50 protein-coding genes and 1 tRNA gene (2 of these 51 cut by a window edge) are annotated in these 57,671 nt (G+C 60.4%); 38 read left to right on the plus strand and 13 right to left on the minus strand.

Translation table 11 applies throughout. The features are described 5' to 3' along the window. A protein-coding gene (locus tag CSQ93_RS09100; RefSeq protein WP_158301181.1) for a hypothetical protein crosses the window boundary here: on the plus strand, nt 1-562 show its final stretch. The gene continues 875 nt to the left of window position 1, outside the view; the window shows 562 of its 1,437 coding nt (coding positions 876-1,437); the start codon falls outside the window, past its left edge; its stop codon occupies nt 560-562. Here the strand turns inward: CSQ93_RS09100 and CSQ93_RS09105 are convergent. Next, nucleotides 499-1,119, minus strand: coding sequence for a LysE family translocator (locus CSQ93_RS09105; protein WP_233516115.1), 621 nt, complete (start codon nt 1,117-1,119; stop codon nt 499-501). The two genes, CSQ93_RS09100 and CSQ93_RS09105, sit on opposite strands and share 64 nt — an antisense overlap. A 153-nt stretch (nt 1,120-1,272) precedes the next feature. On the opposite strand from CSQ93_RS09105, the gene CSQ93_RS09110 reads away from it, so the two are divergent. The 4 genes from CSQ93_RS09110 to CSQ93_RS09125 all read left to right on the plus strand — a co-directional run bounded on the left by CSQ93_RS09110 (nt 1,273) and on the right by CSQ93_RS09125 (nt 3,841). Further along, nucleotides 1,273-1,755 (plus strand): Lrp/AsnC family transcriptional regulator, encoded by a 483-nt coding sequence (locus CSQ93_RS09110; RefSeq protein WP_034752896.1) that lies wholly within the window; start codon nt 1,273-1,275, stop codon nt 1,753-1,755. Nucleotides 1,756-1,833: 78 nt separating this feature from the next. Next, complete coding sequence (gene pip / locus CSQ93_RS09115) at nt 1,834-2,790, plus strand: prolyl aminopeptidase (RefSeq protein WP_099377774.1); 957 nt, start codon at nt 1,834-1,836, stop codon at nt 2,788-2,790. A gap of 112 nt (nt 2,791-2,902) precedes the next feature. Next, nucleotides 2,903-3,343, plus strand: coding sequence for a DUF2721 domain-containing protein (locus tag CSQ93_RS09120; RefSeq protein WP_035823621.1), 441 nt, complete (start codon nt 2,903-2,905; stop codon nt 3,341-3,343). A 42-nt stretch (nt 3,344-3,385) separates the two neighbouring features. Then, entirely contained in the window at nt 3,386-3,841 is a 456-nt protein-coding gene (locus tag CSQ93_RS09125; RefSeq protein ID WP_099377775.1) for a hypothetical protein, read from the plus strand. 2 nt (nt 3,842-3,843) lie between these two features. Here CSQ93_RS09125 and CSQ93_RS09130 read toward each other — a convergent pair whose 3' ends face one another. Then, nucleotides 3,844-4,425, minus strand: coding sequence for an SRPBCC family protein (locus CSQ93_RS09130; protein ID WP_233516116.1), 582 nt, complete (start codon nt 4,423-4,425; stop codon nt 3,844-3,846). Nucleotides 4,426-4,585: 160 nt separating this feature from the next. On the opposite strand from CSQ93_RS09130, the gene CSQ93_RS09135 reads away from it, so the two are divergent. Beyond that, entirely contained in the window at nt 4,586-6,631 is a 2,046-nt protein-coding gene (locus tag CSQ93_RS09135; RefSeq protein WP_099377777.1) for an NADPH-dependent 2,4-dienoyl-CoA reductase, read from the plus strand. 57 nt (nt 6,632-6,688) lie between these two features. Here the strand turns inward: CSQ93_RS09135 and ybaL are convergent, their stop codons facing one another. The 3 genes from ybaL to CSQ93_RS09150 all read right to left on the minus strand — a co-directional run bounded on the left by ybaL (nt 6,689) and on the right by CSQ93_RS09150 (nt 11,350). Then, the gene (ybaL, locus tag CSQ93_RS09140; protein ID WP_099377778.1) at nt 6,689-8,401 is read right to left on the minus strand and encodes a YbaL family putative K(+) efflux transporter; all 1,713 of its coding nucleotides are present in this window, start codon (nt 8,399-8,401) and stop codon (nt 6,689-6,691) included. A gap of 209 nt (nt 8,402-8,610) precedes the next feature. Continuing rightward, nucleotides 8,611-9,732 (minus strand): beta-ketoacyl-ACP synthase III, encoded by a 1,122-nt coding sequence (locus tag CSQ93_RS09145; protein ID WP_099377779.1) that lies wholly within the window; start codon nt 9,730-9,732, stop codon nt 8,611-8,613. A gap of 175 nt (nt 9,733-9,907) precedes the next feature. Continuing rightward, nucleotides 9,908-11,350 carry a S41 family peptidase gene (locus CSQ93_RS09150; protein ID WP_099377780.1) on the minus strand — a complete coding sequence of 481 codons (1,443 nt, stop codon included), beginning with the start codon at nt 11,348-11,350 and terminating at the stop codon, nt 9,908-9,910. A gap of 324 nt (nt 11,351-11,674) precedes the next feature. Here CSQ93_RS09150 and CSQ93_RS09155 point away from each other — a divergent pair, with 324 nt between their 5' ends. The 3 genes from CSQ93_RS09155 (at nt 11,675) to CSQ93_RS09165 (ending at nt 16,736) form a co-directional block, all read left to right on the plus strand. After that, complete coding sequence (locus tag CSQ93_RS09155; protein WP_233516117.1) at nt 11,675-12,268, plus strand: hypothetical protein; 594 nt, start codon at nt 11,675-11,677, stop codon at nt 12,266-12,268. Between the two features lie 131 nt (nt 12,269-12,399). Next, nucleotides 12,400-14,475: a M13 family metallopeptidase gene (locus CSQ93_RS09160; RefSeq protein ID WP_099377782.1), complete on the plus strand. Its 2,076-nt coding sequence runs from the start codon at nt 12,400-12,402 to the stop codon at nt 14,473-14,475. Between the two features lie 185 nt (nt 14,476-14,660). Continuing rightward, a complete protein-coding gene (locus tag CSQ93_RS09165; protein WP_099377783.1) occupies nt 14,661-16,736 on the plus strand; it encodes a M13 family metallopeptidase in 2,076 nt (691 codons plus the stop codon). A gap of 133 nt (nt 16,737-16,869) precedes the next feature. On the opposite strand, the gene CSQ93_RS09170 is transcribed toward CSQ93_RS09165, so the two are convergent. Next, nucleotides 16,870-17,430, minus strand: a complete 561-nt coding sequence (locus CSQ93_RS09170; protein WP_046681924.1) for a c-type cytochrome — start codon at nt 17,428-17,430, stop codon at nt 16,870-16,872. A 199-nt stretch (nt 17,431-17,629) separates the two neighbouring features. Here CSQ93_RS09170 and CSQ93_RS09175 point away from each other — a divergent pair. Next, a tRNA-Arg gene (locus CSQ93_RS09175) sits at nt 17,630-17,705 on the plus strand. Between the two features lie 105 nt (nt 17,706-17,810). Here the strand turns inward: CSQ93_RS09175 and CSQ93_RS09180 are convergent. Further along, nucleotides 17,811-18,449, minus strand: coding sequence for a hypothetical protein (locus tag CSQ93_RS09180; RefSeq protein ID WP_199534318.1), 639 nt, complete (start codon nt 18,447-18,449; stop codon nt 17,811-17,813). A gap of 569 nt (nt 18,450-19,018) precedes the next feature. Between CSQ93_RS09180 and CSQ93_RS09190 the strand changes: the two genes are divergently transcribed. Both CSQ93_RS09190 and CSQ93_RS29790 read left to right on the plus strand, forming a co-directional pair. Continuing rightward, nucleotides 19,019-19,573, plus strand: a complete 555-nt coding sequence (locus tag CSQ93_RS09190; protein WP_099377784.1) for a hypothetical protein — start codon at nt 19,019-19,021, stop codon at nt 19,571-19,573. After that, nucleotides 19,545-19,784, plus strand: coding sequence for a type II toxin-antitoxin system MqsA family antitoxin (locus CSQ93_RS29790; RefSeq protein ID WP_099377785.1), 240 nt, complete (start codon nt 19,545-19,547; stop codon nt 19,782-19,784). The genes CSQ93_RS09190 and CSQ93_RS29790 overlap by 29 nt, the downstream gene beginning before the upstream one ends. Nucleotides 19,785-20,566: 782 nt before the next feature. Here CSQ93_RS29790 and CSQ93_RS28795 read toward each other — a convergent pair. Beyond that, nucleotides 20,567-21,034: a hypothetical protein gene (locus CSQ93_RS28795; RefSeq protein ID WP_158301182.1), complete on the minus strand. Its 468-nt coding sequence runs from the start codon at nt 21,032-21,034 to the stop codon at nt 20,567-20,569. A 130-nt stretch (nt 21,035-21,164) separates the two neighbouring features. Here CSQ93_RS28795 and CSQ93_RS28800 point away from each other — a divergent pair, with 130 nt between their 5' ends. Further along, on the plus strand, nt 21,165-21,665 hold the full coding sequence (locus CSQ93_RS28800; RefSeq protein ID WP_233516118.1) for a hypothetical protein: 501 nt from the start codon (nt 21,165-21,167) through the stop codon (nt 21,663-21,665). A gap of 80 nt (nt 21,666-21,745) precedes the next feature. Then, on the plus strand, nt 21,746-22,504 hold the full coding sequence (locus tag CSQ93_RS09200) for a DUF4145 domain-containing protein (protein ID WP_099377786.1): 759 nt from the start codon (nt 21,746-21,748) through the stop codon (nt 22,502-22,504). Nucleotides 22,505-22,531: 27 nt separating this feature from the next. On the opposite strand, the gene CSQ93_RS09205 is transcribed toward CSQ93_RS09200, so the two are convergent. Beyond that, nucleotides 22,532-23,512 (minus strand): site-specific integrase, encoded by a 981-nt coding sequence (locus CSQ93_RS09205; protein WP_099377787.1) that lies wholly within the window; start codon nt 23,510-23,512, stop codon nt 22,532-22,534. 334 nt (nt 23,513-23,846) lie between these two features. Here CSQ93_RS09205 and CSQ93_RS09210 point away from each other — a divergent pair, with 334 nt between their 5' ends. The 19 genes from CSQ93_RS09210 to CSQ93_RS09300 all read left to right on the plus strand — a co-directional run bounded on the left by CSQ93_RS09210 (nt 23,847) and on the right by CSQ93_RS09300 (nt 48,663). Beyond that, nucleotides 23,847-24,311 (plus strand): helix-turn-helix domain-containing protein, encoded by a 465-nt coding sequence (locus CSQ93_RS09210; RefSeq protein ID WP_035823639.1) that lies wholly within the window; start codon nt 23,847-23,849, stop codon nt 24,309-24,311. Next, on the plus strand, nt 24,311-24,889 hold the full coding sequence (locus tag CSQ93_RS09215) for a PIN domain-containing protein (protein ID WP_099377788.1): 579 nt from the start codon (nt 24,311-24,313) through the stop codon (nt 24,887-24,889). The genes CSQ93_RS09210 and CSQ93_RS09215 overlap by 1 nt, the downstream gene beginning before the upstream one ends. Before the next feature lie 285 nt (nt 24,890-25,174). Then, on the plus strand, nt 25,175-27,826 hold the full coding sequence (locus CSQ93_RS09220; RefSeq protein WP_099377789.1) for a TonB-dependent receptor: 2,652 nt from the start codon (nt 25,175-25,177) through the stop codon (nt 27,824-27,826). A 189-nt stretch (nt 27,827-28,015) separates the two neighbouring features. Continuing rightward, nucleotides 28,016-29,368, plus strand: coding sequence for an MFS transporter (locus CSQ93_RS09225; protein WP_099377790.1), 1,353 nt, complete (start codon nt 28,016-28,018; stop codon nt 29,366-29,368). 24 nt (nt 29,369-29,392) lie between these two features. Then, a complete protein-coding gene (locus CSQ93_RS09230; protein ID WP_099377791.1) occupies nt 29,393-30,340 on the plus strand; it encodes a glycoside hydrolase family 43 protein in 948 nt (315 codons plus the stop codon). Nucleotides 30,341-30,357: 17 nt separating this feature from the next. Further along, nucleotides 30,358-31,428: an aldose epimerase family protein gene (locus CSQ93_RS09235; RefSeq protein ID WP_099377792.1), complete on the plus strand. Its 1,071-nt coding sequence runs from the start codon at nt 30,358-30,360 to the stop codon at nt 31,426-31,428. Between the two features lie 195 nt (nt 31,429-31,623). Continuing rightward, nucleotides 31,624-33,366, plus strand: a complete 1,743-nt coding sequence (locus CSQ93_RS09240; protein ID WP_035823649.1) for an IlvD/Edd family dehydratase — start codon at nt 31,624-31,626, stop codon at nt 33,364-33,366. Between the two features lie 12 nt (nt 33,367-33,378). Then, nucleotides 33,379-34,371, plus strand: a complete 993-nt coding sequence (gene araD1 / locus CSQ93_RS09245) for an AraD1 family protein (RefSeq protein ID WP_099377793.1) — start codon at nt 33,379-33,381, stop codon at nt 34,369-34,371. Then, the gene (locus tag CSQ93_RS09250; RefSeq protein ID WP_099377794.1) at nt 34,368-35,945 is read left to right on the plus strand and encodes an aldehyde dehydrogenase (NADP(+)); all 1,578 of its coding nucleotides are present in this window, start codon (nt 34,368-34,370) and stop codon (nt 35,943-35,945) included. The genes araD1 and CSQ93_RS09250 overlap by 4 nt, the downstream gene beginning before the upstream one ends. Nucleotides 35,946-35,979: 34 nt before the next feature. Continuing rightward, entirely contained in the window at nt 35,980-36,747 is a 768-nt protein-coding gene (locus tag CSQ93_RS09255) for an SDR family NAD(P)-dependent oxidoreductase (protein WP_099377795.1), read from the plus strand. A 155-nt stretch (nt 36,748-36,902) separates the two neighbouring features. Further along, the gene (locus CSQ93_RS09260) at nt 36,903-38,450 is read left to right on the plus strand and encodes an alpha-N-arabinofuranosidase (protein ID WP_099377796.1); all 1,548 of its coding nucleotides are present in this window, start codon (nt 36,903-36,905) and stop codon (nt 38,448-38,450) included. Between the two features lie 65 nt (nt 38,451-38,515). Next, nucleotides 38,516-39,541, plus strand: a complete 1,026-nt coding sequence (locus CSQ93_RS09265) for an arabinan endo-1,5-alpha-L-arabinosidase (protein WP_099377797.1) — start codon at nt 38,516-38,518, stop codon at nt 39,539-39,541. Nucleotides 39,542-39,550: 9 nt separating this feature from the next. Then, a complete protein-coding gene (locus CSQ93_RS09270; protein WP_099377798.1) occupies nt 39,551-41,908 on the plus strand; it encodes a glycoside hydrolase family 127 protein in 2,358 nt (785 codons plus the stop codon). A gap of 166 nt (nt 41,909-42,074) precedes the next feature. Further along, the gene (locus tag CSQ93_RS09275; protein ID WP_099377799.1) at nt 42,075-43,037 is read left to right on the plus strand and encodes an ABC transporter substrate-binding protein; all 963 of its coding nucleotides are present in this window, start codon (nt 42,075-42,077) and stop codon (nt 43,035-43,037) included. Between the two features lie 9 nt (nt 43,038-43,046). Further along, nucleotides 43,047-44,600: a sugar ABC transporter ATP-binding protein gene (locus CSQ93_RS09280; RefSeq protein ID WP_099377800.1), complete on the plus strand. Its 1,554-nt coding sequence runs from the start codon at nt 43,047-43,049 to the stop codon at nt 44,598-44,600. Continuing rightward, complete coding sequence (locus CSQ93_RS09285) at nt 44,597-45,679, plus strand: ABC transporter permease (protein WP_099377801.1); 1,083 nt, start codon at nt 44,597-44,599, stop codon at nt 45,677-45,679. The genes CSQ93_RS09280 and CSQ93_RS09285 overlap by 4 nt, the downstream gene beginning before the upstream one ends. Beyond that, nucleotides 45,676-46,650, plus strand: a complete 975-nt coding sequence (gene yjfF, locus CSQ93_RS09290) for a galactofuranose ABC transporter, permease protein YjfF (RefSeq protein ID WP_099377802.1) — start codon at nt 45,676-45,678, stop codon at nt 46,648-46,650. Before CSQ93_RS09285 ends, yjfF begins: the two co-directional genes overlap by 4 nt. 5 nt (nt 46,651-46,655) lie before the next feature. Then, the gene (locus tag CSQ93_RS09295) at nt 46,656-47,630 is read left to right on the plus strand and encodes a glycoside hydrolase family 43 protein (protein ID WP_099377803.1); all 975 of its coding nucleotides are present in this window, start codon (nt 46,656-46,658) and stop codon (nt 47,628-47,630) included. Nucleotides 47,631-47,721: 91 nt separating this feature from the next. Continuing rightward, nucleotides 47,722-48,663, plus strand: a complete 942-nt coding sequence (locus tag CSQ93_RS09300; protein WP_099377804.1) for a LysR family transcriptional regulator — start codon at nt 47,722-47,724, stop codon at nt 48,661-48,663. A gap of 62 nt (nt 48,664-48,725) precedes the next feature. Here CSQ93_RS09300 and CSQ93_RS09305 read toward each other — a convergent pair whose 3' ends face one another. The 4 genes from CSQ93_RS09305 to CSQ93_RS09320 form a co-directional block, all read right to left on the minus strand. Continuing rightward, nucleotides 48,726-49,991 (minus strand): DUF6445 family protein, encoded by a 1,266-nt coding sequence (locus CSQ93_RS09305; RefSeq protein ID WP_099377805.1) that lies wholly within the window; start codon nt 49,989-49,991, stop codon nt 48,726-48,728. A 52-nt stretch (nt 49,992-50,043) separates the two neighbouring features. Then, on the minus strand, nt 50,044-50,775 hold the full coding sequence (locus CSQ93_RS09310; protein ID WP_099377806.1) for a hypothetical protein: 732 nt from the start codon (nt 50,773-50,775) through the stop codon (nt 50,044-50,046). A 31-nt stretch (nt 50,776-50,806) separates the two neighbouring features. Next, the gene (locus CSQ93_RS09315) at nt 50,807-51,628 is read right to left on the minus strand and encodes a hypothetical protein (RefSeq protein WP_099377807.1); all 822 of its coding nucleotides are present in this window, start codon (nt 51,626-51,628) and stop codon (nt 50,807-50,809) included. Between the two features lie 85 nt (nt 51,629-51,713). Beyond that, a complete protein-coding gene (locus CSQ93_RS09320; RefSeq protein WP_099377808.1) occupies nt 51,714-53,081 on the minus strand; it encodes a caspase family protein in 1,368 nt (455 codons plus the stop codon). A 176-nt stretch (nt 53,082-53,257) separates the two neighbouring features. Here CSQ93_RS09320 and CSQ93_RS09325 point away from each other — a divergent pair, with 176 nt between their 5' ends. The 5 genes in view from CSQ93_RS09325 to CSQ93_RS09345 are tightly spaced (at most 27 nt apart) and all read left to right on the plus strand, a layout consistent with a single transcriptional unit that may run on beyond the window. Next, a complete protein-coding gene (locus tag CSQ93_RS09325) occupies nt 53,258-54,022 on the plus strand; it encodes a hypothetical protein (protein WP_158301184.1) in 765 nt (254 codons plus the stop codon). Beyond that, on the plus strand, nt 54,019-55,047 hold the full coding sequence (locus CSQ93_RS09330) for a hypothetical protein (RefSeq protein WP_099377810.1): 1,029 nt from the start codon (nt 54,019-54,021) through the stop codon (nt 55,045-55,047). Before CSQ93_RS09325 ends, CSQ93_RS09330 begins: the two co-directional genes overlap by 4 nt. A gap of 27 nt (nt 55,048-55,074) precedes the next feature. Further along, nucleotides 55,075-55,950 (plus strand): hypothetical protein, encoded by an 876-nt coding sequence (locus tag CSQ93_RS09335; RefSeq protein WP_099377811.1) that lies wholly within the window; start codon nt 55,075-55,077, stop codon nt 55,948-55,950. Nucleotide 55,951: 1 nt separating this feature from the next. Further along, nucleotides 55,952-57,556 carry a hypothetical protein gene (locus CSQ93_RS09340; protein ID WP_233516120.1) on the plus strand — a complete coding sequence of 535 codons (1,605 nt, stop codon included), beginning with the start codon at nt 55,952-55,954 and terminating at the stop codon, nt 57,554-57,556. Then, nucleotides 57,531-57,671: the start of a glycerophosphodiester phosphodiesterase gene (locus tag CSQ93_RS09345; RefSeq protein ID WP_099377812.1), read on the plus strand. It continues 771 nt past the right edge of the window; 141 of the gene's 912 nt are visible here — the first part of the coding sequence; the start codon lies at nt 57,531-57,533; the stop codon falls past the right edge of the window. Before CSQ93_RS09340 ends, CSQ93_RS09345 begins: the two co-directional genes overlap by 26 nt.

Here is a 57,671-nt window from a genome sequence, read left to right on the forward strand (position 1 = left end):
CGAGGCTTTCTTGACCATGCTGGAAGACCATTTTTCCACGGGCGAACTGGTCGACAAGCTGTCGCCCCAGCAGATACGGGCCATGCAGGAGTGCGAGCCCATCCACGATCTGACGCGGGGGCTGCTGGCCAAGGACCAGGAGGGCATCGCGGCCGCGCTGGCTACCGTGCAGGAATTGAGGAAGCAAACGGGGTTGGAGCAGCCCGTCTTGGCCTTGTTCGAGGGAAATTTGCGTGCCAAGCTGGGGCAGTGGCCGGCAGCGACCGCGCTGTATTTGCAAGTGCTGCAGGCAAAACCGCACATGGCCGCCGTGTACCAGGACCTGGGCGACGCCTTGCTGGCGCAATTCGATGCGCCGAACGCCTGGCGCAGCTGGGATGCGGGGCGTGCCATGGCACCGTCGCTGCGGCAATTTCGCAAGGTCGACGATTTGGAGCGCAGCCTGCTGCACGATTACCCCGCCTTCTTTGCCGAAGGCACGACGCTTCCGCCTGAAGGTCAGCCCAGCACCAGCCGTCCGGCCAGCAAGACGAAGACGGTGGGCAGCACGAACTTGCCGTAAGGCGAGGGTTTACCACGCAGGCGGCGCGCCAGGCGCGCGGCCAGCACGGCGTACAGGGCATCGAACAGCAGGCCCACCAGCACCAGCACGGCACCCAGGCGCAGGTATTGCATGCCGACCTGCTCGCTGCCGACGACGAATTGCGGCAGGAACATGCTGCAAAACAACAGTGCCTTCGGATTGAGCAGATTCGTCAGGAAGCCGCGCACCAGGCTGGCGCGGGCGCCATGCGCCGTGGCGGGGGCAGCTGCTTCCTGTGCCGTTTTGCTCGACAGGGCCGACTGCAGCAGGCGCAGCGCCAGGTACAGCAGGTAGGCGGCGCCCGCCCATTTGACCCACTGCAAGGCTTGCGGATGCGTCACCATCAATGCCGCCAGGCCCGCGCCCGACAGCGCCACGTGGACGGCGCGCGCGCCGGCAATGCCCACGGCCGTCACCAGCGCCGTGGCCACGCCGCGCGCGGCGCCAGTCGCCAGCACCAGCGCCATGTCGGGGCCCGGTAATAAAAAGGCGCCAGCCAGTGCCAGCAGGTACATCAGGAAGGTAGAATCGGACATGGCTCGGTCGAAAAGAAAGCGGGAGCATGCGCACGGTGCGGCCTGCTCGCCGGGATCCCATTATGTTCTTGCTGTGATGAAATGTGCTTGCTTTTCCTGCCTCGCATGCCCTAGTATTAGGGTAGATTCCACTCTTATAAAAATAAAAATTAGATGAAAATTTCAGAAGTTAGCCTCGACGCCACCGATTTACAGATACTCAGGCTGTTGCAGGATGAAGGACGGCTGTCGAATGCGCGCCTGGCCGAGCGCTTGAAACTGAGCGAAACCCCCGTCTGGCGCCGTTTGCGCCGCCTGGAAGAGGAAGGTTTTATTACCGGCTACCAGGCTTTGCTCAACCGCAAGAAGCTGGGCATCGGCCTGGTGGCGTTTGTGCGCGTCGTGTTTGCCAACCATGGCGGCGAACAGCCGTCGCAGTTCGAGCAAGCCATCGCGACGATTCCCGAGATCTTGTCGTGCCACAATGTGGCGGGCGAAGCCGATTATTTCCTGCAAGTGGTGGCGCGCGACTTGGAAGCGTATGGCGAATTCGTCTCGACCGTGCTGCGCCGCCTGCCTGGCGTGGCGGAAATCCAGTCCAGCCTGTCGATGCGCGAAATCAAGTCGTCGAACCGCCTGCCCTTGCTGCTGGCCTGAGGCGCTGGCGGCGCACTATAATTGGAACAGTTGCCAGGACGCGTGCCTGGCGCCCTGACTGCCATTCTAAGGACCGCCATGCCCGATTCTTTGTCCCCCCTGTTTCCCGTCCTGTCGCCGAACCGGCACGGCATGCTGGCGGTCGATGACATCCACACCATTTACTGGGAAGAGTGCGGCAATCCCGACGGCATTCCCGTGCTGTTCCTGCATGGCGGCCCGGGCGCGGGCCTGTCGCCGCAGCATCGCCGCTTTTTTGACCCGCAGCGCTACCGCGTGATCCTGTTCGACCAGCGCGGCGCCGGCAAGTCCACGCCGCTGGGCGAATGGCGCAACAACACGACGCAGTTGCTGATCGCCGATATCGAACGCTTGCGCGCCCAGTTCGGCATCGCCCAATGGCTGGTGTTTGGCGGCTCGTGGGGCTCGACCCTGGCCCTGGCGTATGGCCAGGCGCATCCGGAAGCGTGCCTCGGTTTCGTGCTGCGCGGCATTTTTCTGTGCACACAAGCGGAAATCGACTGGTTCATCGAGGGTGTGCGCTGGTTTTATCCGGAACTGTATGAAGAATTCGCCGCGCCTATTCCAGCCGAGGAACGGGGCGACTTGCTGGCGGCTTACGTGAAACGCATCCTCAGCAGTGATCCCGCCGTGTACTGGCCGGCCGCGCGCGCCTGGAGCCGCTTCGAAGGGCGCCGCGTGTACCTGATGCCGCAGCCGGAAGATGCGCCGAACGATGCGCTGGACCTGGGCGTGGGCCGGCTCGAATCGCACTACATGGCCAATCTCGGCTTCTTCGAGGAAGACCAGCTGATCCGCAACATGGGGCGTATCGTGCATTTGCCGGCCGTCATCGTGCAGGGACGCTATGACGCCATCTGCCCGCCGCTGTCGGCCTACCGCCTGAAGCAAGCCTGGCCCGGCGCGCAGCTGGAAATGATCCCCGACGCGGGCCATGGCGCGCTCGAGCACGGCATCGCTTCGGCGCTGGTGCGCGCCACCGAGCGCTTCGTGCCGGAGCGCGGCTTCGCATGACGCCAGATCACGCCGGTTGGCAAAGCGGCCAGCCGGCGTGCGCCACCTGCTACACTATGGCCTGTGCTGGCGCCAAGGTCGGGCGCCGGTGTGAACCCACGACTTTTTATCCATGAACATACAGATCGGCGACATCGGCCATATCATCCAGCTGGCGATTGCGCCGGTTTTCCTGTTGACCGGTATCGGCACCATGCTGGTGGTGCTGACCAACCGCCTGGGTCGTATCATCGACCGTACGCGCGTGCTGGAAGACCGGCTCGACATCGGCTACAACGATTTCTATATGGATGAGCTCGATACCTTGTATCAGCGTACCCATCTGATCAATTATTCGATTTCGCTGAGCACGGCGTGCGGTTTCTTCGTCTGCGTCATCATCGCCATGCTGTTTTTGGGCGATATTCTGAACCTGACCCTGGACAAATACATCGCGGCCTTCTTTGTGCTGGCCGTGATTTGCCTGATCGGCTGTTTTATTTATTTACTGCGCGAAATTTATCTGGCCGCGACGGCCCAGCGCATCCGGCGCCATATCCGCCCGCCACGGTAAGCGGCGCGCCGGTTTACCCTACTATTGAAGAACGAGTCCAGCATGCACGATTACAAACGTCCCCCCACCCTGCACCGCTACGGCCAGCGCAGCGAACTCGAGCTGGCGCTGAGCCTGGGCCAGTTCCGCCTGATGCCTGCGGGAAATTGTTTGACCCTGAGTTTTTCGCAAGTGTGGGACAAGCAACTGTTCGACCTGTTCGCCCCGGCCGACGCCTGTCTGATCATCCACAATACGGAAGAATTCGGCGAACGCCTGCACCGCGCCGTGCAGCGCACCTTGCCCAGCTGGGCAGGCATCGATGGCGTCGTTGAGTATGGCCAGCGCGCCGCCCTGGGCGCCGCTTTCACCAAGACGCGCGCCGAAGCAGCCGAGCAGGAATGGCTGTTCGCCTGGCGCTCGATGCAGCCGCAGGCCAGCCTGAATCCCGTCACGGTCAAGCTGGGCAGCCTGGAAAACTTCGCGGAAATCCGCGACCGCGACACGTATCTGGCGTAATTTTAGCCCGATTTATCCGCGTACTGGCTGTCGATGCGAGCCAATACTGCCGCCATCATGCGTTCGATATCACCGCGTATCATGGTCGTGCCCAGCATGCCGGGCACATAGAAGCCTGGCATCAGCCGGCTGGAAAAGACGATGCGCGTGCCACCCGTCTCGGGGATGGGATACAAATTCCAGCGCGATTCGTAGTGCCGCATGTCGCCGGAGATCAGGGCGATGTCGATGGCCGTGAACGGCGTTTCCGTGGCCCGCACCACCAGGTGGATGGGGTGGTTCATGAACAGGAAGCGCGCCATGCCCTGCTGCTCGATGATGACTTCATTGCCGTTGCGCGACAGCACGCGGCAGGAACTGAGGTCGGGCACGAATTCGCTCATGCGCTCGTAGGTGGTCAGGGTCTTCCACACGGACGCCGGCGGCGCCTGCACGCTGCCGCTGGCATCGACTTCATACATGCGCTGCCCGTCGACCTCGATGCGCTTGACGTCGACCTTCAGCTTGTCCAGGCGTATCGCCTGTGCCAGCGCGGTCGCGGGGACGGCGCACAGCATCAGCAGGCAAAGGAAGAGTCGCGTCATGCACCTAGCCTACGGGAAACTTGCGCCCGGCACAAGCTGTACGCATCGCCGGCCCGTGCGTCGGGCGATTTAGAACTCCCGGTCTAGAGAAATACACTGCGGCGATCGGCAATGCTTGCTACCGTACGGCCTGCATACCACCTCTACCGGACCGATCACCATGACTGCCTATCCCCACCTGCTGGCCCCGCTTGACCTGGGCTTTACCTCTTTGCGCAACCGCGTCATCATGGGGTCCATGCATACGGGCCTGGAAGACCGTTTTTATCATTATGGCAAGCTGGCCGCCTTTTACCGCGAACGGGCGCGCGGCGGCGTGGGGCTGATCGTCACGGGAGGCATCTCGCCGAACCGCCAGGGCTGGCTGCTGCCGTTCGGCGGCACGCTCAATTTCCTCGGCGACGTGCCGAACCACCGCAAGGTGACGCGCGCCGTGCACGAAGAGGGCGGCAAGATCGTCATGCAGATTCTGCATGCGGGCCGCTATGGCTATCAGCCATTCGTCGTTTCGGCGTCGGCCAAGAAATCGCCGATTTCGCCGTTCCGTCCCCGTCCCCTGAGCGAGCGGGGCATCGAGCGCACCATCTGCGACTACGTGCGCTGCGCGCGCCTGGCGCAAAAGGCGGGCTATGACGGCATCGAAGTGATGGGCAGCGAAGGATATTTGCTGAACCAGTTCCTGTGCGCGCGCACGAATCTGCGCCAGGACCGCTGGGGCGGCACGATCGAGAACCGCATGCGCCTGCCCGTGGACATCGTGCGCCGCATCCGCGCCGCCGTCGGCCCCAACTTCATCATCATGTACCGTCATTCCCTGCTCGACCTGGTCGAGGGCGGCAATACCTGGGAGGACGTGGTAACGGTGGCCAAGGCCCTGGAGCAGGCCGGCGTGACGATTTTGAATACGGGCTTTGGCTGGCATGAAGCAAGGGTGCCCACCATCGTCACCTCGGTGCCGCGCGCCGCCTTCGCTTCCGTGGCAGGCCGATTGCGCCGCGAAGTGACGATTCCCGTGGTGGCGTCGAACCGCATCAACATGCCGCACGAAGCCAATGCCATCCTGGAGCGGGGCGACTGCGACCTGGTGTCGATGGCGCGCCCGTTCCTGGCCGACCCCGACTTTGTCGCCAAGGCCGCTTCCGGCCGCGCCGACGAGATCAACACCTGCATCGGCTGCAATCAGGCGTGCCTGGACCATACCTTTGCCAACAAGCGTGCCAGCTGCCTCGTCAACCCGCGCGCCTGCCATGAAACGGAACTCGTGTACGCGAAAAAGGCCGTGCCGCGCCGGGTGGCCGTCGTCGGCGCTGGCCCGGCCGGCTTGTCCGCCGCCTGCGTGGCCGCCGAATGCGGGCACGCGGTGACCCTGTTCGACAGCAGCGACAGCGTGGGCGGCCAGTTCAAGGTGGCCATGCAAATTCCCGGCAAGGAAGAATTCACGGAAACCATCCGCTATTTTGCGCGCCGGCTGGCACTGCTGGACGTCAAGCTGCGCCTGGGCCAGCGCGTCACGCGCGAACAGTTGCTGGCCGGCGGCTATGACGACGTCATCGTCGCCACCGGCATCAAGGTGCGCCTGCCGGCCATTCCCGGCATCGACCACCCGAAGGTGCTGTCGTACCTGGATGTGCTGCAAGCCAAGAAACCCGTGGGCGCGCGCGTGGCCATCATCGGCGCGGGCGGCATCGGCTTCGACGTGGGAGAGTATTTATTGCACGACCCGGCGCATCCGCTGCCGCAGCCCGTGGCGACGTGGGCGGGCGAGTGGGGCGTGGACTTGAACGCGGCCACCGGTGGCGGCCTGGTGCCGCCCGTCGCGCCCGATCCCGTGCGGCAAATCTTCCTGTTGCAGCGCAAGACGTCGAAAGTGGGCGCGGGGCTGGGCAAGACGTCGGGCTGGGTGCACCGCGCGGCGCTGGCGAGAAATGGCGTGGCCATGCTGGCCGGCGTGAGCTACGACAAGATCGACGAGCAGGGCTTGCACATCACCGTGGGCGGCGAGCAGCGCCTGCTGGCAGTGGACAACGTGGTCATCTGCGCCGGCCAGGACAGCCTGACGGAACTCATGCCGCCCGCCGACAAGGATGGCAAGCCCTTGGCCACTGGCGGTCCGCGCTTCCACAAGATTGGCGGCGCCGCGCTGGCGGCGGAACTCGACGCCAAGCGGGCGATACGGGAAGGGGCGGAGCTGGCCGCCAGCCTGTAAAAAGAAAGCCTGCCGGCTGGGTAGCGGGCAGGCTTGCTGGATGGAAAGGGTGCCGGCTTAATGCCCACCATGTCCTTTCTTCGCCGCATCAAAACTCTGCAGCACGTGTTCGGCCATGCCATTGGCCAGCTCGTGCTCGCCAATAAATACCTTGCCCGCGTTTTCCGCGCGCAGCAATTCCGCCTCTTCCTCGCTATGCGTGCGCACCACCGTCATGATGCTCGGATTCAGCGCGCGCGCCGTCTCGATCATGGCGCGCACGTGGAAGGTGTCCGGCGTGGCGATGACGAGCATGGTGGCGTGCGTGATGTGCGCCTGGATCAGCACGGCCGGTTCGCCCGCATTGCCGGCCACGGCCGGGATGCCCTGCTTGCGCAGCTGGTCGACGATTTCGCGGTTTTCCTCGGCCACGACGAAGTGGATGCCCCGTTCCATCAGGGCGGCGGCGATGCGCCGGCCCACGCGGCCATAGCCGACCAGAACGATCTGGCCCGACAGTTTTTCCTGCGGCACCGTCATCGGCAGCTCGGCCAGCGGGTCCGTGGTGCGTTCGAACTTGCGCGCGAAATCGCTGTTGCTCATCACGCGCAGCAGCGGCTTGGCCATGCTGAAGACGAGCGGGTTGAGGGCGATCGACAGGATGGCGCCTGCCAGGATCAGGCTTTGGCCTTCCTGCGGCATCAGGCCCAGGGAGAGGCCCAGCGCGGCCAGGATGAACGAGAATTCACCGATCTGCGCCAGGCTGGCCGAGACGATGATGGCCGTTTTCGGCGGATAGCGCAGCGCCATCACGAGCAAAAAGGCGGCAATCGACTTGCCGAAGATAATGATGGCGCACACGGCCAGCACTTGCAGGGGCTTGTCGATGAGGATATTCGGCTCGAACAGCATGCCGACGGAAACGAAGAACAGCACGGCAAACGCGTCGCGCAGCGGCAGCGACTCTTCCGCGGCGCGGTGGCTCAGTTCGGATTCGCGCAGCACCATGCCGGCGAAGAAGGCGCCCAGCGCGAACGACACGCCGAACAGCTTGGTCGAAGCGTAGGCGATGCCGACGGCGGCGGCGATCACGCACAGGGTGAACAGCTCGCGCGAGCCGGTGCGCGCCACTTGCCACAGGATCCATGGGAACAGCTTGCGGCCGACCACCAGCATGAAGACGATGAAACCGGCTACTTGCCCCAGCGTAATGGCCAGGGTTTGCCACAGGCTGACGGCCTCGGCATCCGGCGCGACCTTGCCGCCCAGCACGCCGGCAAACGCCGGCAGCAGCACGAGGACCAGCACGGTGACGAGGTCTTCCACCACCAGCCAGCCGACGGCGATGCGCCCATTCAGGGAGTCGAGGATGCCCCGTTCTTCCAGCGCGCGCAGCAGCACCACGGTACTGGCCACGGACAGGGCCAGGCCGAAGATCAGTCCGCCACCGAGGGTCCAGCCCCACCAGTGGGCCAGGCCCATGCCCATCGCCGTGGCGACACCGATCTGCAGGATGGCGCCGGGCAGCGCGATCTTGCGCACGTCCCACAAGTCTTCGATGGAAAAGTGCAGGCCGACACCGAACATCATCAGCATCACCCCGATTTCCGCCAATTGTCCCGCTATTTCCGCATCCGCCACAAAACCGGGCGTGGCCGGTCCGATGATGATGCCGGCGGCCAGATAGCCGACCAGGGCCGGCAGTTTCAGGCGCGCGGCGATGAAGCCGAAGATGAGGCCGAACCCGAGGGCGGCGGCGATGGTGGTGATCAGGCTGATGTCATGGGGCATGCGTGTGGGGTTCCTTATGGGGACGTGCGGGTAGAAAAAGATGTTGCTCAGCGACCAAGTATAAACGCATCAAAGCCCCTGCCGGAAAATTTCCTGCGGCTTTAATGCAAAAAACCTGTGCTATATCTTCGTCCAGGTGGCCACGAACGCATGTCATCCACCTCGAACATCGCCTAATTCAGGAGTCAGGCGATGTTACACCCATGCGCTCAGAGCTTGCGCACGACCACGCAGCCGATGGAATAGCCGGCGCCGAACGAGCAGATGACGCCCGTGGCGCCCGCCGCCATGTCATCCTGATATTTATGGAAGGCGATGATGGAACCGGCCGACGAGGTATTGGCGTAGGTGTCGAGGATTACGGGCGCTTCGTTGGCTTCCGCGTCGCGGCCCAGGATCAGGCGCGCGATCAGCAAATTCATGTTCAGGTTAGCCTGGTGCAGCCAGTAGCGGGAGACTTGCGCCACTTCCACGCCGGCCTTGGCCAGGGTGGCCTTGATCATCTCGGCGGCCATCGGGCACACTTCTTTGAAGACCTTGCGGCCTTGCTGGCGGAATAATTTATCGGCCTTGCCCATGCCGGATTCGTCAAAACGGTTGAGGAAGCCGAAATTGTTGCGGATGGCATTCGAGAAGCGCGTTTTCAGTTCCGTGCCGATGATTTCGAACTGGTGCTGGGAAACGGCCGTGTCTTTCGCTTCGACGATGATGGCCGTGCAGGCGTCGCCGAAAATGAAATGGCTGTCGCGGTCGCGCCAGTTCAGGTGGCCGCTGGTGATTTCGGGATTCAGCACCAGCACGGCGCGCGCCTGGCCGCTTTGCACGGCGGCCACGGCTTGCTGGATGCCGAAGGTGGCGGACGAGCACGCCACGTTCATGTCAAAACCATAACCATCGATGCCCAGCGCATCCTGCACTTCCACGGCCATGGCCGGGTAGGCGCGCTGCATGTTGCTGCAAGCGACCAGTACCATGTCGATATCGGCCGGCGTGCGACCGGCGCGGGCCAGCGCATCGCGCGCGGCGGCGACGGCCATTTCCGCCTGCAGGGACAGCTCGTCATCGCCCCGCTCCGCAATGCGCGAGACCATGCGCGCCGGATCGAGGATGCCTTCCTTTTCCATCACGAAGCGCGACTTGATGCCGGACGCCTTTTCGATGAAGGCCACGCTCGACAGGTCCAGCGCCGTCACTGTGCCCGCGGCGATCGCGTCGGCGTTGTCGGCATTGAATTTTTCCGCGTAGGCATTGAAGCAGGTGACCAGCTCTTCGTTGGAGATCGAAAATGGCGGCGTGTACAGTCCGGTACCGCTGACGACGACTTGTTTCATGGTTAAACTTTCAAATTTGGCAATCGACGTGGCGCCGATAAGTGAAGCAAATTTTACACAAACAGGCTCGACTGTAGAGAGTTTCGTGTTGCGGGGCAGGGGAAGTGTGGCGGAAGATTGATTTTTGTCGCGTGGACGGCTGACCGGAGGGCATGGCGTCCCCCGTCAGTACTGCTTACTTTTTCTGTTCTTTCTTGACGTCGGCTTGCACCACCACCGGTTCGGCCTTGGCCAGTTGCACCGGCAAACCCTTCAGGTGGTTCAGCGCCTGGTGCAATTGGAAATCGTCCTTGCTGCCAAATTCCAGCGGCTTGCGGGTCTTTTCCAGGGCGATGATGCGCAATTGCTCTTCCATCTCGTCGTTGACGGGGGCCGCCTTGGTGCTTTCCTTGTCGCGGTCGTTGCTCAGGTGCTTGGTCAGGTCCGCTTCGCGGATGCGCAAGCCGTTGAGGCCGTCGCCGTCCGCATTTTCATCGACCAGCAAATCGGGCACGATGCCCTTGGCCTGGATCGAGCGGCCGTTCGGCGTGTAGTAGCGTGCCGTCGTCAGCTTGACGGCCGTGTCGGCGGTCAACTGGCGGATGGTTTGCACGGAACCCTTGCCGAAGGTTTGCGTGCCGATGATGGTGGCGCGCTTGTAATCCTGCAGGGCGCCGGCGACGATTTCCGAGGCCGAGGCCGAGCCCGTGTTGACGAGCACCACCAGCGGCACTTTCTTGATGGCGGCCGGCAATTTCGCCAGGGCATCGCCTTCCGAGCGGAAAGTATAGTATTCGGCGCGGCCGTAGAACACCTGTTTCGAATCGGGCAACTGGCCATTCGTCGAGACGATGGCCGCGTCCTTCGGCAGGAAGGCGGCCGACACGCCGATGGCGCCCTGCAGCACGCCGCCCGGATCGTTGCGCAGGTCCAGCACCATGCCTTTGAGGTTCGGGTCTTGCTGGTAGAGCGCCGTGATCTGCGCGGCCATGTCGTCGACGGTGGGTTCCTGGAATTGCGACACGCGCAGCCAGGCGTAGCCCGGCTCGACGATCTTCGCTTTCACGCTCTTTTGATGGATTTCCTCGCGCGTGATGGTGAAGGCCAGCGGCTGCGGTTCATCCTTGCGGGCAATCGTCAGCGATACCTTGGTGCCCGGCTCGCCGCGCATGCGCTTGACGTTGTCGTCCAGGCTCACGCCTTTCACGGGCTGGCCGTCGAGGCGGGTGATCAGATCGCCGGCCTTGATGCCGGCGCGGTAGGCGGGCGAATCCTCGATGGGCGAGACGATCTTGATGTAGCCGTCTTCGCTGAGGCCAATTTCAATGCCCAGGCCGACGAACTTGCCTTCGGAACCTTCGCGCAGCTCGGCGTAGGCTTTCTTGTCGAGGTAGGCGGAATGGGGGTCGAGCGAGGCGACCATGCCGGAAATGGCGTCTTCCAGCAGTTTCTTGTCTTCGACGGGTTCCACGTAATCGGACTTGATCAGGCCAAACACGTCGGCCAGCTGGCGCAGCTCTTCCAGCGGCAGGGGCGGCTCGACGGTTTTTTGCGCCATCGCGGAAAATTGCAGCGACACGGCGACGCCGGCCACCACGCCCAGGCCAATCAAGCCGGTATTTTTGAGTTTGCCCATCATTGCACCTTTGCAGCTAGCGTGTCTTGCACAAGCGCCAGTCCCCGTGGAGCGGCGCTTTGTTGAAAGTATAGACCTGAATCTCTGCCGGCGTGGGCCGGCCATGGAAAAAGCGTGCCTGGGCCCAGTCTACGCGCGAAAACGGGGCGGCCAGCTTGCCATATGTTGCGGTTTTGTATGCGATGTATAGTTAGTCTTGAGGGGAGTAAGCATTTGTAAGAGTCGAAAAAAAGCGTGTGCGGCGGCCCTATAGTGGACTCGCATTCTCGACCCGAAGTGGTTTTGCCTGCGTCCACGGACGCAGGCTTTTTTTTATCCGGAGCCTCCATGACCTCGTTGACCTTTCTCCCCGCCATGCGCCGTCTCGGCTTGGCCTTGCTGCTGGGCACCACCGCCTTGACCGCCTCGGCCGTGCCGATTGCCGAGATGCGCCTGGAAGACTTGCTGCCGATGGCGCCCGACTTCAAGACGGAATTGAAGCTCAATGCGAATCAAAGCACCTTGTGGCAGCAGGTGGAAGGGAAATCCCGCCAACTGTTGCGCGAACGCAAGGCGCGCCGCGAACGCCTGCAAGTGGGCGTGACGCAGGGCTTGCAGGCGCCCCGGCTGGAGCTGCGCGACTTGCTCGCCGGTCTGGATACGGAAAGCACGCAGAGCCTGGCTGAAGAAAAGCAGCTGCGCGAGTGGTGGCTGAGCATCAACGATGCCCTGGACGAAACCCAGCGCCAGATGGTGGCCCAGTTCATCGCCGGCCAGATGGCGCGCGTGATGGACGCCGCCGTGCCCCGCAGTGAATCGCGCGGCGCGCCCGGTGGCGAGCACGGCGGGCGCAAGGGCGGCAAGGGGGGAATGGGCGGCATGGGCGGTGCGGGCGTGAGCATGGGCAGCGGCGGCGCCGGCATGACGTTGCCCGGCAACTGAGGAGCAGTCCGGGGGGCAAGGATGGTCAAAGGGCATGGTCGCGTGCTACATTCCTGCAGCGCCTGGCGCGGCAGGCTATCCGCCCGCAGCTATCCGCCCGGTCTCTTTGACATGCCCCATAAGGACAATCCGTGAATCGCTATCTCTTAAGCAGTCTGACCCTGACCCTGTTGGCTGCGTTTGCCCATGCCGCCGAACCCGCATCCGCCGTGGCCGCCCCGACCGTGGCGCCCAGCGTCGCGCCTGCCGCCGCTGGCGTCGTTTCCGGCATCGATGTGCAGTACATCGACCCTGCCGTGCGCGTGCAAGACGACTTCTTCACCCATTTGAATGGCAAGTGGCTGGCCACGGCCGAGATTCCTGCCGACAAGTCGAGCTGGGGTTCGTTCGCCAAGCTGCGCGATGACACCACGCCGCAATTGCGCGGCATCATCGTCGCCACGCAACAGGACAAAAACAAGAAGGCGGGTTCCGAAGCGCAGAAAATCAGCGACCTGTACGCCAGCTACATGGATGAAGCCAAGCTCGAAGCGCTGGGCACGAAGCCGCTGGCCGGCGAACTGAACCGCATCCGCTCGTTGCGCGACAAGAAGGGCGTACCGGCCCTGATCGCCCACCTGAGCCAGACGGGCGTGTCGACCCCCTACGCCGTCTATGTGGGCCAGGATGCCCGCGCCTCGACGAAATATGCGGCGTACGTGAGCCAGAGCGGCCTGGGCATGCCAGACCGCGATTACTACCTGGAAGCCAAGCAGGCTGGCGTCAAGGAGAAATACCAGGCGCACGTGGAAAAGATGCTGGCCATGGCCGGCGACAAGAACGCCGCTGCCCGCGCCAAGGCTGTTGTTGCACTGGAGACGGCCCTGGCCGAAGTGCAATGGACCAAGGTCGAGAACCGCGACCCCGTGAAACGCTACAACAAGACCGACATCAACAAGCTGAACGACCTCACTCCCGGCTACGACCTGAAGTCCGGCCTGGCCGCCCTGGGCATCGCCAACAAGGTTGATTACGTCATCGTCAACCAGCCGAGCTACCTGAGCGGCTACAACAAGGTACTCGCATCCGCCGACCTGGACACCCTGAAAGCGTATTTCGAATGGCAGTTGCTGCGCAGCTATGCCAGCTACCTGTCGAAAAACTTCGTCGACGAAAGCTTTGCCTTCTACGGCACGGTGCTCAGCGGCGTGACGGAAAACCAGCCGCGCTGGAAGCGTGGCGTGGGCGCCGTCGAAGGCGTGCTGGGCGAAGCCGTCGGCAAACTGTATGTCGCGCAATATTTCCCTGCGGAGCGCAAGGCGCACATGCAGGAATTGGTGAAAAACGTGCTGGCCGCCTACAAGGACAGCATCGACACCCTGGACTGGATGAGCCCGGAAACCAAGAAGGAAGCGCAAGCCAAGCTGGCCAAGTTCACGCCGAAGATCGCGTATCCGAACAAATGGCGCGATTACACGAAGCTGCAAATCGTCCAGGGCGACCTGGTAGGTAACATGATGCGCGCCGCCAACTTCGGTTCCGCCCGCCAGGTGGCCAAGCTGGGCAAACCGATCGACCGCGAAGAGTGGGGCATGACGCCGCAAACGGTGAACGCCTATTACAGCTCGACGATGAATGAAATCGTCTTCCCGGCCTCCATCCTGCAACCGCCATTCTTTGACGCCAACGCGGACGACGCCGTCAATTATGGCGCCATCGGCGCCGTCATCGGCCATGAAATCAGCCACGGTTTCGATGACAAGGGCAGCCAGTCCGATGGCGACGGCAACTTGCGCGACTGGTGGACCCCGGCCGACCGCAAGAATTTCGCCGCCAAGGCCGACGCGTTGACTAAGCAATACGATGGCTACAGCCCATTGCCTGGCTACCACGTCAACGGCGCCCTGACCCTGGGCGAAAACATCGCCGACAACTCGGGCGTGGCGATCGCCTATAAAGCCTATAAAATCTCGCTGGGCGGCAAGCCGGCGCCCGTGCTCGATGGCTTGACGGGCGACCAGCGCTTCTACATGGGCTTTGGCCAGGTGTGGCGCAGCAAGATGCGCGAAGCGCAGCAAATCGTGCAGATCAAGACCGATCCGCATTCGCCGGGGCAGTACCGCGCCAACGGCACCATGGTTAACCAGCCTGGTTTTTATGAAGCGTTTGGCGTGAAACCGGGCGACAAGATGTATGTCGCTCCGGAAAACCGCGTCATCATCTGGTAATCACGTGCACGTCGTAGAAAACGTACTACTGTAACAACAGAAAAGACCACCTCGCGTGGTCTTTTTTGCATTCTGGCCAAAGTTTTTTCTGTCGTTTCGGCCGGTATGCTACAGTCAAAAACCGGGCCAGAAGCCTTGGGCCTTCTGACCCTTATATTCCACACAATACAATATAGAGGACAACCGTGAATCGTTATTTGTTAAGTGCATTGACCCTGAGTTTGCTGGCCGGCGTGTCCGGCATGGCTGGCGCCGCTGATTCTGCGAAGAAAGCTGCTGCCGCTCCCGCCACGGCCGTCGCCGCCGCGGCGCTGACGTCCGGCATCGCCGTCGAATACGTCGACCCTGCCGTGCGCGCGCAGGACGATTTGTTCCAGCACCTGAATGGCAAATGGCTGGCGGAAACCGTCATTCCAGCCGACAAGTCGAGCTGGGGCAGCTTTGCCAAGCTGGCCGACGATACGCAAACGCAGCTGCGCGGCATCGTTGAAGGCGCTGCCGCTGACAAAGCCCGCGCGGCCGGTTCGAATGCGCAGAAAATCGGTGATTTTTATAACAGCTTCATGGACGAAGCCAAGCTGGAAAGCCTGGGCCTGACCCCTTTGAACGCGGAGCTGGCGAAGATCGCCGCGCTGCAGGACAAGGCGGAATTGCCGGCCGTCATCGCGCACTTCAGCAAGCTGGGCGTGACCTCGCCTTACGACTTCGCCATCCACCAGGACGCCAAGGATTCCACCAAATACGTGGCCGACATCGTGCAAAGCGGCCTGGGCTTGCCTGACCGCGATTACTACCTGGAAGCAGGCAAGGCCGACACGCGCGCCAAGTACCTGGCCCACGTGGAAAAAATGCTCAGTTTGGCAGGTGATGCGAACGCGGCCGCCAATGCCAAGGCCATCCTGGCGCTGGAAACGGAACTGGCCAAGGCGCAATGGAGCAATGTGCAGAATCGTGATCCCGTCAAGACCTACAATAAGGTGGAACTGGCGAAACTGGCCGCCGTGGCGCCAGGCTACGACTGGGCCCGCTACCTGAAGGATACGGGCATTGCAGGCAAGGTCAATTACGTGATCGTCAGCCAGCCCAGCTACCTGAAAGGCTTTGCCGAGATCGCCAACAAGACGCCGCTGGAAACGTGGAAAGCATACTTCCAATGGCACTTGCTGCACGCTAACGCAGGCTACCTGCCAAAAGCGTATGTCGATGAAAACTTCGCCTTCTATGGCACCACCCTGACGGGCGTGACGGAAATGCGTCCGCGCTGGAAACGCGGTGTGGGCGCCGTCGAAGGCGCGCTGGGCGAAGCCGTGGGCCAGCTGTACGTGGAACAATATTTCCCGGCCGAGCGCAAGGTGCGCATGGAAGCGCTGGTGAAAAACCTGATGACGGCGTACAAGCAAAGCATCGACAAGCTCGACTGGATGAGCCCTGTCACCAAGAAACAGGCGCAAATCAAGCTGGCCAAGTTCACCACCAAGATCGGCTATCCGAACAAATGGCGTGATTACTCGGGCCTGACGGTGGCGTCGGACGATTTGATCGGCAACATCCAGCGTTCACACCTGCTCAACTACAACCGCGAATTGAACAAGCTGGGCCAGCCCATCGACCGCGACGAGTGGGGCATGACGCCGCAGACCGTGAACGCCTATTACAACCCGGAAATGAACGAAATCGTCTTCCCGGCCGCCATCCTGCAAGCGCCGTTCTTTGACGCCAACGCGGACGACGCCGTCAACTACGGCGCCATCGGCGGCGTGATCGGCCATGAAATCAGCCATGGCTTCGACGACCAGGGCGCCCAGTACGACGGCGACGGCAACCTGCGCGACTGGTGGACCAAGGCAGACCATAAAAACTTCGCCAAGAAAACCAAGCAGCTGGTGGCGCAGTACAACAGCTTCAGCCCCGTCAAGGACCACTTCGTCAACGGCGAGCTGACCCTGGGCGAAAACATCGCCGACAATTCCGGCGTGGCGATCGCGTACAAAGCGTATAAATTGTCGCTGAACGGCAAGAAAGCCCCCGTCATTGACGGTTTCACGGGCGAGCAGCGTTTTTATGCTGGCTTTGCCCAGGTATGGCGCATGAAGATGCGCGAAGCGCAGCAACTGGTCTTGCTGAAAACAGATCCGCACTCGCCAGGCCAGTTCCGCGCCAACGGCACCATGCGCAACCAGCCCGGCTTCTATCAAGCCTTTGACGTGAAACCGGGCGACAAGATGTATCTGCCACCAAAAGACCGCGTCATCATGTGGTAAGACGCTTGTCCCAGGTATAAGTTGCCAGCCGCCCCGCGCAAGCCGGGCGGCTTTTTTACGTCGTTTGATCTGGCGCAAATTGCGGGTAAAAAAAAACCGCCCATCCGGGCGGTTCCTTGATACTGCACGTTGCTTACTTGGCAGGTTCTGCGGCAGGAGCAGCGCCATCCGCGGCAGCGGCCGGTGCCGGCACTTCCGGTTCCTTGAATTTGCCGCCCGACGCGTTGGCGATGTAGACGACGGCGCGCGCTACTTCCACATCGTCGAGGTCGGGATTGCCGCCCTTGGCAGGCATCGCGCGCAAGCCTTCGATGGCGTGTTTCAGGACCGTATCGTAGCCCTGGGCCAGACGGGCCGACCAGCTGCCCGCGTCGCCAAATTTCGGTGCACCGGCCACGCCGGCGCCATGGCACGCCACGCAGGTCGCCGTGTACACGGCTTCGCCGCTTTGCAGCACTTTCGGACCGCTGGCATCCTTGAAGGTAAAGCCGGCATTGGCCACCGGGCTCAAGCGCTCGGCAATGGCTTCCGGCGACTGGCTGTCCGTACCGGCGCCCGTCAGTTTTTGCGCCGTGACGAACTGCACCAGCAGGATGATGCCGATGACGGTGATGAGGAAGAAGCCAGCTACGGCGGCAAGCAATTGTTTAGGCGTTTTGATCGCTGATTGTTGTTCGTTATGTGCGTCGCTCATGATGTCCTTAGTCCAGATTTGAAACTGATGGCCGTGTAAGGTAGCATTTTTACATGCTTGTATGTAAACCTTTATGAAACCCACAATTATAGGCACAAAAATTGAGCAGCGACATGCAATTGCCAGCGATACGACAGTTTCCGTAGACGTAGGTAAAGAAAAACGGTATCCTTCGCATCACTTCAGAAATTCCCCCTACGCGGCTGTAGCTCAGTGGATAGAGTATTGGCCTCCGAAGCCAAGGGTCGTGGGTTCGATCCCCGCCAGCCGCACCAGTTTTTCTCCAAAAAATCAACTACTTAGTTGCTGCATTGCTTTGCGATGTAAGGCGTTATTTCGCATATTTTGGCACACTCCTTGTGCCAAAATTGTGCCAACGTTTACGGCCCCTGTTGTTGCTCTTTCTCTCGGCTCTTCAATATCATTTTTTGTAACGTATTCCACTCTTGACTCTGAAATTCCTTCCAGCGTTCTATTGAAGCTTTGTCTGTTGGATTTACTTCTATTTTCGACATCACTGAGCCCAACAGCACCCACTGCGTGAAGTGTGGACGTGATGAGCATACCAACGCGATCATTTCCGCTGTTGGTTGTGCTTTTCCTAAAAAAACCGCCTTCCACTCCTCAGCTGCAATCTCATCTTTCGACCGCTCCTGGAGATAGGCAAAAAGTGAATCTCCTTTAGGGGATGCCCATTCGGCTATTACCCAGTTTAGTCGGTCGCCCATTGTCTCTCCTTGCCGGCGTGTCGGAGGACTAGTCAAGAAGGGGAAGTCCTCCTTGCTTGGTCTTTTCACGCCTTCCAGGATCCAACTTTCATCTTCCGGAAATTTTGTTGTCCAAAATTCAATCAGTGGTGAGGTTGCCTCTTGCTTTTTGTAGAAGAAATTCTTCCATCTTGATGCGGGAATCCCGCTTGCCTCTTCCAGCAACCTAAATTTTCCTCGATCACCAAATCGATGTTCGATCTGCTGGCGAAGACGTTCGCTCAACTCAACATCTTTATTCGTTCTGGTCATTCGTCTTGTCCTTTGTATGTACGAATTGTGACGAGTTTGAGGTTATGTTGCAACGAAATGCAATACAGTGTATATTTCATACACCATGTAGAAAATATACACCATTCAGAAGACTATTCACTTTCACATGAAATTAACCTTGTTGAGCGTAGATCAGTTGGCGGAGCTGATTCACAAGTCGCCTTCTAGCGTCCGTAGTGATGCTTCGCGTAATCCAACGACATTGCCTCCAATTTGCCGACTGCCGGGCAATAAGCGTCTGCTCTGGCGTATAGAGGACGTGTCAACTTGGCTCGAAAAATTTGTCGTTAAGCCAGTCAGTGCCACACCTGGGATGGTTGTGCACGTACGCGTTGCCGGTGAGGTCTATGTGGGGTGGCGGCGTTACATCGTGATAGCGGATGCAACCGGACGAATGCACTACGAGTCACCAGAGCTATTCGTGGGTAGCGGTTTGATGCTTCAAGGTGATGTGAATGGACAACGCATCACGACATTTTCAGGGCAACCTCTAGTGCAGTCGACAGGTGTAGGAGCAAGCAGATGATGCGCGGATTCTCGATTCTGTCATGCTCGGTATGCTCCTAGATGTTTACGGCTATTCAGCTACGATGGAGAGCGGTGTAACTGTAGTCTGTAAGAAGGCAGAGAAAAAAGCCGAAGCTGAGGAATTTACAGCGACGGTGATCTTCCGTCCCGAGTATCGTGAGGTAGGTTATCTGGTCGAGTTGACCTCGACTCTCGTTCGAGGTGTGTTCGCAAATAAGCGAACTTCTGCACCGGCGCTGGCTGTTGGCGGTGAGGATAGATCAAATCAATCTGGTCAATCAAATCAAGCGCCCATGGTGCAATCTTCCGCCTCCTCTGGCACTACGTTCCGTGCCAGCACTGGTGATGATTTTTTAATTTTCTCTGGTACAGACAAGGAAGCTGACAAGCTACGCAAGTTGCTGACGCAACTGGACACTCCAGCTGGAGAGGTTCTTATCAAGGGGTACGTGTATGAGGTAGGAAAGTCTGACAATGAACAGGCTGCGCTCGACCTTTTCGTATCTGCATTGAAGGACAAAGTTTCAGTGTCGATAGCCGGGGCTAGTGCCAGGCACAAGAGACTGGCGATATGAGTGGGATGGATATGAGACCTTGATTCCTACCGTAAAGGGGTTGTTTTGCCCAGAATGTGATGATGTTGTGACGTGTGATGAGCATACTGTGCGTCTTGAGGACCTTATGCTTGTTTTTCGGAAGAGGGTCGTTGAAGGGCGGCGCAAGTCGACGTGTGACCTTTCAAAGGTCTCCTGTGACCTGTATGCGGGTCGCGACTGCACCTTGTAGCGCTTGGTTGGCTGGACATGACGTTGATAGGTAAAGAGGAGTCACTACCCTACGCGGATCGTATATTGCTTGCCAGCTTTGGTCCTTGCGTACCGAAAAAAGGGCGATTTGAGGCCCGCGAGGGCTGGAGCGAAGCGGAACCCTTTTTGCCTCACGGTGGCATGTAGGAGCGTTTTGGCCGGTCGTCCCGGCCAGCGACGATGCCGGCCGGTGGTTGTCGCAGGCTTTGGGTTCAGTACTGCGAAGATTCAAGGAGCAAAAGTAGGAGCACATCACAACTTGTCCTTGTGATGGAACTGACGCGCCTTTAGCCAATAGGAAAATTTTAGCCGCTAAAATTTCTGTACAGCGCGGTAGTCGCATTTTTCAATCGTCAGGTCGCAGCAGTGAAACGAGCTACCTCACTACAGGAACTACATTGCATGCATAGTGCATTTTGATGCCCGTATCCGTGCAAAATTTTGCTGTATCGAAGGTAGTTGTATGGCGTAGTTTGTATAAAAGCCTACCTTGACGCCACAGTTGTTACGTCACCATTACCAGTGTGCGCGGTCAGGCAAGACTGCGCGTTTCGTATCAGGCTCGTGACTCACCATTTTGGGAGCTATCATGACGAACCAGAATGGTTCCACTCAACAGTCATACGACCGCGTCGAGTCGGGTACGGTACTTGAGTCGAACAAGCGGGAGCTACGTACACCGTTGACTGTGCGGGACGGTTGAGAAAGGTGTGATGGAGGTGGTCTACTGGATCAGGCTCAGAGAGGCAAGTTTTACATGTTTCACGGTATGTCTGTCTGAAGTATTTGACCGTTACCAATGGCAATGCAAGTAAGAAATTCTAGCCGGGGATCATGGCTTAGCTGACCTTCAAGCAAGTTGATGGAAAGGGATTGGCTTCTACGATGCCTTACCGTTATTCTCTCCAAGCATTCAGACATGTACTCGCGAAATTCTTCGCTGAGCGTTGTACTATCAATCATCGCTTGATGATAGGCAACAAGAGCCAGGTATGCCGGCTCACCATCGAGCACAAAATAGTTGCCAACTGGTATCGCGTTGGTTGGGTACTCTCGCCGTAGCTGCTTACGAAGATCATTGATCTCTGCTGGCTCATCGGGCGAACAGTGATAAATAGCGAAGTAGTACTCAGCAAATCTCTCGTCCGTTCCATCTAGACTGCGCTCTAATGTTGTTATGGAGGAAAATCGCAGATTTCCATTTGATGTTGAGTTTGCTCTTTTAATCATGTGTATGTTCCTCTCGGCTATCGGCGTGCATGCCTAATGATAGCGTCTCTTAAGAAAAATATAAAAAAATCTAGATGTTGAGGTTTTTTCTGAGTATTTGGCAAAGTAGCTCACTTGACAATGACCAGTCGTGAAGATACCCTATTTATTTCCTTGGAGAAATTTTTTGAAAAAATTTATTGTTGCTTTATCTGTATTAATATTTTCCATTTCGACACATGCACAAATAATTGAACATAATGGCATGTATATATCGCCATACTGCGCAGTTAATGATCATGAGTTTAGTTCGATGCCAGGAATCACCTCTTATCGAAACTACATTGATGGGGCTGCATTTCGTAAACCTGACGGTGGGCTTTTAGCCGTACCTTTAGAGCATGGGATTGGCTGTAAGGTCACAATTCGTGAAGAGGAGAAAAAGCTAATCGCTCATATTATTGTTCGGCGAGTTTCATTTGAACCTCTTGTCAGGGATAAAGAAGAAATATTGTTAGTGATGCCTAAATCTCGTACTGATTTATGGGAACACGATGTAGATTTAAGTACTGTAGATAAAGTCGAATTTATTCGGGGTGAGGTTCCGTTAGATATGAATGTAATTGTAGGGGTTGTGCGTACTAAACCTTAGAATAGAATCATTCCCGCGTAATAATTTTTATATAGATTTTTTGTCTACTTTAATTTTTGCTGTGATAATTAGGGTGTGAAATGGAAAGATATATCTGGAAATCTGGTGTTTCAAGAAATCATTGTCCTCAATGGATTTGTCCTGAATGTGAGGTTGGGCGAGCTAAATTAATTAAAGATTTATTTACTTCGCATGAAACACAGAGATCAAAAAATGAAGTGAACGATGATTATTTTCATCCTGAAAATCGTGTGTATGGTTTCTCTACATGGGCAGTGTGCGACAATGAAAAATGCCAGCAGAAATTTTGTATTTCTGGAATAGGTGGAAATGAGCCAGATGTAGATGCAGATGGTGAGCAGTGCTGGACAGAGTATTTTTTGCCGAAGTACTGTTTTCCAATGCCAAAAATAATAAAAATTCCCAAGGCGACTCCATGGGCTATTACTGCTGAGCTTACTGCCACCTTTCCACTTTTCTGGTTGAACAGAGAGGCCTGCGCTGGTCGAATTCGTGTTTCAATTGAAAGGTTACTTGATGATCTTGGTGTGGATAAAGAAGGAACAGCAAAAAATGGTAATCGGTTTGATATAAAATTGCATGACCGTATAAAATTATTTGAAGAGACAAATAAAAATGTCGGTCAAATATTGATGGCTTTGAAATCCCTTGGGAACTCAGGCAGTCATTCTGGCTCGCTCTGGGGGAGTGGAGTTACTCAGGATGACTTATTGGATGCTTTTGATATTATCGAGCATGCTCTGATGGAGTTATTCGAAAATCGCTCTGCAGAGGTGGCAGCTATTTCTGCAAAAATGCAAGCAAAACATAAAAAATGAAATCTAAAATCTACTTGAAAATATCTTTTAATTTAATTTCTGTGCTATATCTTCTGCGCGTAAATTCGTATAGCGCTTCAACATGTCCAAAGTTTTATGACCGGTTATAGTCGCTACCTCCATTACGTTCAACCCTTTTTCAAAAAATCTACTTGTTGCTTCGTGGCGTAAGTCATGAAATCTTAGTCCGATTATGTTGCCTCGATGAGGTTCGCAAGCTCTTTCAAATGCTTGACTCATAGACTCAGCTCGTAGTGTGAATATCTTTCCTTCATTCTTTGAACCAAAGTCTTTTAACGCCTTGATTGCAGCTTTCGACAGTGGAACCGTGCGAGGTACATCTGTCTTTGTCTTTGGTAGATGTACCGTTTGTTTTTTTAAGTCAACTTCGTTCCAGGACAACGAGGCCAGCTCGCTTCGGCGCATACCTGTTTCGACCGCCAAGATAACAATTGTTTGCAATTCTGCGGAGCCAGTGATTTCTAAAATCTTGCTAATTTCCTCTTCCGTTACCCTACGATCACGACCGCGAGGCTTGGCTGGCTTACGTACTTGAGCAGTTGGTAAGCCTCCAGGAAGGGAGATGCCCCAGTCCATAGTTGCCGTTTTAAGTACTCGGTTCAACAGGTTGATTTCGTGAATCACGGACTGGGGTCCGACGACCTTCAAGCGTTGGTCACGAAACCTTGCAACTTGAGTTGAATTCAGACTGGCCAGGCGGTAATCTCCAAATGCTTCCACCAATGTTTTGATGCGAGATTTGTCGGACTGTTCGCTGCGCTTGGTCGGGAGTACTTCAGTGGCGAATCGTTGAAGCACGTCTTTGACCAGCGTCGCTTCAGCTTCAGTGCGAGAAACGAACACGCCGCGCTCCATTTCGGACTCAATGATGGTTGCCCAGCGTTTGGCATCGGCTTCCTTGGTGAAGGTCTTAGTTTGAGTAGGGTAGCCGCGCTTACGAATTTGTACGTGGTACTGGCCTTCGCCTTTTTTGCGGATGGTTGGCATGGGATCTGTTGGCAACGTTAGAATAAGGCAACAGTGTGCCAAAATTGTGCCAAGAAAGGTAAAATATATCGCTAATGCCCATGGATGCTAGTGCTAATTTGGGCCTCCGAAGCCAAGGGTCGTGGGTTCGATCCCCGCCAGCCGCACCAAGATGTCCCCCGTCGTTTCCCTCAATTATTCCCCCTCTGTTCGCAGTTGATGGCTGGCCCTGTGTCTGTTCGACTTGCCGTCAAGGCGCCGTGTCGTGCTTGTTCCTGCACACATTGTTATACTATTTTGGTTGCGTTTATTGCGTTTGACTCGTAAGCTTGAATGAAAAGCAGGGAGGAATGCCATGTCGAATGTAATCGATCGTCTGGAAAATAAAGAAGACCTGGAACTGGCGAAAGCGGCGCAGCGCTGCCTGGTCAGTGCGCTGGATCATTCGCGTGCCGTGCAGATTGCCGTTCTGGAAGAGGGAGCGCAAGACTTGGGCGATGCCCCCTTGCTGCGCTTGCCGCCGAATGTGTTGCGCCTGTTTGCCGATGTCTTGGGTACCCTGGCGCAAGGTAAGGCCGTGACGGTCATGCCGAAGGAACATGATGTGACGACGCAGGAAGCGGCGATGTATTTGAATATGTCGCGGCCTTATCTGGTGCGTCTGCTCGAGGCTGGGAAGATTCCCCATCATAAGGTGGGTACGCACCGCCGGTTGCGCTTTGAGGATGTGGTGCAATACAAGGATGAGCGCAAACGGCGTTCGCAACAGGCCTTGCAGGCCTTGGCAGATCAGGCGCAGGAGCTTGAACTGGGGTACTGATGGCCGGATACTACCGTTACACTGCCGTCCTCGATGCCTGTGTGTTGTACCCGGCACCCTTGCGCGATTTATTGCTGAGTTTGGCGGCGGACGGTATCTTCAGCGCACGCTGGACTGCGCAGATACAGGAGGAGTGGCAGCGCAACTTGCTGCTCAAGCGGCCTGATCTGGACCCTTCGGCCTTGGCGCGCACCAGCGCGCTGATGGCCGAGGCAGTGGGGGACGGCGTAATCGAGTCATACGAATATCTGATTGATGCCTTGGTCTTGCCCGATGCCGACGACCGGCACGTGTTGGCGGCAGCCATCGTGGGGCATGCAGACGCTATCGTCACATTCAATCTCAAAGACTTCCCGGACGCGATCATGCGAGGGCACAACATTGAAGTCTTGCACCCCGATGATTTTCTGGTGGCGCAGTATGAACTCGCGCCGATACGCATGCTCAGTGTCGTCAAGGAAAACCGGGCGCGATTGCGAAAACCAACCAGATCCGCCGCCGAACTGATTGCCACTTACGAAGCGCAAGGCTTGCCGCAACTGGGCAAGTTGCTGCGTTCCGCGATTGCCTTGCTCTAGCGCCCGCTCCCATCGCTCCGCTGCTACCCTTGAAATACATGCCTGCGTTTTTCTGAGGCTTGAACTGCCGTTTTTTCAGGCATGATCCTGCCTGAAACATCCCTGACGCCCCTGCCGTTGTCGCTTTGCAACCTCCAAAGTCCTTCCAGCGCCGATATCAATATTGATATCGAAACAGTGGAAAAATTGATTGGAGAGATTATCGCCCAGCCCCTAAGATAAACGCCGAGCATGCGAACGACATGCAAGCGACATAAAAAATATCAATACAATATCTGGAGATTCATGATGCGCAACGCCACCGGCCCGCTCGCGGCCACTTCCCCTCGTCCATTCACCTTGAAGGCAGCCGTTGCGGCACTGGCCGGTATTGGCTTGCTGAGCACGGCATCGGTCTGGGCGCAGGAGGCGGCGGACGCCAGTGCCGAGCCGGCTGCGGAAGTGTCGGTCGTGACCGTCAGCGGCGTGCGCCGCTCGGCGCAAAATTCGCAGCAGATCAAGATGCGTTCGGACCAGGTCATCGATTCCATCGTGGCCGACGATATCGGCAAATTCCCCGATAACAACGTGGCCGAAACCCTGGCGCGCATTTCCGGCATCCAGATCCGCCGCGATTCGGGCGAGGCCAGCGCCGTCATGATCCGCGGCTTGCGCGATGTCACGACCCTGCTCAATGGCCGCGAACTGTTCACCACCACGGGCCGCTACGTCAACCTGGCCGACATTCCCGCCACCATGCTGCAGCGCGTGGACGTGTACAAGTCGCAGGGCGCGGACCAGGTCGAAGGCGGCGTGGCCGGCATCATCGACGTGCGCACCAACCGTCCGTTCGACTTCAAGGATTTCACGGCCAGCGTGAATACGCGCGCCGTCTACAGCGACAAATCGAAAGCCACGGACCCGAACATCAGCGGCATGGTGGCTAACCGCTGGAAGACGGGCATCGGCGAAGTGGGTGCGCTGTTGGGCTTGTCGCAGCAGCAGCACCGTTACCACGAAGAGCGCGCATTCAATACGGCGCCTGTGGATAAAAGTTTCCTGTTGCCCGGTTTGACGGGGCCGGATCAGGTGGGCTTGTTGCCGATCAAGGGCGACCGCCGCCGCACGACCGCCAATGCCGTGCTGCAATGGCGCCCGAACGCCGACGTCGAACTGTACGCGGAAGGCATGGCCACGCGCTTCCTGCTCGATGCCGAGTCCGATTACTTTGTCGGCTTGCCATGGTGGGGCACGCCCGTGTCGGCCACAAAGATTCCCGGCACCGACCAGTTGCAAACGCTCACTTCCACCAACGTCAACACCATCATGTCAACGCAGGCGAACAAGAACCAGACGAAGACGCATCAATTTGCCGTGGGTGGCTTGTGGGATATCAACCCGGAATGGCGTTTCACGTCGGAAGTGGCCAGCACCAAAAGCACCTATGCCTGGCGCAACCCGATTCTCGATGCCATCACCGTCGTGCCGAATGCCCGCATCAATACCAACCAGAACGGCACCTTGCACGTCGACTACACGGGCATCGATTTGCAAGACCCGTCGAATTACTATCTGAAGGGCTTTTTCGACCGTTACGGCCGGGATCAGGGCAGCTCGAACGACGTGCGCGCCGATCTGGCGTACACGCCGAGTGCCGGCGGTATCTTCAAGGAAATCAGCGTCGGCCTGCGCGGCGTGAAGCGCGAGGCCGAATCGATCAAGAGTTTCGAGGGCAATGCGGAAGCACCGGACGTGTCCGGTGCCGCGTTTCCGTTCAGCCGCCAGAGCGTGACGTCGATTCCCGGCCTCAATTGCCTGTCGGAACCGATGTCCAGTGGCGGCTCCGACTATGGCTTGAAGCAATGGTACACGCCGTGCGCCAGCTTCCTGCTCAATAACACGGGCACCATCCGCGAAGCCGTCACGGGCAGCAGCGCGGCGCGCGCCATGGACCCAGGCTCATTCTTCAAGGATACGGAAAAGACGTATTCCATCTATACCAAGGCGAAAATCGCCTTCAAGCTGGCCGAATATCCCGTCGACGGCACCCTGGGCGTGCGCGTCGTGCGCACCGAGCAAAGTCTGCAAGGCAACAGTTCGCAAGATGGCGTCTACACGCCTGTCATCAGCGACACGGCCAGCACCGATGTGCTGCCGAGCGTGGCCCTGAAAATCAAGCTGCGCGGCGACCTGGTCGGCCGCTTCGCTGCGGGCCGCACCATCAGCCGCCCCGGCTTTTCCCAGCTGAACCCGGGTGTGGCCCTCGTCAACTCGACGGAAACGGTGAAAGCGACAGGCGCGGGCGGCAATCCAAACTTGAAACCGGTCACGGGCGACAATGTCGATGCCGCGCTGGAATGGTATTTCGCGCCAGCCGGTTCCGTCACGGCCACCGTCTTCCACCACAAGTTCGACGGCTATATCCAGCAACGCATTTCCAGCGAAACCATCGCCGGCAAGACCTACGACGTGGACCGCCCGTACAACACGGCGGCCGGCAAGCTGCAGGGCCTGGAAATTGGCTACCAGCAGTTTTATGACGGCTTGCCGGGCTTGTTGAGCGGCCTGGGCTTGCAAGCGAACGGCACCTACATGAGCGGTACCACGGACGACGAGACGGGCAGCCATGCCATCACGGGCGTATCGCGCTATGCCTACAACCTGGTGCTGCTGTACGAAAAAGATGCGTGGTCGGGTCGCCTGGCCTACAACTGGCGCTCGAAATTCATCGACAGCTACAACCAGGGCGGCCCCGGCCTGGACCTGAAAGTGGCGGCCACAGCCCAGCTCGACGGTTCGTTGTCGTACAAGATCAACGACCAGTTCACCGTGACCCTCGATGGTAATAACTTGCTCGACACCAAGTTCAAGGATTACTGGAACGAGCCGGGCGTGTATGCGCGCGATACGCGACGCTATGACCGGACAGTCGGGTTATCCCTGCGCTGGAAAATGTAAAACGTCCATGGCTGCGTTGCATTGCCTTGCCGTACTCCTCGTACTGTCTTCGGCAACGCGCCTTGCCCTGAACGTTTTACATGAGTGAAAAAAGCAGTATCCAAGGGCGTTGCCATGGTTTCGGCCGGCAACGCCCCTGTCAGTTGGGCAGTCACGCACGATTCATCATAAAAAGAATGGACGGAAAGCATGGAGACGCAAAAATTATCTACCGTTGAAAAGGTCGGCTTCGGCGCCGGCGACATGGCGCTCAATGTCGTCATTTCGTCGATGATGCTGATCATCACCTTTTTCTATACCGATATCTATGGCTTGAAAACCACCGACCTGGCCCTGCTGTTTGTGGCCGTGAAAGTCATCGGCGCCATCGCCGATCTGGTCATGGGCCAGATCACCGACCGCTACAGCTTTGCCTCGGGCCGCTACCGGCCGTATCTGCTGTGGCTGGCCGTGCCGTATGGCGTCAGCGTCTTCTTTGTCTTCAGCACGCCCGAGTGGCAGTATGACGCCAAGCTGATCTGGGCATATTCGACGTATATTTTGATGACCATCATGACGGCCGGCGTGGGCATCCCCTACATTTCCCTGATCAGCGGCCTGACCAGCGACCCGCAGGACCGCCTGTCGGCCAACGGCTACCGCTTGTTCTTCGCCAAGATCGGCGCCTTCATGGTGACCATCGTCGTACCCATCCTGTCGCAGCGCTGGGGCGGCGGCAATCCGGCCGTCGGCTACCAGGCAGCCATGGCCGTAATGGCCGTCATGGGCGTTGCCCTGTTCCTGTTCTGCTATTTCTCCACCACCGAGAGGGTCGTGCACGTGGTGGAAAAGCAATCGCTGCTCGATCAATTGAAAGTGCTGCTGCAAAACGACCAATGGTTGGTGCTGTGCGGCGTGTGCGTCACGGGCACCATCGGCTATGTCGTACGCGGCTCCGTCGCCATTTATTACGCGAAATACTATCTGGGCGGCAGCACGGAAACTGTCGCCGCCTTTTTGACCACGGGCGTGGTGGCCGCCATCCTGGCCATGATCGCCTCGACCTGGATCACCAAGTTTTATTGCAAGGTAAAACTGTTCCGCTACACGCAGATCGGCGTCGCGCTGATCAGCCTGGCGATCTATTTCCTGGTAAAACCGAGCGATACCGTGCTGGCCTTCGCCCTGTATTTCCTGCTCTCCTTCGTGGTGGACTTGCATGCGCCCGTATTCTGGTCGGCCATCGCGGAAACCATTGATTATGGTCAAGTGAAAACGGGCAAGCGCGTCTCCGGCTTCGCCTTTGGCGGCATTTCCGTGTGCCAGAAGGCGGGCATGGCGGTGGCGGGCGGCCTGGTGGGCGTGCTGCTCGCGTATTTCGACTACCAGCCCAACCATGAGCAAACGCAATTCGCCCTGAACGGCATCGCCCTGATGCTGTCGATCATCCCCGGCTTCTTTCACTTGCTGATGGGCTTGTTGATGTTCAAATACCGCATCAGCGATACGTACTACAGCGGCGTCAAGTCGGAAATGCACAAGCGCGGCTACGTGGCCGCGTAAGAATAATTGAATGGAGTAAACAACATGGCAGACGTCTTGAAACCGCTGATCGAACAGCGCGCCGACCCGCATATCTACCGCCACAGCGACGGCTACTATTACTTTACGGCGTCCGTGCCCCAGTACGACCGTATCGAACTGCGCCGCGCCGACAGTATCGCCGGCCTGGCCGACGCGCAAACGGTCGACGTGTGGCACAAGCCGGAAACGGGGCCGTACAGCGAGCTGGTGTGGGCGCCCGAGCTGCACTTCAACCAGGGCGCCTGGTATGTGTATTTCGCCGCCGCGCCGAGCCGCGAGATCAAACATAAACTGTTCCAGCACCGCATGTATGCGATCCGCAATACGCATGCGAATCCGCTCGAAGGCGCGTGGGAATTCATGGGCCAGATCGACACGGGCATCGACACCTTCTGCCTGGACGCCACCACGTTCGAGCACGACGGCGTGCTGTACTACCTGTGGGCGCAGAAAGACGTGGCCATCGAGGGCAATTCGAACCTGTACATCGCGCCGATGGCCACGCCGTGGCAGCTGGCTGGCCCGCCCGTGATGCTGAGCAAGCCGGAGTTTGACTGGGAAATCCGCGGCTTCTGGGTCAACGAGGGGCCGTCCGTGCTGAAGCGCAACGGCAAGATCTTCATCAGCTACTCGGCCAGCGCCACCGATGAAAACTACGCGATGGGTCTGCTGTGGGCCGACGAGTCCGCCGACTTGCTCGACCCGTTTTCGTGGAGCAAGTCGCCCGAGCCCGTGTTTGCCACCTGCTATGAGCACGGCATCTACGGCCCCGGCCACAACAGCTTTACGACGGCCGACGACGGCGACAGCGTTTTGCTGGTGTACCATGCCCGCACCTACACGGAAATCGTCGGCGACCCGCTGTGGAACCCGGACCGCCACACGTTTGTCAAACCGCTGCGCTGGGATGCGCAAGGCATGCCCGTGTTTGGCCGCTCATCGACCCTGTAAAACCTGGACCCGACGCCATGACCCCAGTTGATTCTGTTTCAGTGACGCAAGCGCCGTTCGGCACCCTGCCTGATGGCCAGCCCGTCAGCGTATTTACCCTGACGAACCGCCAGGGCATGCAAGTCAGGGTGCTCGACTTTGGCGCCATCATCAGCGAAATCCACGTGCCGGACCGCGACGGCACTTTTGCCGACGTAGTGCTCGGTTTCGAGCGCATCGAACCGTATCTGGCCAACGGCGCTTTTCTCGGCGCCGTCATCGGCCGCTACGGCAACCGCATCGCCGAGGGACGTTTCAGCCTCGATGGCAAGGATTACCAGCTGGCCGTCAATAACGCGCCGAATCACTTGCATGGTGGCAACCAGGGCTTTCACCAGGTCATGTGGCATACCGAGCCGTTCACCCGGGGTGATGTCGTTGGCGTCACGTTCACGCGCAGCAGCCCGCACGGCGAAGACGGCTACCCTGGCAAGCTGGACGTTACCGTCGTGTACGAACTGGACAACGACAACGCGCTGAGCCTGCGCTACCACGCCGTCACGGACCAGGCCACCCCGATCAACCTGACCAACCACAGCTATTTCAATCTGGCGGGGCAGGGCGATATCCTCGGCCATGAGCTGTCCATCAACGCGGACCGCTACCTGCCCGTGGACGCGGGGTCGATACCCACGGGCGAACTGGCGGACGTGTCCGGCACACCGTTCGACTTGCGCCAGAGCACCATTATCGGCGACAGCATAGCCCTGCCGCATGAGCAGCTGCGCATCGGCCGCGGCTACGACCATAACTTTGTGCTCAATAAACAGGCAGATCACGGGCTGAACCTGGCCGCCACCGTGCGCGATCCGCAATCGGGCAGGGTGATGCAGGTGTACACACAGGAGCCCGGTGTCCAGTTTTATTCGGGCAATTTCCTCGACGGCAGGCAGCCCGGCAAGCTGCGCGCCAACAGCTACCGCAGCGCGCTATGCCTGGAGACCCAGCATTTCCCGGATGCGCCGAACCAGTCCCACTTTCCGAACACCATCTTGCGTCCGGGTAAGGAATATCGGACGCAAACCGTGTACCGCTTTTCCGCCGAGTAAGCTCTCTGCCAAAACAGCCCACGCCCTGCCGCCACGCGCCCGCAGGGCGTTTTCATTGGGACCTTCTGATACCGTTTTCGATATCGGAACGCATTAAAAATTGATTGGAAAGGCATGGCAGGATTCTTTAGTATTCCAACATCGCTGCCCGGGCCGACGACCTTAGATCCGGCATGGCACAACCAGGAGAATGGCATGTCTGAGACAAAAAAGAAGGTAGCCCTGCGCTCGGCCGAGTGGTTCGGCTCGCAGGACAAGAATGGCTTCATGTACCGCAGCTGGATGAAAAACCAGGGCATACCTGACCACGAATTTCATGGCAAGCCCATCATCGGCATCTGCAATACCTGGTCCGAACTGACCCCCTGCAACGCGCATTTCCGCCAACTGGCCGAGCACGTCAAGCGCGGCATCCTGGAAGCGGGCGGTTTCCCCGTGGAATTCCCCGTCTTCTCGAATGGCGAATCGAATTTGCGCCCGACGGCCATGCTGACGCGCAACCTGGCGTCGATGGATGTGGAAGAATCGATCCGCGGCAATCCGATGGACGCCGTCGTGCTTCTGGTCGGCTGCGACAAGACCACGCCAGCGCTGCTGATGGGCGCTGCCAGCGTCGATATCCCGACCATCGTCGTCAGCGGCGGTCCCATGCTGAACGGCAAGCTGAACGGCAAGGACATCGGTTCCGGCACGGCCGTGTGGCAGTTGCACGAGCAGATGAAGGCCGGTTCCATCACCTTGCACCAGTTCATGTCGGCCGAATCGGGCATGTCGCGCTCGGCCGGTACCTGCAACACCATGGGCACGGCCTCGACCATGGCCAGCATGGCGGAAGCGCTGGGCACCTCGCTGCCGCACAACGCGGCTATTCCCGCCGTCGATTCGCGCCGCTACGTGCTGGCGCACATGTCGGGCATCCGCATCGTCGAAATGGTGCATGAAGACCTGCGCCTGTCGAAAGTGCTGACGCGCGAAGCATTTGAAAACGCCATCAAGGTCAACGCCGCCATCGGTGGCTCGACCAACGCCGTGATCCACCTGAAAGCGATTGCCGGGCGCATCGGCGTGCCTTTGGAGCTGGAAGACTGGACCAAGGTAGGCCGCGGCACGCCGACCATCGTCGACTTGCTGCCGTCGGGTCGTTTCCTGATGGAAGAGTTTTACTACGCGGGCGGCTTGCCGGCCGTGATACGCCGCCTGGGCGAGGGCGACTTGCTGCCGCACAAGAATGCGCTGACCGTCAACGGCAAGTCGCTGTGGGACAACTGCGTCGAGGCGCCGATCTACAACGACGAGGTGGTACGTACGCTGGACAACCCGCTGCTGGCCGATGGCGGCATTTGCGTGCTGCGCGGCAACCTGGCGCCACGCGGCGCCGTGCTGAAACCGTCGGCCGCCTCGCCGCATCTGATGCAGCACCGCGGCAAGGCTGTCGTGTTCGAGGATTTCGAACATTACAAGGCCCGCATCGTTGATCCGGATCTCGATGTCGATGCGAACTCCGTGCTGGTCATGAAAAATTGCGGCCCGAAAGGCTATCCCGGCATGGCCGAAGTGGGCAACATGGGCTTGCCGCCGAAACTGCTGGCGCAAGGCATTACCGACATGGTGCGCATCTCGGATGCGCGCATGAGCGGCACGGCCTACGGCACCGTCGTCCTGCACGTGGCGCCGGAAGCGATGGCCGGCGGCCCGCTGGGCATCGTCCGGGATGGCGACATGATCGCCCTCGATTGCCACAACGGCAGCCTGAACATCGACATCAGCGATGCGGAAATCGCCGAGCGTCTGGCGAAGCGCGAACTGGGCAGCGCGCCCGGACCGAAGAGCGGCTACCAGCAGCTGTACATCGAACACGTGTTGCAGGCCGACGAAGGCTGCGATTTCGACTTCCTGGTCGGCAATCGCGGTTCCGCCGTGCCGCGCCACTCACATTAAGCGGAGAGAATCATGCTGTTGCTGCAATTTACGAATGAACACGGCGGGCGCCTGGTCGGCCTGCTGCAAGACGACCAGATCCGCGTCATCGAAGGCTACAACACGACCTATGCGCTGGCGCAAGACGCCATCCGCAAGAAGGTCAACCTGGCGGAGCTGGTCAATGCCACTGTTGGCAACGCCACGCACTTGTATGCGGACGTGGCCGGCAGCGGCCGCCTGCTGGCGCCGCTCGACCACGCCGATGAAGCGCACTGTTACGTGACGGGCACGGGCCTGACCCACCTGGGCAGCGCCGGCGCGCGCGACGCCATGCACAAGAAGATCGGCGGCGACGCGGAATCCTTGAGCGACTCCATGAAAATGTTCCGCCTGGGCGTGGAAGGCGGCAAGCCGGCTGACGGCACGGCTGGTGCCCAGCCAGAATGGTTCTATAAAGGCGACGGCTCCATCGTGCGCGCTGGCGGCCAGCCGCTGCGCATGCCGGACTTTGCCCTCGATGGCGGCGAAGAGCCGGAAATCGCCGGCCTGTACGTGATCGGCGACGACGGCCAGCCATATCGCGTCGGCTACGCCATCGGCAATGAATTCTCGGACCACATCACGGAACGCCAGAACTATCTGTACCTGGCCCACTCGAAGCTGCGCGCCTGCAGCGTGGGCCCGGCCATGCTGGTGGGCGAATTGCCCGCGCATATCGCCGGTACTTCGCGCGTGCTCGATGCGGCAGGCAATGTGCGCTGGGAAAAGGCATTTGTCAGCGGCGAAGAGAATATGTCGCACACGATTGCCAACCTGGAACACCATCACTTCAAGTATCCGCTGTTCAAGCGCCCTGGCGACGTGCACGTGCACTTCTTCGGCACGGCAACGTTAAGCTTTGCCGATGGCGTGAGCGTGGCGCCGGGCGAAACCTTTGAAATCGAAGCGCCGGCCTTTGGCCCTGCCTTGCGCAACCGCCTCGACGTCTTCCCAACCGAATTTGCGAAAGTGAGCACATTATGAGTTTCAATATCACCGGTGATGCATTGATCGGCGGCGTCGCCGTCCAGGGCAATGGCGGCTCCTTCGAAGCGTGGGACCCGGCCGCGCGCGGCCACATCGCGCCCGCCTTCCACATGGTTGACGTAGCGCAAATCGACGAGGCATGCCGTCTGGCGCAAGCCGCGTTCGACCCTTTCCGCGCCACCACGGATGCGCAGCGCGCCGATTTTCTCGACACCATCGCCGCGCAAATCGGCGAACTGGGCGACGAATTGATCGTGCGCGCCATGACGGAAAGCGGTTTGCCGCGCGCGCGCCTGGAAGGCGAACGTGGCCGCACGGTGGGGCAATTGAAATTGTTCGCCGGCTTGCTGCGCGAAGGATCGTGGACGGATGCGCGCATCGACAGCCCGCTGCCGGAACGTACGCCGCCGCGTCCTGACTTGCGCTTGCGCATGATCGGCCTGGGCCCCGTCGCCGTGTTTGCAGCCAGTAACTTCCCGCTGGCCTTCTCGGTGGCGGGCGGCGATACGGCCTCGGCCCTGGCTGCCGGTTGCCCTGTCGTGCTGAAAGCCCACTCGGCCCACCCTGGCACGTCGGAACTGGTGGCGCGCGCCATCGTCAAAGCGATTGCCATCTGCAAGCTGCCGGCCGGCGTGTTCGCCTTGCTGACGGGCACGGGCAATGGCATCGGCCAGGCGTTGGTGGCCCATCCAGCCATCCAGGCTGTCGGCTTTACGGGGTCGCGTTCGGGCGGCATCGCCCTGATGAAGGTGGCGGCGGAACGTGCGCAACCGATACCCGTGTATGCGGAAATGAGCAGTATCAACCCCGTGTTTGTGCTGCCGCAAGCCCTGGCCGCCCGTGGCGCGGCGATTGCCAGCGGCTTTGCCGCTTCGCTGACGATGGGCGTGGGCCAGTTCTGCACCAATCCCGGCCTCGTGCTGGGCTTGGCCGGCGCCGACTTCACGGCCTTTGCCGCCGCTGCCGCCGACGCGCTGGTACCTGCGCCGGCCGCCACCATGTTGACGGCCGGCATAGCCAGCAGCTATGCCAAGGGCGTTGCCGCCCTGGCGCAGCACGCCGACGTGACGCCGCTGGTGCAAAACACGGGCGACGAAGGCAAGGGCGCCGCGGCCCTGTTCGTCACTTCGGGCGAAGCGTTTTTGGCCAAGCACGACTTGCGCGACGAAGTCTTCGGCCCTGCCTCCTTGCTGGTGGCTTGCCGCGACATGCAACAGTTGCTGGAGATTACGGAAAGCCTGGAAGGCCAGCTGACGGCCACCCTGCAGATGGATGCCGGCGACCTGGAAGACGCGCGCCGCCTGCTGCCCGTGCTGGAACGCCGCGTGGGCCGCATCCTGGCCAACGGTTTCCCGACGGGCGTGGAAGTATCGACGGCCATGGTGCACGGCGGCCCGTTCCCGGCCACGTCGGACGGCCGCAGCACGTCGGTGGGCACGGCGGCCATCAACCGCTTCCTGCGCCCCGTGTCGTACCAGAACCTGCTGCAGGACTTGCTGCCGGAGTCGCTGCGCGACGATAATCCGCTGGGGATCTGGCGCCGTCACGATGGCGTATTAGGCAAACTTTAATCATCAAAAATAAAAATACACAGGCGGAGACAAGATGAAGCAATTGGCGAAATATGGCAGCTTGCAGGGCAAGCGCGTGTTCATCACGGGTGGCGGCAGCGGCATCGGCGAATCCCTGGTGGCGGAGTTTGCCGCCCAGGGCGCGCTGGTGGCGTTTGTCGATATTGCCGTGGAAGCGAGCGAGGCCCTGTGCCGCCGCCTGGCCGAAGCGGGTCTGGCGGCGCCATTGTTCCGCCCTTGCGACATCACGGATATTCCCTCCTTGCAAGCCGTCATGGCCGAACTGGCGGAGACGCTGGGCGACTTCGATATCCTCGTCAACAATGCCGCCAACGACCAGCGCCACCAGGCGCAGGACGTCACGCTGGAATACTGGAACGAGCGCATTGCGATCAATCAACGTCCCATGTTCTTCACCTGCCAGGCCGTCTTCGAGGGCATGAAGCGCCAGGGCGGCGGTTCCATTATCAATGTCAGCTCGATATCCTGGCACATGAAGTCGGGCGGCTATCCCGTGTATGCCACCACCAAGGCCGCCGTCGTGGGCCTCACGCGGGGCCTGGCGCGCGATTATGGCGCGCACAATATCCGCGTCAACACCGTCACGCCGGGCTGGGTCATGACGCAGCGCCAGATCGACCTGTGGGTCGACGACGCGGCGGAAGTGGAAATCAAGAAAAGCCAGTGCTTGCCAAGCAAGCTGATGCCACAGGACATCGCCGCCATGGTGCTGTTCCTCGCCTCGGACGATGGTGCTATGTGTTCCTCCCAGGAATTCATTGTGGACGCTGGCTGGATCTAAGCCTTAGCGCATCGTTCAATCCGCGCCGGGACTGACCGGCACCTCCGATCTAGAAATACCCTCTTGCCGCCCCAACCCCGCGGCAGGAGAGGCATCGCCATTCCATCGCCGGGTTGATCCCGGCCCTTGCTTTTCACTCAAAAACAGGAGACAGCATGAAACTCATCCATACCAGCATCGTGGCCCTCAGCCTTGCCATGGCCGGCAGCGCCTTTGCCGCGCCCGTCAGTGTCACCATCGACGTGGCCAAGCCCGGTTCCGTGATCAACAAGAACGTGTACGGCCAGTTCGCCGAACACCTGGGGACCGGTATCTATGAAGGCATGTGGGTGGGGCCGGAGTCCAGCATTTCGAATACCAAGGGCTGGCGCAACGATGTGCTGGGCGCGCTGAAACAGTTGCACGTGCCCTTGGTCCGCTGGCCGGGCGGCTGCTTTGCCGATGAATACCACTGGAAGGATGGCATCGGCGCGCGCGAGAAGCGTCCGACCAAGGTCAACACCAACTGGGGCGGCGTGGAAGAATCGAACGCCGTTGGCACGCACGAATTCTTCGACCTGGCCGAGCTGCTGGGCGCGCAAACCTATATCAACGGCAACCTCGGGTCCGGTACGCCGCAGGAAATGTCCGAATGGCTCGAATACATGACCTCGGACAGCAAATCGACCCTGGCCGAACTGCGCCGCAAGAATGGCCGCGCCCAGCCGTATAAAGTCGATTACTTTGGCATCGGCAATGAAGCCTGGGGTTGCGGCGGCAATATGCGCCCGCAGTATTACGCCGACCTGTACAAGCACTATCACACCTTCATGAAGACGCCGGAAAGCGCGCGCCCGAAATTCATCGCCAGCGGCGGCAATGACGACGACATCAGCTGGTCCAGCACCCTGAGCCGCGAAATCAAGCCGAACATGATGGACGCCATCAGTTTCCACTACTACACGGTACCGACCGGCGTATGGGAAAAGAAGGGCGCCGCCACAGGCTTTGGCGAAAATGAGTGGATTTCCACCCTGAGCCGCACCCTGCGCATCGATAGTTTGATCAAGAACAATATCGCCGCCATCGACAAGAACGATCCCTCGAAAAAGACGGGCTTGTACGTCGATGAATGGGGCACCTGGTACGACGTCGAGCCGGGCACCAACACGGGCTTTTTGTTCCAGCAAAACAGTTTGCGCGATGCGCTGGTCGCCGCCTTGAACTTCAATATTTTCCACGCCCACGCGGACCGGGTGCGCATGACGAATATCGCGCAAATGGTCAACGTGCTGCAGGCGATGATCATCACGGACAAGGACAAATATTTCCTCACGCCCACGTATCACGCGTTTGAAATGTACGTGCCGTTCCAGGATGCCACCTCGCTGCCGGTCGCCATCAGTGGCAATGGCAAATACAGCCTGGGCAAGGTCAGCATTCCTGAAGTGAGCGCCTCGGCCGCGCGCGGCAAGGATGGCAAGGTGTACTTGTCGCTGGTCAATACGAACCCGCACAAGGCCGTCGATGTGAGCGTGGCGCTGGCGGGCAAGCAAGTGGCCAGCGTGACAGGTCGCGTGCTGACCGCAGGCAAGATGGATGCCGTCAACAGCTTTGCGCAACCGCAAGCCGTGCAACCGGTGGCGTTTAATGCCAAGGCGCAAGGCGGCAAGCTGACCGTGTCGGTGCCCGCCAAGGCCGTGGTGGTGGTGGCGGTCGAATAAACCTGCCGATTTTGATATATCCAGCCGGCCCGCATGACGGGCCGGCTGGTCATGTGGAGAACACGATGCGATTTTCGATAACGATGGCCTTGGCGGCCATGCTTGCCCTCAGTCCCGTCCAGGCGAGCCAGGTCAGCGTGCACGACCCCGTGATGGCCAAGGAAGGCGACACGTATTATTTGTACAGCACGGGTCCCGGCATCACCTTTTACAGTTCGAAAAACATGGTCGACTGGCAGCCGGAAGGGCGCATCTTCGCGGGCCAACCGACCTGGGCAAAAACAGCTGCTCCCAGCTTTGACGACCATATCTGGGCGCCCGACGTGCAATTTCACGACGGTAAATATTATCTGTACTACTCGGTATCCGGCTTCGGCAAGAACACGTCCGGCATCGGCGTGACCGTCAACACGACCTTGAACCCCCGCTCGCCCGACTACCGCTGGGTGGACCAGGGCATGCTGCTGCAGTCCGTGCCCGAGCGCGACGAGTGGAATGCCATCGATTCGAACATCATCACCGACGCGAAGGGCACGCCGTGGATGTCGTTCGGCTCGTTCTGGAATGGCATCAAGCTGGTGAAACTCAACAAAGACTGGACTCGTATTGCGGAACCGCAAGAGTGGCACTCGCTGGCCCGCCGCGTGCCCCTGCCGCCAAGGGCAGGCGAATTCAAGCCAGCGCCCGAGGAAATTGAGGCGCCGTTCATCTTCCAGCACGGCAACGATTACTTCCTCTTTGTGTCCTGGGGCTTGTGCTGCCAGAAGGAAAAAAGCACCTATCACCTGGCCGTGGGTCGCTCCAGGAGCGTGACGGGACCGTACCTGGACAAGGATGGCCGCGACATGGCGCAGGGCGGCGGCACGGTGCTGCTGCAGGGCGACAAGGATTGGAAGGGCCTGGGCCACAACAGCGCCTACACGTTTGACGGCAAGGATTACCTGGTGCTGCACGCGTATGAGACGGCGGACAATTATTTGCAGAAGCTCAAGATCCTGCCCATGACGTGGGACAAGGATGGCTGGCCGCGGGTCGATGCGCGCGACTTGAACCGCTACCAGAGCCGCCAATTGCCGGCTGCCCAACCCTAAGGGCGCACCATGTACAAGACCGTGTTGATGCTGGCGCTGGCCGCCAGCGGCCTTGCCACGCCTGTCCTGCAGGCAGCCGAACTGTTTCCTCTCGCATCCGTGCGCTTGAACGCGGGGCCGTTTCTCGACGCACAGACGACGGATTTGCACTATTTGCTGGCTTTCGAGCCGGACAAATTGCTGGCGCCGTTTCGCCGCGAGGCGGGCTTGCCGCCAATCCAGCCCAGCTATGGCAACTGGGAGTCGACGGGTCTCGATGGGCATTTGGGCGGGCATTACCTGTCCGCGCTGGCGCTGATGGTGGCGTCCACGGGCGATGCGCAGGCGCGCGAACGCCTGAACTATGTGGTGGCGGAACTGAAGAAATGCCAGGACGCCAATGGCAATGGTTATCTGGGCGGCATTCCCGATGGCAATGCCGCCTGGCAAGCCATCGCCAAGGGAGAGTTGCAGGCGGATACCTTCTCCGTCAATGGTAAATGGGTGCCGTGGTACAACCTGCACAAGGTATTTGCGGGCTTGCGCGACGCGTACCAGTACGCCGGCAATCTTGAAGCGAAGGCCATGCTGATCGCCTTGTCGGACTGGGCCGTGAAACTGTCGGGGTCCTTGAGCGATGAGCAGATGCAAGCCATGCTGCGCGCCGAGCACGGCGGCATGAACGAAGTGCTGGCCGACGTCTACACGATGACGGGCGACCAGCGCTACCTGGACCTGGCCGTGCGTTTTTCGCACCAGGAGGTCTTGCAACCTTTGGTGGCGGGGCAAGACAAGCTGACGGGCTTGCATGCGAATACGCAAATCCCAAAGGTGATCGGTTTCGAGCGCATCGGCGCGCTGACGGGCCGGCGCGACTGGCAGCAGGCGGCGCAATTCTTTTGGCAAACTGTGCACGACAAGCGCACGGTGGCCATCGGCGGCAATAGCGTCAAGGAACATTTTCATGACGAGCACGATTTTTCTTCGATGGTGGAAGAGGTCGAAGGGCCGGAGACGTGCAACACCTACAATATGCTCAAGCTCACGCAGCAGCTGTTTCGCCGCGATGAGCAGGTCAAATACACGGATTACTACGAGCGCGCCCTGTACAACCATATCCTGTCGTCGCAGCGCCCGGGCACGGGTGGCTTCGTGTATTTCACGCCCATGCGCCCGAACCACTACCGCGTGTATTCGCAAGTGGACAAGGGCATGTGGTGCTGCGTGGGTTCCGGCATCGAAAGCCAGGCCAAATATGGCGAGTTCATCTACGCGCATGACGGCGACGCCCTGTACGTGAACCTGTTCATGGCGTCCACCCTGGACTGGGCACAGCAGGGCGTCAAGATCGTGCAATCGACCCAGTTTCCCGACCAGGACACGACGCGCATCAAGGTGCTGGGAAATAAAACCTTCAGCATGAAGATACGCTACCCGCAGTGGGTAGCCAAGGGCAAGTTGCGCGTCAAACTCAATGGCAAGTCCCTGCGGGTGAACGGCGCGCCGGGCGAGTATGTGACGATCACGCGCGCCTGGAAAGCGGGCGACACGGTCGACGTGGTGCTGCCGATGACGACGCGCCTGGAACAGATGCCGGACCAGTCGAATTACTACGCCGTGCTGCACGGCCCCATCGTGCTGGCCGCCAGGACGCAGCCGTTTGCGAATGAACAACTGAACTATTTTGCGGACGACTCGCGCATGGGCCATATCGCCCAGGGGCAAGTGTGTCCGCTGGAATCGTCGCCGCTGTTCGTCAGCGACACAAAAGAGTTCATGCACAAGATCAAACCCGTGAAGGGCCAGCCGCTGACATTCACGGCGCCCGGCTTGATCCAGGGCAAGGATGCGGCGACGATCAAACTGATCCCGTTCTTCCGCCTGCATGACTCGCGCTACATGCTGTACTGGCCCGTGTCCACGTCCGCCAGGCTGGCGCAGCTGCAGGAATCCACGCGCCAGGCGGAATCCGAGCGCCTGGCGCTCGACGCGCAAACCATCGACCAGGTGGCACCGGGACAACAGCAGCCCGAGTCCGACCATTTCTTCCAGGCCGAAGGCGGAGAAAACGGCGTCAACAAGGGCCGGCACTGGCGCCATGCGACGGGCTGGTTCAGCTATGAATTGAGCGACCCGCAAGCCGAGGCGAGGATATTGCGCCTGACCCTCTCTACCCTCGATGCGGGCAGGACCTTCGACGTGCTGGTGAACGGCACGAAGCTGCAGACGGTTGCCGTGACGGCCGATGCGCCGCAGGAATTGCATACGCTCGATATCGCCATTCCCAAGGCGCTGGTGGCGGCGGAGAACGGCAAGCTGGTCGTGAAATTTGTCGCCGGCAAGGATTCCGTGGCGGGCGGCCTGTACGGGCTGCGCTTGCTGCGCTGAGTCGCAGGAACGGGCAAGGACGCCATCCAGTGATACGCAAATCGGTATCGCAAGCGAAAAAGAATTGATTGGATGGCTATGTTGCTTTCTCCTACCATGGGTTCATAAAAAACCGCCCATCCGGCATCCGGCTGTGATGGTATTCCAAAAAAAACTGGAGACAAGAATGAAATTGACACGCCGCACACTCCTCGCCAGCGCCATGCTGCTCGCACTGTCCGCTACTTCTTCCGCTTTCGCCGCCAAGCCCCTCGTCATGGGCTTTTCGCAGGTAGGCGCCGAGAGCGAATGGCGCACCGCCAATACCGTCTCCATCAAGGATGCTGCCAAGAAAGACGGCGTCACCCTGAAATTTGCTGATGCGCAGCAAAAGCAGGAAAACCAGGTCAAGGCGCTGCGTTCGTTCATCGCGCAAAAAGTCGACGTGATCGCCTTCTCGCCCGTCGTTGAATCGGGCTGGGATACCGTCTTGCGTGAAGCCAAGGCTGCCAAGATTCCCGTCATCCTGACGGACCGCGCCGTCAACGTGGCCGACAAATCGCTGTACGTGACCTTCATCGGTTCCGACTTCGTGGAAGAGGGCCGCCGCGCCGGCCAATGGCTGCTCGAGCACGCCAAGAAAACCCCCGATGCCACCCTGAACATCGTCGAGCTGCAAGGCACGGTCGGCTCTGCACCTGCCATCGACCGCAAGGCCGGTTTCCTGGAAGTCATCGGCAAGAATCCGAAGATGAAGATCATCCGTTCGCAAACGGGCGACTTTACGCGCGCCAAGGGCAAGGAAGTGATGGAAGCGTTCCTGAAGGCGGAAGGCAAGAAGATCAACGTGCTGTACGCGCACAATGACGACATGGCCATCGGCGCCATCCAGGCCATCGAAGAAGCGGGCATGAAACCGGGCAAGGACATCATCATCATTTCGATCGATGGCGTCAAAGGCGCGTTCGAGGCCATGATCGCCGGCAAGCTGAATGTCACCGTGGAATGCAGCCCGCTACTGGGCCCGCAACTGATGTCGATTGCCCGCGATGTGGTGGCCGGCAAACCCGTGCCGGCGCGCATCACGACGGTGGAAGGCGTGTTCCCTGCCGAGGTGGCAGCCAAGGAATTCCCGAACCGTAAGTACTAAGCTTGCCGCATGATGAACACGCAAGCGCAACACAATGCCGCGCCAGCTCCCTTGCTGGAGTTGCGCGGCATCAGCAAGTCTTTTCCCGGCGTCAAAGCCCTCAGCGACGTAGCCCTGCGCCTGTATCCGGGTGAAGTGCATACCTTGATGGGGCAAAATGGCGCCGGGAAATCGACCCTGATCAAGGTGCTGACGGGCGTCTACACGCCCGACAGCGGCCAGATTTTGCTCGATGGCAAGCCCATTGCGCCCGCGTCCACCTCGGATGCCCAGGGACTGGGCATCAGCACCGTGTACCAGGAAGTCAATCTGTGCCCGAACCTGTCGGTGGCGGAAAACATCTTTATCGGCCGCTACCCGCGCCGCTTTGGCGCCCGTTTTGGCCCGATTGACTGGCGTTCCATGCAGCAACAGGCGCGTGCCTTGCTGCAGCAATTGCAGATCGATATCGATGTCACGGCGCAACTGTCCAGCTTTCCGCTGGCCATCCAGCAAATGGTGGCCATTTCGCGCGCGCTGAACATTTCGGCCCGCGTGCTGATCCTTGACGAACCCACGTCCAGCCTGGACGAGGCGGAAGTCAATCTGCTGTTTTCCGTGCTGCGCCGCCTGCGCGAGCAGGGCATGGCGATTCTGTTCGTCACCCACTTCCTTGACCAGACCTACGCCATTTCCGACCGCATCACCGTCATGCGCAATGGCGAGCGCGAGGGAGAGTATGCGTGCAGCGAGCTGTCGCGCCTGGCGCTGGTCAATAAAATGATCGGCGTGGCGGCCGACACCGTGGCGCAAGAGCTTGATCTGGCGCAAGACGCGGGCGCCGCCAGCTTTGGTCCGACCGTGCTCGAAGCGCAGGGACTGGGCCGCAAGGGTGCCTTGCTGCCCATGGATTTCCACATCCGACAGGGTGAACTGCTGGGCCTGGCCGGCTTGCTCGGCTCGGGCCGCACGGAATTGGCGCGTTTGCTGTTCGGCGCCGACAAGGCTGACTCCGGTTCCATCACCATGCAAGGCAAGGCACGCCAGTTCAACGTGCCGCGCGATGCGATTGCCCGGGATATCGGCTTTTGCTCGGAAGACCGCAAGCACGAGGGCGCGATTTTGTCGCTGTCCGTGCGCGAAAACATCATATTGGCCTTGCAGGCCCGCACGGGCTTGCTGCGCGCCATTCCGTTCAAACGCCAGCAGGCGCTGGCCGATGAATATGTGAAAGCGCTCGGCATCAAGACGGCCAGCATCGAAACGCCGATCGGCAGCCTGTCGGGCGGCAATCAACAAAAGGCCTTGCTGGCGCGCTGGCTGGTGACCTCGCCGGCCATGCTGATTCTCGATGAACCGACGCGCGGCATCGACGTGCGCGCCAAGCAGGAAATCATGAGCTATGTGGGCAAACTCTGCCGCAAGGGCATGGCCATCCTGTTCATCTCGTCCGAATTGCCGGAAGTGCTGCGCTGCAGCGATCGTATCCTGGTCATGCGCGACCGCAAGGCCTGCGGCGACTATGCGCGCGGCGAGCTGGACGACAGCTCCGTGCTGCAAGTGATTGCCGGAGACGCCACATGAGTTTATCCACGCCCTCCAGCGCGCCACTGGCGCGTGCGGCTTCCCTTACGAATGCTTCCATGTTGCAGAGTGTCTTGCATCACCCCCTGAGCCGGCCCCTGGCCGCGCTGTTGCTGCTGTTGCTGGTCGATTTCTTTGCCATCCCCGGCTTTTTTCACCTGGAAATTCGCGACGGTCACTTGTACGGCAGCGTGATCGACATCGTCAACCGCGCGGCGCCCTTGATGCTGGCGGCGCTGGGCATGACCCTGGTGATCGCCACGCGCGGGATCGATATTTCCGTGGGTGCCGTCGTGGCCCTGTCCGGCACCGTGGCTGCCATGCTGATCGGCGGCACCATGGTGATGGAGAATGGCGTGCCGACCTACGTCAGCAACATCCCCATGGGCTGGGCCCTGGCGGCCGCCCTGGGCGCGGCCCTGCTGTGCGGCGCCTGGAATGGCGTGCTGGTGGCGGGTCTCGGCTTGCAGCCCATCGTCGCCACCCTGATCCTGATGGTGGCGGGGCGCGGCCTGGCGCAATTACTGACGGATGGCCAGATCGTCACCGTCTATTATCAGCCGTACTTTTTCATCGGCAGCGGTTACCTGTTCGGCTTGCCGTTCTCGCTGTTTCTCGTCGCTGCCGTGTTTCTCATCACGGCCGTGCTGATGCGGAAAACCGCCTTGGGCCTGTTCATCCAGGCCGTCGGCATCAATCCCGTCGCCGCGCGCCTGGCCGGCATCAAGACTGCCACCCTGATCTTCTTCGTCTACGTCTTTTGCGCGGCCTGCGCGGGGCTGTCGGGCCTGATGATCAGCTCGAACATCAAGAGCGCCGACGCGAACAACGCGGGCCTGATGCTGGAACTGGACGCCATCCTGGCCGTGACCCTGGGCGGTACGTCCCTGGCCGGCGGCAAGTTCAGCTTAGTCGGCAGCATGATCGGCGCCCTCATCATCCAGACCCTGACCTACACGATTTATTCGCTGGGCGTGCCGCCGGAAGTGAACATGGTCGTCAAGTCCGTCGTCGTCTTCCTCGTCTGCCTGTCGCAATCGTCGGAATTCAAGCAATTGCTGCATCGGAGAAAAGCATGAAGGGCTTGCTGCACACCCCGTATTTCACCTCGCTCGTCACGGTCTTGCTGCTGGTGGTGATGCTGGGCCTCGGTGGCGCCGCCTATCCGGGCCTGCTGTCGACGCAAGTGATCTTTAACCTGTTGATCGATAACGCCTTTTTGCTGGTGATCGCCGTCGGCATGACCTTCGTCATCGTCTCCGGCGGCATCGATCTGTCCGTCGGTTCCGTGCTGGCCCTGTCGACCATGATTGCCGCCTGGCTGCTGAACGTGGCGCACTGGCCGCCGCTGCTGGTGATCGTCACCGTGCTGGCGCTGGGTACCGTCTTTGGCGCCAGCATGGGGGCGCTGATCCATTATTTCAAATTGCAGCCGTTCATCGTTACCCTGGCCGGCATGTTTCTGGCGCGCGGACTGTGCTACTTGATCAGCATCAATTCCATCACCATCGATGACCCGCTGTTCGTGGCCATGTCGCAGACTCAGTTGAGCTTTCTGGGTGGCTTCGTCTCGCCGGGCGTGGTGATTGCCGTGATCACATTGCTGCTGGCCATCTGGCTGGCGCACGCCACGCCGTTTGGCCGCGCCGTGTATGCGATCGGCGGCAACGAACAGTCGGCCCTGATGATGGGCTTGCCTGTGGGCCGTACCAAGGTGCTGATCTATGCCTTCAGCGGTTTTTGTGCCTCGCTCGGCGGCGTGCTGTTTTCGTTTTACATGCTGTCCGGCTATGGCTTGCATGCGCAAGGCACGGAACTGGACGCGATTGCCGCTGTCGTCATCGGCGGCACCCTGCTCAGCGGCGGCTACGGCTATGTGGCGGGCGCGCTGTCGGGCGTGCTGGTGCTGGGCACCATCCAGACCCTGATCGCCTTTGACGGCACGCTCAGCTCGTGGTGGACCAAGATCGTCATCGGCGGCCTGCTGTTCGTCTTTTGCGTCGTGCAAAGACTGATGGCCATGGGCCAGAAAAATACCAACGGGAGTTAACCTTTATGTTGAAGCAACACACACTTGCCGCAGCCATCGGCATGGCGGCGGCGCTCGCCTGTGTCACCTTTGGCGCGCAGGCGGCCAATCCCATCGTGAAAAACATCTACACGGGTGATCCGGCCGCGCTGGTCGACAATGGCAGGGTGTATCTGTACGTGGGCCACGATGAAGCGAGCGCCACGGATACGGATTACCGCATGCACGAGTGGCGCGTGTATTCTTCGTGCGACATGGCGAACTGGACGGACCACGGCTCGCCCGTGCGTTACTCGACCTTCGCGTGGGCCGGCAAGGATGCCTGGGCCGGCGACATCGTCAAGCGCGACGGCAAGTACTATTTTTACTCCACCGTTGATCACAAGACCATCGCCGGCAAGGCCATCGGCGTGGCCGTGTCCGACAGCCCCACGGGGCCGTTCGTCGATGCGCGCGGCAGCGCCCTGATCACGAACGACATGACGAAACAGACTGCCATTCCCTGGGACGACATCGACCCGGCCGTCTTCATCGATACGGATGGCCAGGCCTATATTTACTGGGGCAACACGGTCTTGAAATACGCCAAGCTGAAAGCCAATATGACGGAGCTGGACGGCCCGATTTTGACTTTCGGCATGGATGCGTTCACGGAAGCTGCCTACATGCACAAGCATGCGGGTACGTATTATTTGTCGTACTCGCGCAATTTCCCCGAGGAGACGGCGTATTCGACAGGGCCGACACCGACGGGGCCCTGGCATTTCCGCGGCACCATCATGGACAAGAATGCCGTCGTGAAAACCATTCACCAGGCCATCATCGAATTCAACGGCAAGTCCTACATCTTTTATCACAATGACAAGTTGCCCGGCGGTGGAGAATACCGGCGTTCCGTGGCGGTGGAAGAGCTGAAATACAAGCCGGATGGCACCATCGAATTCATCCATCAAACGGCTGGCCCGGCCGCCAACCCGAGCGCCGCCTGCAAGGCATCCTGAGCCATTTCAACAAGTACAAAAAGGAGACACACCGATATCAACAATATCGATATCCATCAGTATCCGATATCGATCATGATATGATTTATTCATGGATACCCTCAACCCCAACTGGTTCTTGCGAGCCCGCCTGAAGACGCGGCAATTGCTGCTGTTGATCGCCCTTGACGAGCAGCGCAACATCCACCGCGCGGCGGAAGAATTGCACATGACGCAGCCGGCCGCGTCCAAGCAAATCAAGGACCTGGAAGAGATGCTCGACGTGCGCCTGTTCGACAGGTTGCCACGCGGCATGGAGCCGACCATCTACGGCGAGACGATGATACGCCACGCTCGCATGGCCCTGACGAGCCTGTCGCTGGCGCATGACGACATCGTCGCGCTCAAATCAGGCCTGACGGGCCAGGTGGAAGTGGGGGTCATCATGACGCCAGCCATGGCCTTGCTGCCGCGCGCGATTGCCCGCATCAAGCAGCAGGCGCCCTTGATGCGCATCGGCGTGCACCTGGAGCACAGCAATACCTTGATGGACATGCTGCAGCACGGCACGCTCGATTTCATGATCGGGCGCATCCTGGAAAAGGAAAGCAGCGCGGGACTCATCTACGAGGAATTGACGGAAGAGCCGGCCAGCGCCGTGGCGCGCAATGGCCATCCGCTGCTGGCGCGCAAGAATCTGCAGTTGAAAGACTTGGCGGGCCAGCCGTGGATCTTGCCGCCGCAAGGCAGCATCCTGCGCCACCGCTTCGACATGATGTTCCGCCGCGCCAGCCTGGAACCGCCCGTCGACGTGGTCGACACGACAGCCTTGCTCCTGATCACGTCCCTGCTGCAGCAGACGGATTCCCTGCACGTGATGCCGACGGAAGTGGCCCATTACTATGAGTCGCTGAACGTGCTGAGCATTTTGCCCATCGAACTGCCGTGCAAGATGGATGCGTTCGGCATCATCCGCCAGCAGGATCATTTGCTGTCGCCGGGCGCGGATATGCTGTTGAAAGCGGTACGCGCCACGGCGGCGGATATGTATTAAACCCAACGGCAAATGCTGGGGTCGTACCCTCAGGGTACGACCCCGGATCTTGCTTTTGGGGTTCAATCCGGCACCTCAAAGAAAAACAGCTGCACCAGTCTGCCATTCTCCGGCGTGTCGCCAAACACATTGCTGATCGAGTGAAAGTAATGTCCCTTGTACACGATCAGGCGGTTGTGGCGCATCGGCACTTCCAGCAGGGCTTGCCAACTGTCGCGCTGTTCCTGCAAGTCGTTGAATTTCTGCACTTTACTGTTCGGCAGCCAGCGTTTCTGGAAGTCCTTGAAGCTGGCGTAGCCGCCCGCTTTCACGTCTGCCTCGGGCAACCTCCGGTACCAGCCGCTGGGCTGGTGGCGCCAGAACGTGGTGCCGCCCTGGCATTGCTCGGGCGGGTTCAGATACAGCACGCCCGCATAGAAATTGAAATTGTTGCCCGTCTCATTGTCCACGTGGATATCCGTGCGCGCCATCGCGTCCGCATAGCTGAGGCGATACGAACCGTTGTCGGGCGAGATGAAACGGATGGGGCGGCCCAGCGCCGTGGCGATGCGCTCCATGATGGCTTGACTGGGCTGGCCTGCCGTCTGGCTGCCCGGATAGTTTTGTCCCGCATAGCGCTGCTGCTCGAACGGCAACGCCAGCGCCTGCGCGCGCCAGGCGATCGGGTCGGGCAGGAAATCGTCGAGGATGTGCAGGTCCGTTTCGCGCAGGAAATCGTGCAGCGATGGCGCGACGTTGATCGCTGTCAAAGTTTCTACCTGTTCTGCTTGCGGACTGGCGAAGCCGATGCGGCACGTTTGCGTCAGCGCCGGATGCAGCGCAAGGCCTTGCGCGTAGCGTTGCAAGGCCAGTTCCTGCTGTCCCGTGCGGTAGTACAGCTCGGCCAGTCCCTGCAGGGTTTGCCAGCGCTGCGGACGCAGGGCGTGGGCCCGTTCCAGTTCGGCGATGGTCTCCATCAGCCGCTGTTTTCCCAGCAGCAATTCGGCATGGCTGATGGCGAAATCGTGTTCGTGCGGCGCCAGCCGCGCCGCCGTGACGTAGCTGGCCAGCGCCGCCTCGCTGTCCGTGCCGCGCAGCACATTGCCGAGGTTGTAGTGGAACAGGGCATTGTCGGGCTGCTGCTTGAGCGACAGTTTCAACAAGCCCAGGCCGATGGCGCCCTGGCCCAGTTCCAGCATCGCCAGGCCCTGGAAATGCTGTGCTTCGGCCAGGGCAGGGTTCAGTTTATACGCGGCCTGGTAGGCGTTGATCGCCTCGATCAGCTTGCCCTGCTGCTGCAGCCCATGCCCGTTTGCCAGATGTTGTTCCGCCAGTGTCTGTTCGCCCATGTCCCGATCCCGATCCCGATGCAATGTGGCGAACAGTGTAACCGAGGCCGTTCTAGCGCGCCTGGCTGACGGGAATTTCTTCCCCGTTCAGCTTGATCGCCACCTTGACGATCTGCGCCTTGACCTGGTTGCTGGCCATGTCCGTTTCCTGGGCGTAGGCGTAGACGACGATGGCGAAGTCCTTGTAGCCGCTGCGCGCCGCCTCGATCTTGCGCGCCGCATCCTGGTCCACTTTCAGCAGCGAATAACCGTCGCCATTCGTGAACGCCAGCTTGTAGTCGCCGTTGTCGTACATGTAGTAATACGTGCCCGCGTCGGCGAACTTGGCGGGGAAGGCGGCCTTGTCCATCGCGTACGGCGACAGCGCGCCCTGGCCATTGATCTGGTAGCGCAGGTAGCGCTTCGCCTTGGCCTCATTGACCTTGGCGTCGATCTGCGGTTTCAGGGCGTCGAGCACTTCCTGCTTGCGGAAGGCGTCGTTGCTGCCCGCATATTCGCGCGAGATGCGCTGCGCCACGGCCGCATAGTCGGGCGGCAGGCCGGACAGGGCGAGGTAGCTGTACATCAACTGGTGGCCGCTGGTGATGTCGACATAGCTGGACGTTGGCGTGGAAGCGTCCGCTTGCGGCAGGCTGGCGGCGGCCGCCTTCACTTGCGCCTTGGCGGCCATGTCGGCGACATTCGCGGCGACGGGGGCGGAGGCGGCTGGTGTGGCGTTATCCGTCTTGCCGCAGGCGGACAGCAGGACGGCGATGGCGAGCAGGGCTGGGAGGGTACGGTTCATGATATTTCCTTGAGTGAATGTGTGAGGTGGCTTAGCCGATGGTTTTACGTTTGTATTCGCCGACGCCGTAAGCGGCCAGGACGATGGCAGACGCCAGCACCAGGTAAAAACCGATGCCAAACGAGAGGCCTTGCCACACTTGCCCCAGCATTTCGCTGGCCATCTGCTCGGCCATGCGGGCCGCGCGGGTGCCCATGATGCCGCCCATGGCGTTACCCGCATCGCTGACGGCGCCCTTGATCTTGATGAACAGCAAGCTGCTGTGGATGACGATGAACAGCAGGGGCGCGCACTTGCCCAGCGCCGCTTTCGGGTGCTTGCTAACCATCGTGGCGCAGCAGGCGCCGATGGCCAGCAGGAAGAAAAATTGTGCCGACGTAAAACCGCCGCCGCCATCGCGGGCAAAGCTTTCCAGGCTGTCGGCGGACAGGCCCAGCAACTGCCAATAGGTACGCGAGACGGAGGCGAACAAACGGATGCCGATGGTGTTGAAGACAAAGGCGCCGGCGAGCAGGACGCCCAGGCTGGCCAGCACCTTGATGCCCAAGGCGGACACGGCCTGGCCCCACAGTTGCTGGCCCTTGTCGCGCGCCAGTTTCGCCGCGCCGGCCATTTCTTCCTGCGCCAGTTGCTGCGTTGCCACGGCGCTGACGGTGGCGAGGCTGCCTGCGTCATCGAAGCGCACGTCGACGACGGCGTTGATGGCGGGCGCCACGTCCGAGCGCCAGTGCGTGGTGACGTCGAACGCATGTTGAATGCCGGCCACGCTGACGGAACCCTGTCCGCTCGGCTGGTAGGCGAGGATGCGGCCACGTTGGCCGGTGGTTGTTGTTGCTGGGCTGGATGCTTGCATGGGATTTCCCTGGTCACTGTCATGCTGTATTGCATGTACCCACGGATAACGGGGGCAGTTCAGAGAAATCCAAAATTATTTTGAATTATTTTTTTGGCGGCTGCATCATGTCCTTGGCGGCGCCCTGGTAATCCTTCATCAAGCCCATGAAAGCATCCTGCAAATGCCGGGCCGCATCCTGTGGCGGCGCGCCCGTGCGCCGGGCCAGGTCGAATTTATACGCGTGCGCGGCCGTGTAGCCCGCCTGCGAGGCGGCATCCAGCAGCACGCCCGCGCGTTTCAAAGAGGCCGGGTCACCCTTGACCATCAGCAATTCGGCCAGATAGGTCTGCGCAATCGGAAAATCTTTCGCGGCCGCCTTTTCCAGCCACTGCATGCCTGCCTTCGGCTGTTTGATGCCCGCATCGCCGCCGCCGATGCCATAGCCGAGGGCCGTCAGCGCCACCAGGTCTCCGCCGCGCGCGCGCTTTTCCAGTTGCTGGCGGGGAAACGGGCGGGCTGCGATCTGCATGCGGATTTCATAGTTGATGTCTTGCAGCACATTGCCTGGCCACACCTTGGCGCCGGATGCTGCCGGCTTCTCCACCGCCGGGGCAGGCGCGCGCATGCCGCCCTGGCCTTGCGCGCCGGCCAGCACGCCCGGCGCCGGCTGGCTGACGCCCTTGCCGCTGCCCATGTTCAGTACCAGGCGCGCCGACGTTTCGCCAAACGACACGCGCGGTTTTTGCACGTCGTGCGTCATGGCGGCAACCCTGGCCGCCACTTGCGAAAACACGTCGCTCATCGGCAAGCCCGGCGCGTCCAGCGCGTCGAGCAGGGCGCTCGTGTAGGGACTGTTGCGCGAATCGGACGACCAGAAATCGCGCGCCAGGGCGCCCGGTCCCGCCGAATAGGCGATCACCACGCCGCGTGGCGCTTGCGTGTCGGCAAAGCCGTGGCTGGCCGCATTGCCGCCAGGGACCACCACGGCGCCGCCGCGCGTATATTCCTGGCGGCAAGCGTCAAGGATCAGCACGGCGCCGCGCGCGCCCGTGCGCTGCAAATCGCCCGCCAGGCTGGAAACGGACACGCCTTGCGCGGCGATGGCGGCAGCGCTCAGGGCATTCATGTTGGCGCCCAGCGGCAACACATAATTGGCTTCGCCCGCCTGCGCGCCGTGGCCCGCGTAAAACACGAGGGCGATATCGGCGCCGCGCGCCTGCGTGGAAAACTCGGCCGACGCCTTTTGCAGCTGTTGCGCATTGATGTCCGTGCGCAACAGCACTTCAAAGCCCAGGCGGCGCAGGCGTTCGGCCATGGCGCGCGCATCGTTCACGGGATTCAATAGCGGTTGCGGATAGGCCGCGTTGCCGATCACCAGGGCGATGCGCTTGCCGGGGCCGCTGGCGGCTTGCGTGGCGTTGCTGCTCAGCAAGAACAAGATGGTCAATAACAGGGGAAATATGCGGCGCATCGGTGTCCGGTGGAATTGTCGTGAAAGTAACAAAAGTTAGCGATTTTCACTCTGATATGAGAAAATTGCCTAAATGCATTTTACCTTACTGACAAGTTTCTCTTGTCTGGCCAGCGCACGGTGTGCGTCGCCGCTGGCCAGTGGCGCGTGCCGCCCAACACACGATCGGACCGGCTGTGCAATCGGAACAATTTGAACGGATTCATGCTTTCTGGACCCGCCGCCAACAACTGACACAAGGCGAACTGGGCGAGTTTTACCAGCGCGTCATCGCCGCGCTGACGCCGTGCCGCCCGCGCGAGGCGGCGTCGCTGGGCGATTCCTTGGCCGACTTGCGCCACCAGTTCTTCATCGAAAAAGTCTTGCACGGCGATAGCGACGCGGCACCCCATCACGTGGGCGCCCTGTTTTTGTACTTCAAGCGTTTCATCATCGACCAGTTGCGCAAGCAGCGCGATGACGAGGATGCCGATGCGCAAGAAGGCTGCGCACTGCGCGCGCCCGACGCTTATGCGGAACCGCTGCGCGACTATCAGCTCACGCCGCAGCAGGTGCGCGAAGCGGCCGACGTTTTCATCACCACCTTGCCCCGTGACTTGATCTTGCTGCTGCGCCATTGCGGCTGCGGCGGCATGCCCGTCAAGGAACTGGCCGAGCAGATTGCGTCCGCGCATTACCACGGCGGCAAGCTGGGCCTCGTGCACAGGCAGAAGGGCGATCCTGCCAGCGCGGGCCGGCAGATCGTCGAGCCGGCCCACCGCGCCACCTTGCTGGGCAGCTGGGTCTTGACCCTGCTCAAGCTGCGCGTGGGCGACACCCTGGCCGCGCGCGACCTGCAGGCGGCGCAAATAGTTTTGGATATTTTATGTGTGGCCGCGTTATCCCTGCACATGGACCCCGTGTCCACCCACCCGAACACTGATGAAAGGCCACCGGCATGACTGCATTGACGCCCACACTGGCCATCGTTGCCGCGCGCCTGCCGTCGCCCCCGTCTGCCATCGACATGCTGGATGAGGATGTGGCGGGCGCTACCCCCGACTGGCGTGGCATTGCCGTGCCGGAACACCTGATGGAACGTTTTGCGCGCCGCAGCGACGCCGCGCCGCTGGCCGGGCGGCCCATCGCAGGCGGACAGATTCACCTGCTGGCACGCTGCCCCGGCTTTGGCGCCGTGCTGCTCGACGCCTGGGACAGCACGCGGCAGCGCTGGCGCGGCTGGCTCGTCACGCCGGATACAGCGTATGCGGACGCCTGCGGCCTGGTGGTCGAGCAGCGCGACGCGCCCGCCGATCCGCGCGCGGGCCTGGTGCTGTGCGACATGCCCGTGACCCTGGCCGTGACGGACCTGGGCGCCTGCCTGGGCGTGTTCAGCCAGGAGCGCCTGCAGGCGGCGCGCTGGCTGGAAACGCATGGCCGCGCGAACGGAGCGGGGGTAGCCGCGGAGCCGGGCGTGATCGCCCGCGTGGCCATGCCCGGCGACGATTACGCCTTGACGGGCACACCGCTGTCGAGCGAGCTGGGCAAGGATGGCCGCGTGGCCTACCGGCAATTGCTGCGCCAGGGCTTGCAGCAATTGCAGATCGCCCCGGCCGATGCAGTGGCGCCGATATCGAAGCCTGTGCAGGCAGCCAATGCGAACCGCTGGCTGAAAATCGTCACGGCCGTGGCCGCCAGCGTGATGGTGGTGCAATCGGCGTGGCTGTTCCTGCCGAAAGAGGGCGCCGTTGTTGGCAACGCGGAGTTCCGCAACGGCGGCAGCGGCGTCGAGACGGGCGTGCGCACGCGCGTGCTGTTCCGTGCAGAGGCAACGGAGGCGGAAATCCGCACCTGGCTGCAGCGCGAGCAGCTGGAAATCGTTGCCGGACCGGACACCTTGGGCGCTTTCACCGTGCTGTCACGCAACCGCCAGAAAGTCTTGCCGCCGCCAGGCCCGGGCAATCCGCTGGCCGTGATCAATCCTTGACCCTGAAATAAGAGAAAGTTATCCAGCATGACAACGTATAAGAATTTTGCATCCGCGCACTGGCGCAAGCTGGCCATGGGCCTGGCCGCCGGCGTCCTGTTGACGGGCTGCGCCATGACGCCGAACGGCCGTGGCGGCGTGTTGATGGGCCTCGATACGGCCGAGTTGTTCGGCACGCCGATTTCCACCTTCCGCCTACGCGATGGCACGGAAGGCACCTTGCGCAAGGATCCGAAGGGCAAGTATTCGATCAAGCTGTCGCAGGCGTTTCGCGTCGTGCCGCTGGACAAGGCCGTCACGGCCCGCGTGGCGCGCGTGGAAAACGTGGGCGAGCGCACCGTGGTGATCGTCGAAACCCAGGAGCGCGGCTGCGCCTACCGCTATGAAGTGCTGGCTTTCCAGGGCACGGACGTGCTGCAGTGGACGGTCGGCAATTGCAAGGACCGCCCCCGCGTGGAACTGGCGGCGGATGCAAAATCGCTGAATATCGACTTCCCCAACTACAACCGCCTGGCGCGCATGATCTACACGGACAGCCGTTTGCTCAACGCCAGCGTGCCCGTGCCGCCCGGCGTCGATACGCGCGCGCAGCCGTTTGCCGACGACGCCTTGCGCGCAACCGGCCCCGTCATCGCCAACATGCCCGGCAGTGACAGCGGACGCGTGATTCCCGCCGCTCCGGCCGCCGCACCGGCACCGGCCGCGAAACCGGCCACCCGCGCGACCAGCCGGAACCGCCGCCAGGTGGCGCAGGAAGCGCCGGCGCCAGCCCGCACCGTGCCAGGCGCCCCGGCAACAGCGGCTCCGGCCGCACGTGCCGCCGACAGCGCCTCGCGCGTGCCGGCCGCCATGAGTTTCCAGACGGAAGAAATCAAGCCCGTCGTCATTGACTTGAGGAAATAAGATGGCCGCGAGTTTGCGCAGTCTGCAAATCCGGCAGACCTTGATCCTGATCGTCCTGACGATTATCTACCTGTGCTTCGAGCTGGGCTTCAATGCCCGCCTGCTCGACGTGGTGGGTGGCAACGTCAAGCCGGAAGACGTGGAAGGGGTGGAATTCTACGGCCGCAGCCTGTCGGGCATCGCCGCCGCGCTGGTGGTGCTGCAACTGATGTGGCGCCGCCGCCTGAAGAACAATGGCAGCGGCCCGGGCTGGACAAAGATCATCGTTTGCTGCGTGGTGACGGCCGGCGTTGTCTTCGGCGTGCTGAAAACCACGGTGAATGTGCTGGTCAATACGCGCGACGCGGAATTTCGCCGCATGGCCTTCAACACCACCTTGCTGCAGCGTTCGCTGGTAGGCGGCAGCTTGCAGCTGCAGGGCCTGGTCGACGATCCCACCCTGTTCGCCAAGCCGGAAGGCAAGTCCTTCCTGGCCCTGTTCCCCTTCCTGGCCGTCTCGGTCGGCCATCTTGACGAGCGCATGGGACCGGCCAAGGAGCAGCTGGTGCGGGCCAACGTGCGCCAGGTGGCAGGCGGCCCGTCCGGCTACTATGACAAATATCAAGAGGCCATGCGCGAGCTGGCCGGCAAGTGGGAATTGTATGCGGGCATCATCCCCGATAGCGATGCCGGCTTGCGCGCCAAGCAACAATCCTCGTGGCAGGAATACGTGAGCAGCCTGTCGCGGCGCGGCTGGCAGCCGCATTCGGTGCCGATGCGGCGCCAGGCGGCGGTCGTCAATAATGTGCGTAAGAAAGTGCCCGTGCCCGCCAACTGGCGTACCGACGACGAGCAGGGCTTCCGCGCCGCCGTCAAGCGCCGTTACACGGCCGAGGCGGCCAGCAAGGGCGTCTCCGTGCGCGGCGAGCGCATCCCGCCGGGCTTGCCGTTTGCCGCCTTTGTCGCGCGCCCCGGCGTGCAGGCGGAATTGCGCGAAGCGTTGAAGTTGCCGGCCAGCGCCACGGTGCAGGCCGCGTATGCGAGTCCGGCCGAGTTCGGGCGCCTGTTCGAGCAGTTCCTCGATCGCCAGACGGCGGAAAAACTGGTGGAATACCGCGCCAGCCGCACGGATTTTGAAGCGGGTGGCAGGTTCTTCCACGAGGGCAAGGAAGCGGCGCGCGCCGCCATCGTACCGCCCGTGGCCCTGTTCTTCTCGCTGCTGGGCGCCATCGGCCACTTTTCCAAATTGCTGTACCTGATCGCTACCGTCGTATTATTGCTACTGGCCATGCGCCGTGGCGAGCAGGCGGGTGCCGATGGGCAGCTGAGCCGGCGTTCCGCCTGGATCGCCACGGGCGTGCTGGCGACGGCCTTTGCAGGCACCTGGGGCATGCTGTCCATCCTCGACAACAACGTCACGCGTAGCGAGCTGTTCCGGCAAATGCTGGACTGGACGCGCCAGGGTGAGCCCGACAGCACGCGCTGGAATCTCGCCGGCAAGGCCATCCTGGCCAATATCACGCACGTCGTGGCGGTGGGGCAGGGCTACAGCTACCCCGTCAACGAAGCGATCCGCATCCACGTTTTGCAGGGAATTCACTATGGCTATCACGCGCAACAAAAATAAGGCGGCCACGCTGGCCTTGCTGCTTTCCATGTTCAGCACGTTTGTACAGGCCGACTGCCTGGGCATGAAGGTGCACGCCCACCGTGGCGCCGGCAATGCGCCGGAAAACTCGCTG

The sequence above is a fragment of the Janthinobacterium sp. BJB426 genome (assembly GCF_002735705.1).
Taxonomy (GTDB): domain Bacteria; phylum Pseudomonadota; class Gammaproteobacteria; order Burkholderiales; family Burkholderiaceae_D; genus Janthinobacterium.

Bases quoted from the DNA above. Each gene is read 5' to 3' on its own strand.
- CSQ93_RS09105 (WP_233516115.1), bottom strand. From the start codon at position 1,119: ATGTCCGATTCTACCTTCCTGATGTACCTGCTGGCACTGGCTGGCGCC.
- CSQ93_RS09110 (WP_034752896.1), top strand. From the start codon at position 1,273: ATGAAAATTTCAGAAGTTAGCCTCGACGCCACCGATTTACAGATACTC.
- pip (WP_099377774.1), top strand. From the start codon at position 1,834: ATGCCCGATTCTTTGTCCCCCCTGTTTCCCGTCCTGTCGCCGAACCGG.
- CSQ93_RS09120 (WP_035823621.1), top strand. From the start codon at position 2,903: ATGAACATACAGATCGGCGACATCGGCCATATCATCCAGCTGGCGATT.
- CSQ93_RS09125 (WP_099377775.1), top strand. From the start codon at position 3,386: ATGCACGATTACAAACGTCCCCCCACCCTGCACCGCTACGGCCAGCGC.
- CSQ93_RS09130 (WP_233516116.1), bottom strand. From the start codon at position 4,425: ATGACGCGACTCTTCCTTTGCCTGCTGATGCTGTGCGCCGTCCCCGCG.
- CSQ93_RS09135 (WP_099377777.1), top strand. From the start codon at position 4,586: ATGACTGCCTATCCCCACCTGCTGGCCCCGCTTGACCTGGGCTTTACC.
- ybaL (WP_099377778.1), bottom strand. From the start codon at position 8,401: ATGCCCCATGACATCAGCCTGATCACCACCATCGCCGCCGCCCTCGGG.
- CSQ93_RS09145 (WP_099377779.1), bottom strand. From the start codon at position 9,732: ATGAAACAAGTCGTCGTCAGCGGTACCGGACTGTACACGCCGCCATTT.
- CSQ93_RS09150 (WP_099377780.1), bottom strand. From the start codon at position 11,350: ATGATGGGCAAACTCAAAAATACCGGCTTGATTGGCCTGGGCGTGGTG.
- CSQ93_RS09155 (WP_233516117.1), top strand. From the start codon at position 11,675: ATGACCTCGTTGACCTTTCTCCCCGCCATGCGCCGTCTCGGCTTGGCC.
- CSQ93_RS09170 (WP_046681924.1), bottom strand. From the start codon at position 17,430: ATGAGCGACGCACATAACGAACAACAATCAGCGATCAAAACGCCTAAA.
- CSQ93_RS09180 (WP_199534318.1), bottom strand. From the start codon at position 18,449: ATGACCAGAACGAATAAAGATGTTGAGTTGAGCGAACGTCTTCGCCAG.
- CSQ93_RS09190 (WP_099377784.1), top strand. From the start codon at position 19,019: ATGCTCGGTATGCTCCTAGATGTTTACGGCTATTCAGCTACGATGGAG.
- CSQ93_RS28795 (WP_158301182.1), bottom strand. From the start codon at position 21,034: ATGATTAAAAGAGCAAACTCAACATCAAATGGAAATCTGCGATTTTCC.
- CSQ93_RS09200 (WP_099377786.1), top strand. From the start codon at position 21,746: ATGGAAAGATATATCTGGAAATCTGGTGTTTCAAGAAATCATTGTCCT.
- CSQ93_RS09205 (WP_099377787.1), bottom strand. From the start codon at position 23,512: ATGCCAACCATCCGCAAAAAAGGCGAAGGCCAGTACCACGTACAAATT.
- CSQ93_RS09210 (WP_035823639.1), top strand. From the start codon at position 23,847: ATGTCGAATGTAATCGATCGTCTGGAAAATAAAGAAGACCTGGAACTG.
- CSQ93_RS09215 (WP_099377788.1), top strand. From the start codon at position 24,311: ATGGCCGGATACTACCGTTACACTGCCGTCCTCGATGCCTGTGTGTTG.
- CSQ93_RS09220 (WP_099377789.1), top strand. From the start codon at position 25,175: ATGATGCGCAACGCCACCGGCCCGCTCGCGGCCACTTCCCCTCGTCCA.
- CSQ93_RS09225 (WP_099377790.1), top strand. From the start codon at position 28,016: ATGGAGACGCAAAAATTATCTACCGTTGAAAAGGTCGGCTTCGGCGCC.
- CSQ93_RS09230 (WP_099377791.1), top strand. From the start codon at position 29,393: ATGGCAGACGTCTTGAAACCGCTGATCGAACAGCGCGCCGACCCGCAT.
- CSQ93_RS09235 (WP_099377792.1), top strand. From the start codon at position 30,358: ATGACCCCAGTTGATTCTGTTTCAGTGACGCAAGCGCCGTTCGGCACC.
- CSQ93_RS09240 (WP_035823649.1), top strand. From the start codon at position 31,624: ATGTCTGAGACAAAAAAGAAGGTAGCCCTGCGCTCGGCCGAGTGGTTC.
- araD1 (WP_099377793.1), top strand. From the start codon at position 33,379: ATGCTGTTGCTGCAATTTACGAATGAACACGGCGGGCGCCTGGTCGGC.
- CSQ93_RS09250 (WP_099377794.1), top strand. From the start codon at position 34,368: ATGAGTTTCAATATCACCGGTGATGCATTGATCGGCGGCGTCGCCGTC.
- CSQ93_RS09255 (WP_099377795.1), top strand. From the start codon at position 35,980: ATGAAGCAATTGGCGAAATATGGCAGCTTGCAGGGCAAGCGCGTGTTC.
- CSQ93_RS09260 (WP_099377796.1), top strand. From the start codon at position 36,903: ATGAAACTCATCCATACCAGCATCGTGGCCCTCAGCCTTGCCATGGCC.
- CSQ93_RS09265 (WP_099377797.1), top strand. From the start codon at position 38,516: ATGCGATTTTCGATAACGATGGCCTTGGCGGCCATGCTTGCCCTCAGT.
- CSQ93_RS09270 (WP_099377798.1), top strand. From the start codon at position 39,551: ATGTACAAGACCGTGTTGATGCTGGCGCTGGCCGCCAGCGGCCTTGCC.
- CSQ93_RS09275 (WP_099377799.1), top strand. From the start codon at position 42,075: ATGAAATTGACACGCCGCACACTCCTCGCCAGCGCCATGCTGCTCGCA.
- CSQ93_RS09280 (WP_099377800.1), top strand. From the start codon at position 43,047: ATGATGAACACGCAAGCGCAACACAATGCCGCGCCAGCTCCCTTGCTG.
- CSQ93_RS09285 (WP_099377801.1), top strand. From the start codon at position 44,597: ATGAGTTTATCCACGCCCTCCAGCGCGCCACTGGCGCGTGCGGCTTCC.
- yjfF (WP_099377802.1), top strand. From the start codon at position 45,676: ATGAAGGGCTTGCTGCACACCCCGTATTTCACCTCGCTCGTCACGGTC.
- CSQ93_RS09295 (WP_099377803.1), top strand. From the start codon at position 46,656: ATGTTGAAGCAACACACACTTGCCGCAGCCATCGGCATGGCGGCGGCG.
- CSQ93_RS09300 (WP_099377804.1), top strand. From the start codon at position 47,722: ATGGATACCCTCAACCCCAACTGGTTCTTGCGAGCCCGCCTGAAGACG.
- CSQ93_RS09305 (WP_099377805.1), bottom strand. From the start codon at position 49,991: ATGGGCGAACAGACACTGGCGGAACAACATCTGGCAAACGGGCATGGG.
- CSQ93_RS09310 (WP_099377806.1), bottom strand. From the start codon at position 50,775: ATGAACCGTACCCTCCCAGCCCTGCTCGCCATCGCCGTCCTGCTGTCC.
- CSQ93_RS09315 (WP_099377807.1), bottom strand. From the start codon at position 51,628: ATGCAAGCATCCAGCCCAGCAACAACAACCACCGGCCAACGTGGCCGC.
- CSQ93_RS09320 (WP_099377808.1), bottom strand. From the start codon at position 53,081: ATGCGCCGCATATTTCCCCTGTTATTGACCATCTTGTTCTTGCTGAGC.
- CSQ93_RS09330 (WP_099377810.1), top strand. From the start codon at position 54,019: ATGACTGCATTGACGCCCACACTGGCCATCGTTGCCGCGCGCCTGCCG.
- CSQ93_RS09335 (WP_099377811.1), top strand. From the start codon at position 55,075: ATGACAACGTATAAGAATTTTGCATCCGCGCACTGGCGCAAGCTGGCC.
- CSQ93_RS09340 (WP_233516120.1), top strand. From the start codon at position 55,952: ATGGCCGCGAGTTTGCGCAGTCTGCAAATCCGGCAGACCTTGATCCTG.